At 48.9% G+C, this 57,671-nt stretch carries 56 protein-coding genes and 1 other RNA gene (2 of these 57 cut by a window edge); 7 read left to right on the top strand and 50 right to left on the bottom strand.

Annotated elements, in window-relative coordinates; translation table 11 throughout:
• Positions 1 to 1,301: the 5' portion of a sugar ABC transporter ATP-binding protein gene (locus tag I2H87_RS08115; protein ID WP_009267994.1), read on the bottom strand. Its footprint begins 211 nt before the window's first position; 1,301 of the gene's 1,512 nt are visible here — the first part of the coding sequence; it begins with the start codon at positions 1,299 to 1,301; its stop codon lies beyond the left edge, outside the window.
• A 393-nt stretch (positions 1,302 to 1,694) separates the two neighbouring features.
• On the opposite strand from I2H87_RS08115, the gene I2H87_RS08110 reads away from it, so the two are divergent.
• A complete protein-coding gene (locus I2H87_RS08110; protein WP_022151534.1) occupies positions 1,695 to 2,567 on the top strand; it encodes a helix-turn-helix transcriptional regulator in 873 nt (290 codons plus the stop codon).
• On the opposite strand, the gene hdhA is transcribed toward I2H87_RS08110, so the two are convergent.
• The 17 genes from hdhA to I2H87_RS08025 all read right to left on the bottom strand — a co-directional run bounded on the left by hdhA (position 2,568) and on the right by I2H87_RS08025 (position 17,661).
• Positions 2,568 to 3,365 carry a 7alpha-hydroxysteroid dehydrogenase gene (gene hdhA, locus I2H87_RS08105; RefSeq protein WP_022151533.1) on the bottom strand — a complete coding sequence of 266 codons (798 nt, stop codon included), beginning with the start codon at positions 3,363 to 3,365 and terminating at the stop codon, positions 2,568 to 2,570.
• 200 nt (positions 3,366 to 3,565) lie between these two features.
• Complete coding sequence (locus tag I2H87_RS08100; protein ID WP_009267997.1) at positions 3,566 to 4,711, bottom strand: 1-propanol dehydrogenase PduQ; 1,146 nt, start codon at positions 4,709 to 4,711, stop codon at positions 3,566 to 3,568.
• Between the two features lie 12 nt (positions 4,712 to 4,723).
• Positions 4,724 to 5,488, bottom strand: coding sequence for a DeoR/GlpR family DNA-binding transcription regulator (locus I2H87_RS08095; protein ID WP_009267998.1), 765 nt, complete (start codon positions 5,486 to 5,488; stop codon positions 4,724 to 4,726).
• A 192-nt stretch (positions 5,489 to 5,680) separates the two neighbouring features.
• Positions 5,681 to 6,229 (bottom strand): BMC domain-containing protein, encoded by a 549-nt coding sequence (locus I2H87_RS08090; RefSeq protein WP_009267999.1) that lies wholly within the window; start codon positions 6,227 to 6,229, stop codon positions 5,681 to 5,683.
• A complete protein-coding gene (locus I2H87_RS08085; RefSeq protein WP_009268000.1) occupies positions 6,226 to 7,569 on the bottom strand; it encodes a 4Fe-4S dicluster domain-containing protein in 1,344 nt (447 codons plus the stop codon). The genes I2H87_RS08090 and I2H87_RS08085 overlap by 4 nt, the downstream gene beginning before the upstream one ends.
• A 7-nt stretch (positions 7,570 to 7,576) precedes the next feature.
• Positions 7,577 to 7,843 (bottom strand): EutN/CcmL family microcompartment protein, encoded by a 267-nt coding sequence (locus I2H87_RS08080; protein WP_009268001.1) that lies wholly within the window; start codon positions 7,841 to 7,843, stop codon positions 7,577 to 7,579.
• Positions 7,844 to 7,850: 7 nt separating this feature from the next.
• Positions 7,851 to 8,498 (bottom strand): phosphate propanoyltransferase, encoded by a 648-nt coding sequence (pduL, locus tag I2H87_RS08075; RefSeq protein WP_022151532.1) that lies wholly within the window; start codon positions 8,496 to 8,498, stop codon positions 7,851 to 7,853.
• A gap of 141 nt (positions 8,499 to 8,639) precedes the next feature.
• On the bottom strand, positions 8,640 to 8,918 hold the full coding sequence (locus tag I2H87_RS08070; protein ID WP_044954962.1) for a BMC domain-containing protein: 279 nt from the start codon (positions 8,916 to 8,918) through the stop codon (positions 8,640 to 8,642).
• A gap of 228 nt (positions 8,919 to 9,146) precedes the next feature.
• The gene (locus tag I2H87_RS08065) at positions 9,147 to 9,431 is read right to left on the bottom strand and encodes a BMC domain-containing protein (protein ID WP_009268004.1); all 285 of its coding nucleotides are present in this window, start codon (positions 9,429 to 9,431) and stop codon (positions 9,147 to 9,149) included.
• 34 nt (positions 9,432 to 9,465) lie between these two features.
• On the bottom strand, positions 9,466 to 9,741 hold the full coding sequence (locus I2H87_RS08060) for a BMC domain-containing protein (RefSeq protein WP_024853108.1): 276 nt from the start codon (positions 9,739 to 9,741) through the stop codon (positions 9,466 to 9,468).
• An 18-nt stretch (positions 9,742 to 9,759) separates the two neighbouring features.
• The gene (locus I2H87_RS08055) at positions 9,760 to 10,104 is read right to left on the bottom strand and encodes a BMC domain-containing protein (protein ID WP_009268005.1); all 345 of its coding nucleotides are present in this window, start codon (positions 10,102 to 10,104) and stop codon (positions 9,760 to 9,762) included.
• Between the two features lie 26 nt (positions 10,105 to 10,130).
• Complete coding sequence (locus tag I2H87_RS08050; RefSeq protein WP_009268006.1) at positions 10,131 to 11,342, bottom strand: zinc-dependent alcohol dehydrogenase; 1,212 nt, start codon at positions 11,340 to 11,342, stop codon at positions 10,131 to 10,133.
• A 15-nt stretch (positions 11,343 to 11,357) separates the two neighbouring features.
• Positions 11,358 to 12,746, bottom strand: coding sequence for an aldehyde dehydrogenase family protein (locus tag I2H87_RS08045; RefSeq protein ID WP_009268007.1), 1,389 nt, complete (start codon positions 12,744 to 12,746; stop codon positions 11,358 to 11,360).
• Positions 12,737 to 13,258 (bottom strand): GlcG/HbpS family heme-binding protein, encoded by a 522-nt coding sequence (locus I2H87_RS08040; RefSeq protein WP_009268008.1) that lies wholly within the window; start codon positions 13,256 to 13,258, stop codon positions 12,737 to 12,739. The genes I2H87_RS08045 and I2H87_RS08040 overlap by 10 nt, the downstream gene beginning before the upstream one ends.
• Before the next feature lie 98 nt (positions 13,259 to 13,356).
• Positions 13,357 to 14,166, bottom strand: coding sequence for a class II aldolase/adducin family protein (locus I2H87_RS08035; protein ID WP_009268009.1), 810 nt, complete (start codon positions 14,164 to 14,166; stop codon positions 13,357 to 13,359).
• Between the two features lie 149 nt (positions 14,167 to 14,315).
• Complete coding sequence (locus I2H87_RS08030) at positions 14,316 to 15,110, bottom strand: glycyl-radical enzyme activating protein (protein ID WP_009268010.1); 795 nt, start codon at positions 15,108 to 15,110, stop codon at positions 14,316 to 14,318.
• A gap of 19 nt (positions 15,111 to 15,129) precedes the next feature.
• Positions 15,130 to 17,661 carry a glycyl radical protein gene (locus I2H87_RS08025; RefSeq protein ID WP_054703730.1) on the bottom strand — a complete coding sequence of 844 codons (2,532 nt, stop codon included), beginning with the start codon at positions 17,659 to 17,661 and terminating at the stop codon, positions 15,130 to 15,132.
• A gap of 228 nt (positions 17,662 to 17,889) precedes the next feature.
• Between I2H87_RS08025 and I2H87_RS08020 the strand changes: the two genes are divergently transcribed.
• Positions 17,890 to 18,618: a phosphatase gene (locus I2H87_RS08020; protein ID WP_022151767.1), complete on the top strand. Its 729-nt coding sequence runs from the start codon at positions 17,890 to 17,892 to the stop codon at positions 18,616 to 18,618.
• A gap of 61 nt (positions 18,619 to 18,679) precedes the next feature.
• Here the strand turns inward: I2H87_RS08020 and I2H87_RS08015 are convergent, their stop codons facing one another.
• The 7 genes from I2H87_RS08015 to I2H87_RS07985 form a co-directional block, all read right to left on the bottom strand.
• Complete coding sequence (locus tag I2H87_RS08015; protein WP_009268013.1) at positions 18,680 to 19,630, bottom strand: beta-galactosidase small subunit; 951 nt, start codon at positions 19,628 to 19,630, stop codon at positions 18,680 to 18,682.
• Positions 19,614 to 21,530 carry a glycoside hydrolase family 2 TIM barrel-domain containing protein gene (locus I2H87_RS08010; protein ID WP_195609690.1) on the bottom strand — a complete coding sequence of 639 codons (1,917 nt, stop codon included), beginning with the start codon at positions 21,528 to 21,530 and terminating at the stop codon, positions 19,614 to 19,616. The genes I2H87_RS08015 and I2H87_RS08010 overlap by 17 nt, the downstream gene beginning before the upstream one ends.
• A gap of 183 nt (positions 21,531 to 21,713) precedes the next feature.
• Positions 21,714 to 22,970 carry an L-rhamnose isomerase gene (locus tag I2H87_RS08005; protein ID WP_009268015.1) on the bottom strand — a complete coding sequence of 419 codons (1,257 nt, stop codon included), beginning with the start codon at positions 22,968 to 22,970 and terminating at the stop codon, positions 21,714 to 21,716.
• An 81-nt stretch (positions 22,971 to 23,051) separates the two neighbouring features.
• Positions 23,052 to 24,452, bottom strand: a complete 1,401-nt coding sequence (rhaB, locus tag I2H87_RS08000) for a rhamnulokinase (RefSeq protein WP_022151772.1) — start codon at positions 24,450 to 24,452, stop codon at positions 23,052 to 23,054.
• A gap of 122 nt (positions 24,453 to 24,574) precedes the next feature.
• Positions 24,575 to 25,543: an AraC family transcriptional regulator gene (locus tag I2H87_RS07995; RefSeq protein ID WP_009268017.1), complete on the bottom strand. Its 969-nt coding sequence runs from the start codon at positions 25,541 to 25,543 to the stop codon at positions 24,575 to 24,577.
• Positions 25,544 to 25,545: 2 nt separating this feature from the next.
• Complete coding sequence (locus tag I2H87_RS07990; RefSeq protein ID WP_117551243.1) at positions 25,546 to 26,337, bottom strand: ParA family protein; 792 nt, start codon at positions 26,335 to 26,337, stop codon at positions 25,546 to 25,548.
• A complete protein-coding gene (locus I2H87_RS07985) occupies positions 26,319 to 26,927 on the bottom strand; it encodes an HD domain-containing protein (RefSeq protein WP_009268019.1) in 609 nt (202 codons plus the stop codon). The genes I2H87_RS07990 and I2H87_RS07985 overlap by 19 nt, the downstream gene beginning before the upstream one ends.
• A gap of 257 nt (positions 26,928 to 27,184) precedes the next feature.
• Here I2H87_RS07985 and ymfI point away from each other — a divergent pair, with 257 nt between their 5' ends.
• On the top strand, positions 27,185 to 27,916 hold the full coding sequence (gene ymfI / locus I2H87_RS07980; protein ID WP_195609689.1) for an elongation factor P 5-aminopentanone reductase: 732 nt from the start codon (positions 27,185 to 27,187) through the stop codon (positions 27,914 to 27,916).
• A gap of 12 nt (positions 27,917 to 27,928) precedes the next feature.
• On the top strand, positions 27,929 to 28,657 hold the full coding sequence (pduB, locus tag I2H87_RS07975) for a microcompartment protein PduB (RefSeq protein WP_009268021.1): 729 nt from the start codon (positions 27,929 to 27,931) through the stop codon (positions 28,655 to 28,657).
• A gap of 104 nt (positions 28,658 to 28,761) precedes the next feature.
• Here pduB and hflX read toward each other — a convergent pair whose 3' ends face one another.
• The 6 genes from hflX to I2H87_RS07945 form a co-directional block, all read right to left on the bottom strand.
• Positions 28,762 to 29,991, bottom strand: a complete 1,230-nt coding sequence (gene hflX / locus I2H87_RS07970; RefSeq protein ID WP_195609688.1) for a GTPase HflX — start codon at positions 29,989 to 29,991, stop codon at positions 28,762 to 28,764.
• A gap of 77 nt (positions 29,992 to 30,068) precedes the next feature.
• On the bottom strand, positions 30,069 to 30,635 hold the full coding sequence (locus I2H87_RS07965) for a class I SAM-dependent methyltransferase (protein ID WP_009268024.1): 567 nt from the start codon (positions 30,633 to 30,635) through the stop codon (positions 30,069 to 30,071).
• 30 nt (positions 30,636 to 30,665) lie between these two features.
• Positions 30,666 to 31,445, bottom strand: coding sequence for a tetratricopeptide repeat protein (locus tag I2H87_RS07960; protein ID WP_022151777.1), 780 nt, complete (start codon positions 31,443 to 31,445; stop codon positions 30,666 to 30,668).
• Between the two features lie 19 nt (positions 31,446 to 31,464).
• Complete coding sequence (locus I2H87_RS07955; RefSeq protein WP_195609687.1) at positions 31,465 to 33,321, bottom strand: heavy metal translocating P-type ATPase; 1,857 nt, start codon at positions 33,319 to 33,321, stop codon at positions 31,465 to 31,467.
• Positions 33,322 to 33,524: 203 nt separating this feature from the next.
• Positions 33,525 to 34,244 (bottom strand): GTP pyrophosphokinase, encoded by a 720-nt coding sequence (locus tag I2H87_RS07950; protein ID WP_044954969.1) that lies wholly within the window; start codon positions 34,242 to 34,244, stop codon positions 33,525 to 33,527.
• Positions 34,245 to 34,414: 170 nt separating this feature from the next.
• Positions 34,415 to 35,470, bottom strand: coding sequence for a PTS transporter subunit IIC (locus tag I2H87_RS07945; protein WP_195609686.1), 1,056 nt, complete (start codon positions 35,468 to 35,470; stop codon positions 34,415 to 34,417).
• Positions 35,471 to 35,629: 159 nt separating this feature from the next.
• Between I2H87_RS07945 and I2H87_RS07940 the strand changes: the two genes are divergently transcribed.
• Positions 35,630 to 35,893, top strand: coding sequence for a hypothetical protein (locus I2H87_RS07940; RefSeq protein ID WP_009268030.1), 264 nt, complete (start codon positions 35,630 to 35,632; stop codon positions 35,891 to 35,893).
• 6 nt (positions 35,894 to 35,899) lie between these two features.
• On the opposite strand, the gene I2H87_RS07935 is transcribed toward I2H87_RS07940, so the two are convergent.
• From I2H87_RS07935 to I2H87_RS07875, 13 genes are all read right to left on the bottom strand, one after another.
• The gene (locus I2H87_RS07935) at positions 35,900 to 37,327 is read right to left on the bottom strand and encodes an ABC transporter permease (RefSeq protein ID WP_195609685.1); all 1,428 of its coding nucleotides are present in this window, start codon (positions 37,325 to 37,327) and stop codon (positions 35,900 to 35,902) included.
• Positions 37,296 to 38,948, bottom strand: coding sequence for a COG1361 S-layer family protein (locus I2H87_RS07930; protein ID WP_195609684.1), 1,653 nt, complete (start codon positions 38,946 to 38,948; stop codon positions 37,296 to 37,298). Before I2H87_RS07930 ends, I2H87_RS07935 begins: the two co-directional genes overlap by 32 nt.
• Positions 38,945 to 39,733, bottom strand: coding sequence for an ABC transporter ATP-binding protein (locus I2H87_RS07925; RefSeq protein WP_022152602.1), 789 nt, complete (start codon positions 39,731 to 39,733; stop codon positions 38,945 to 38,947). Before I2H87_RS07925 ends, I2H87_RS07930 begins: the two co-directional genes overlap by 4 nt.
• Before the next feature lie 209 nt (positions 39,734 to 39,942).
• The gene (locus tag I2H87_RS07920) at positions 39,943 to 40,125 is read right to left on the bottom strand and encodes a hypothetical protein (RefSeq protein WP_195609683.1); all 183 of its coding nucleotides are present in this window, start codon (positions 40,123 to 40,125) and stop codon (positions 39,943 to 39,945) included.
• A 146-nt stretch (positions 40,126 to 40,271) separates the two neighbouring features.
• Entirely contained in the window at positions 40,272 to 40,943 is a 672-nt protein-coding gene (locus I2H87_RS07915) for a uracil-DNA glycosylase (protein WP_195609682.1), read from the bottom strand.
• Between the two features lie 22 nt (positions 40,944 to 40,965).
• Positions 40,966 to 41,727: an imidazole glycerol phosphate synthase subunit HisF gene (hisF, locus tag I2H87_RS07910; RefSeq protein WP_117551225.1), complete on the bottom strand. Its 762-nt coding sequence runs from the start codon at positions 41,725 to 41,727 to the stop codon at positions 40,966 to 40,968.
• Between the two features lie 4 nt (positions 41,728 to 41,731).
• The gene (hisH, locus tag I2H87_RS07905) at positions 41,732 to 42,340 is read right to left on the bottom strand and encodes an imidazole glycerol phosphate synthase subunit HisH (protein WP_009268036.1); all 609 of its coding nucleotides are present in this window, start codon (positions 42,338 to 42,340) and stop codon (positions 41,732 to 41,734) included.
• Between the two features lie 80 nt (positions 42,341 to 42,420).
• Positions 42,421 to 43,929, bottom strand: a complete 1,509-nt coding sequence (locus tag I2H87_RS07900) for a sensor histidine kinase (protein ID WP_195609681.1) — start codon at positions 43,927 to 43,929, stop codon at positions 42,421 to 42,423.
• Positions 43,926 to 44,606, bottom strand: coding sequence for a response regulator transcription factor (locus I2H87_RS07895; protein ID WP_009268038.1), 681 nt, complete (start codon positions 44,604 to 44,606; stop codon positions 43,926 to 43,928). The genes I2H87_RS07900 and I2H87_RS07895 overlap by 4 nt, the downstream gene beginning before the upstream one ends.
• Before the next feature lie 23 nt (positions 44,607 to 44,629).
• Positions 44,630 to 48,229: an ABC transporter permease gene (locus I2H87_RS07890; RefSeq protein WP_195609680.1), complete on the bottom strand. Its 3,600-nt coding sequence runs from the start codon at positions 48,227 to 48,229 to the stop codon at positions 44,630 to 44,632.
• A gap of 9 nt (positions 48,230 to 48,238) precedes the next feature.
• Positions 48,239 to 48,943, bottom strand: a complete 705-nt coding sequence (locus I2H87_RS07885; RefSeq protein ID WP_195609679.1) for an ABC transporter ATP-binding protein — start codon at positions 48,941 to 48,943, stop codon at positions 48,239 to 48,241.
• A gap of 242 nt (positions 48,944 to 49,185) precedes the next feature.
• Positions 49,186 to 50,439: an MFS transporter gene (locus tag I2H87_RS07880; RefSeq protein WP_195609678.1), complete on the bottom strand. Its 1,254-nt coding sequence runs from the start codon at positions 50,437 to 50,439 to the stop codon at positions 49,186 to 49,188.
• 68 nt (positions 50,440 to 50,507) lie between these two features.
• A complete protein-coding gene (locus I2H87_RS07875; protein ID WP_022151440.1) occupies positions 50,508 to 51,329 on the bottom strand; it encodes a zinc dependent phospholipase C family protein in 822 nt (273 codons plus the stop codon).
• A 315-nt stretch (positions 51,330 to 51,644) separates the two neighbouring features.
• On the opposite strand from I2H87_RS07875, the gene I2H87_RS07870 reads away from it, so the two are divergent.
• Positions 51,645 to 52,109, top strand: coding sequence for a DUF4869 domain-containing protein (locus I2H87_RS07870; RefSeq protein WP_195609677.1), 465 nt, complete (start codon positions 51,645 to 51,647; stop codon positions 52,107 to 52,109).
• Positions 52,099 to 52,587 carry a Fis family transcriptional regulator gene (locus I2H87_RS07865; protein WP_195609676.1) on the top strand — a complete coding sequence of 163 codons (489 nt, stop codon included), beginning with the start codon at positions 52,099 to 52,101 and terminating at the stop codon, positions 52,585 to 52,587. Before I2H87_RS07870 ends, I2H87_RS07865 begins: the two co-directional genes overlap by 11 nt.
• Positions 52,588 to 52,911: 324 nt before the next feature.
• Here the strand turns inward: I2H87_RS07865 and ssrA are convergent.
• The 6 genes from ssrA to eno all read right to left on the bottom strand — a co-directional run.
• Positions 52,912 to 53,256: a transfer-messenger RNA gene (ssrA, locus tag I2H87_RS07860) on the bottom strand.
• A gap of 139 nt (positions 53,257 to 53,395) precedes the next feature.
• Positions 53,396 to 54,208 (bottom strand): nickel pincer cofactor biosynthesis protein LarB, encoded by an 813-nt coding sequence (gene larB, locus I2H87_RS07855; protein WP_195609675.1) that lies wholly within the window; start codon positions 54,206 to 54,208, stop codon positions 53,396 to 53,398.
• 33 nt (positions 54,209 to 54,241) lie between these two features.
• Positions 54,242 to 54,706: an SsrA-binding protein SmpB gene (gene smpB, locus I2H87_RS07850; protein WP_009268046.1), complete on the bottom strand. Its 465-nt coding sequence runs from the start codon at positions 54,704 to 54,706 to the stop codon at positions 54,242 to 54,244.
• A 64-nt stretch (positions 54,707 to 54,770) separates the two neighbouring features.
• Positions 54,771 to 57,035, bottom strand: a complete 2,265-nt coding sequence (rnr, locus tag I2H87_RS07845; RefSeq protein WP_279306359.1) for a ribonuclease R — start codon at positions 57,033 to 57,035, stop codon at positions 54,771 to 54,773.
• A gap of 114 nt (positions 57,036 to 57,149) precedes the next feature.
• Positions 57,150 to 57,392, bottom strand: coding sequence for a preprotein translocase subunit SecG (gene secG, locus I2H87_RS07840; RefSeq protein ID WP_009268048.1), 243 nt, complete (start codon positions 57,390 to 57,392; stop codon positions 57,150 to 57,152).
• 124 nt (positions 57,393 to 57,516) lie between these two features.
• Positions 57,517 to 57,671, bottom strand: partial view of a phosphopyruvate hydratase gene (eno, locus tag I2H87_RS07835; protein WP_195609674.1) — the end only. Its footprint extends 1,114 nt past the window's final position; 155 of the gene's 1,269 nt are visible here — the last part of the coding sequence; its start codon lies off the right edge, out of view — the gene reads right to left on this strand; its stop codon occupies positions 57,517 to 57,519.

Genomic DNA, 57,671 nt, shown 5'->3' with positions numbered 1-57,671 from the left:
GAATATTTTGCGCCGACGTCAATACCTTTGGTAGGCTCGTCCAGGATCAATACTTTCAGATCGCAGTTCAGAAGCTTTGCAAATACGACTTTCTGCTGATTTCCTCCGGACAGTGATGACGGCGGAGCACTGATGTCTTTCGCTTTCAACTGGATCTTCTGACAAAGTTCGATCGCTTTTGCCTCTTCCGCACTCTCATCCAGCTTACCTGCTTTGATGAATTTGCTCATATCGGCAGAAGTTACATTCTGATAGATCGGCAGTTCATTGATCAGCCCCTGTGTCTGACGGTCTTCCGGAAGCAGTCCGATTCCAAGCTTCAGCGCGTCGATCGGGCTCTTGATCTTCACTTCTTTTCCCTCAAGTTCAATGGAACCGGAATCCGGCGTCATGATACCGAAAATATTCTGACATACTTCGGTACGACCTGCGCCGACCAGTCCGGTCAAGGCAAGGATCTCGCCTTTTCTTACATCAAAAGATACATCTTTAAAATATCCCTCTTTGGAAATGTTGTTGACTTTCATCACAACATCACCGATCTTTGCATGTTTCGGCGGATACATCTGCGTTAGTTCACGACCTACCATCTCGCCGATCAGCTTCTGATTGGAGATCTTATCCACATCCCAGCATCCTATGTACTGTGAATCACGGAACACCGTAACCCTTGTTGCCAGACGATACATATCCTCAAATTTATGTGTGATAAAGATAATCGATACGCCCTCGTCTCTCAGCCGTTCCGCGATCTGATACAACTCTTCGCATTCTCTTCTGGAAAGCGACGCTGTCGGCTCATCCATGATCAGGATCCTTGCATCTCTCGAAAGCGCCTTTGCGATCTCTACAAGCTGCTGCTGTGCAACGGAAAGTGTGCTCATCGGTTTGGAAACATCGATATTTTTACTCAGCGGCTCGATCAATTCTTTCGCACGCTTTGTCATCAGCTTCCAATTATAGATGCCAAGCTTGTTCTTGATCTCCTGTCCCATGAAAATATTTTCTGTCACGGAAAGATCCGGAAATGCAGTAACGTGCTGGTAAATTGCCGCAATACCAAGTTTCGCTGAATCTTCTGTGGAGCGAAGTGTGATCTTTTCCCCCTCCAGCAGCATCAATCCGCTGTCCGGCTGGTGTACTCCTGTGATCACTTTAATGAATGTAGATTTTCCGGCGCCGTTCTCACCCATCAGAGCGTGAATCTCGCCTTGCTTCAACTGAAAATGTACACCGTTCAATGCGGTAACTCCGCCGAACGTTTTTACGACATCTTTCAGTTCCAAGATATACTCACTCATCTTTGTCGTTTCCCCTTTCTCCTTTTTTCCTTTTCCTCATCCATCTGCTCCGGCGATGCGGTCTATATTTGACTCCCCCGATCAAAGCCGCCATGTGCCGATGAACTGAATTGGCTTGTCTGTGCCTCTACTATCATGCTTTTTCCTTGATTATTCAATATCAAAAATTGTTATTTCATTATCTATTCTTGTCATTTTATCATTTTTGCACTGTTTTTGTTCAATTTTTAACTTTTCTTCGTTATTTTTGTTTTGATTTCACAAAAATCATCGCTTTTTTGTTTCGTGAAATTTTACAGTACATTTTCTATTTGATTTTTCTGTTTGTTCATATTACACTATATGAGATACAAGTTATATCATTTGAATACACCCATAGAGGAGGTTCTTCTTATGCCGTCTCCAAAACGATTTTTCCCACTGGAATATAACAGCTTCCGTCTCCCCGGTAATCCACTCGCCGAATCTTTTCCTTTTGTGATCCGGGAATGTGGTTACTGCCAGGAGCGGAAGCTGGTCCTTGGAACAACAAACAATTTTAATCAGTATCTTCTTCTTTATTCTCTGGAGGGGACAGTCCGTTACAGCAAAAATAAAAATACACAGTATATCCAGCCCCATACGGTTGTGACGACAGCGTGCAATACAACTTTGACATTTACCCGTGTCACAAAAGAATGGAAATTTTATTATTTCATCATCGACGGAAGCCATGCAAAGCTCTTTTATAATATGATCCGCACACAGAACAATTTAATTTTAAGCAATCCTTTTTCTGCAGTTCTGGACTCTTTCATCGAATTATATAATATTACCTCCAATATCGGTTCTGAAGAAAAAAGCGGCGCTTGGAACTATATGCACATCAACCAGCAGCTGCAGACCATTTTCACCGCGCTCTACGATATTTCCTACGATATTGCCGAGATCAAGGAGCTGACTCCGGCGCAGGAGACATCCGTGAATACCGCGCTGAAATATATTTCCGAGAATTATAAGGAAGATCTCTCGATCGACGCGATCTGTAATAAGATCGGTTTTTCCAAATATTATTTCTGCAAACTGTTCAAGCAGCAGATGGGAGTGACGATCCACCAATATGTCAACGACTTTCGGATCAACAAAGCGAAAGAATTGCTCGCCTATACAAAATTATCCGTCAATTCAATTTCTTCCAATGTCGGCTTCAAATCCACACTCACATTTCTGCGCGCTTTTGAACGATCCGTCCATATGACGCCGAGCGAGTACCGCGACTATTATTGATCATCTGCGTTCTTTGCGCTCTGCCAAATCTCCGAATACCGGAGTCGCCAGACCAAAACCGCCGGATACCGTCAATATCTGTCCGGTCGTAAATGCGGACTCGTCACTTGCAAAATATACGACTGCCGCCGCGATCTCTTCCGGCTGTCCCATCCTTCTGATCGGCGTATGTCTCAGGAAAAACTCTTTAAAATCCTCCGACAGATTATTCTGCACCGCATCCGTCGCCGTCATCCCCGGCAGCACTGCATTGCAGCGAATATTATGTCTCGCTTCCTGTACTGCGATCAATTTGGTCAGATAGTTGATCGCAGCTTTACTTGTTCCGTATGCTACCTGTGAAATATCCGGAGTCTGACCGCCAATAGAAGAAATGTTGATAATACTTCCCCCACCGTTCTTCTCCATATGCTTCACCGCAGCCTGACTTGCCAGATAAACGCTCTTCAAATTGATATTTACTGTATTTAAAAATACATCGACATCTGTATGTGCAAAATCCAGATCCTGTTTCGGATCAGATGTTCCGAAATTATTTACCAATACGTCGATACGTCCTTCTTTTTCGACAACTTCTTCGATCATCGCCGCATAGCTTTCATCTTCCGTCGCATCATTATAAACCCAACGCACCTTTTTCCCTTCTGCATTCAACTGATCCGCTATCTCTTTTGCACGTTCCAAATTACGTGCTCCCATATACACAATCGCACCTTCCGCAGCGCATGCCTTTACAATCGCAAGTCCTATTCCTCTTGTGGATGCTGTTACAACAACAACTTTTCCTTTTAATCTCATAATCCGATTCTCCTTTCACATAGATAATGAATCTATTATAGTACATTTCCATTTATTATTTACATATTTTTGCTGAAAAAACAATACCAAAAGCGAGCCTTTCAATACACATGAAATCAAAAAACTCCCACAGGATTTCAGCGTGAATAAATCAGTGCTGTTTCCTGTGGGAGAGAAATGCTCTTTCTTTTATGTAATTATTACCACAACTTTTCGTAGATCTTTACGACATCTGCTTTACGCGGCACACGCGGGTTTGTTTCCGTACATCCGTCTGCCAGCGCAGCGTCCGCCATACGATCGATCGCCGCGAAATATTCTTCTTTTGTGATTTTTCCCATCTGTGAGATCGACAGCGGGATATCCATTTCTTTGAGCATGAACTGTACCCAGTTTACAAGGGAACGAACCGTCATGATCTCATTGTAACTGCTCAGCCCCAAAATCTGTGCTACTGTCGCATACCGTTTTACTGCCGGAAGATATTCTGCCCGGCTCTTGCTGTGCTTATTGATGTCACTGTTGAACTCGATAATATGCGGAAGAAGCATCGCGTTTGCTCTGCCGTGCGGGATATGGAATGTCGCGCCAAGCTGATGTGCCATTCCATGATTGAGTCCCAGTGATGCGGAGTTGAACGCCAGACCCGCCAGGCAGGATGCGGAATGCATCTTCTGTCTTGCATGGCTGTCATTGCCGTCCAGATAAGCACGAAGCAGGAATACCCCGCAAATCTCGATCGCTTTTTCTGCCAATGCCGTTGAAAAATCGTTACGATTGATACTTACGCACGCTTCCAACGCATGTGTAAATACATCCATTCCGGTGTCCGCTGTGATCGCCGGAGGAACACTTTTTACAAGTTCCGCATCCAGGATCGCCTCGTCCGGCGTCAGGCTTCTGGAAACAAGCGGATATTTCACCTGCTCTTTCGGGTCTGTCACAACCGCAAAGGATGTGACTTCCGATCCGGTTCCGCTTGTTGTAGGAATCGCGATCAATCCGACATCTCCATAATTATTGACACGAAGTGCAAATTCACGGATGGATTTGGAAGAATCGATCGCCGATCCGCCGCCGACTGCAACGATCGCATCCGGTTTATACGCCAGCATCTTATCCACCCCGAGAGAGATCTTCTCGATCGGCGGATCCGGCACAACGTCTTTAAAGACTTCAAACTGTTTTCCGCCTTTTTTCAGCGGATCTGTCACAAGACTGAACATACTGCTCTCCGCCATGAACGGATCCGTGATCAAAAGGATTCTCTCATATGGAATCTCCGCCAGACGATCCAGCGCCTGATCTCCAAAATATATTTTTGTTTTAATATCAAAGCTATTCATTATTTTTGTCCTCTATCTGGGATAAACGCATTCTATCCCGGCTTCCTCAAATGCCTGAAGCCATCTCCGGTCCGGTTCTTCGTCCGTGACAACGGTTGTGATATCATCCAGCGCACCGATCGCCGTAAATGCCGTTTTATCAAACTTGCTTTTGTCCACTGCAAGAATCTTCTTTCCTGCTGCGCCCAGCATCGTTATCTTATTGTTCGCATGAAGTTCATCAGAATCTGTGATCCCGCTTTCCAGATCAAATCCTTTACAGGAAATGACCGCCTTATCTACATGATAAGATTTCAGCATCTTGTCTGTCTGCGGACCTACCAGCGCGAACGATCCCTCTCTGGAGAGTCCGCCTGTGGAAAGTACTTTCCACTCCGGCATATCCATGAGTTCCACAATGATCTCTATGGAATTGGTGATCACCGTCAGATTCTTTTTCTCTTTCAATGCTTTGGCGATGTATACAGCGGTAGAACTCGCATCCAACATCAGGCTTTCTCCGTCTTTGACCATTGCCGCGATCTGTTCCGCGATCTTCTGTTTGCCGATCACATTGTAGTTCTTTCTTATATTAAAAGGAACTTCCAGATTGGCATTCTCATTGATCACAGCTCCGCCGTAACTTTTGATCGCTACGCCCTCATTGACAAGTTTCTCCAGATCCCGGCGTATAGTCTCTTCCGATACATCGTAAAGCTGGCTGAGTTCACTCACTACTACCCGCCGTTCAGCCTGCAGCTTCATCAATATCTCATTTCTTCTTTCGATGGCAAGCATTGCATCGCCTCCCGGTTTTCATTTTATATAATCACCAGAAGTGCCAAAAGGCACATTCCGGGATTGGAAGCAGTCGCCAAGGTCTCGGGCAAGCCCGGACTTTGGCCCGTCGCCTATACAAGGAACTGCACCATACAACAACTGTGCAAGGTGCAGTTTTGCAGATTCTATCTCTGCCCTGTTCTTTCTTAATTACAGGATTGCATCCCGGATCTGTGCGTCCGGATGTGCGATAACAGAAGAATCCAGATACATTCCGCCCTCTGCCGCAACCATTTTTGCTCTCTCGATCGCTGCCTCTACCGCTGCAACTTCTCCGGTGAGCATCAGATAAGATTTTCCGCACATACCTCTTGCGACACGAAGTTCTACAAGATCTACGATCGCGGTCTTTGCCGCTTCATCCGCTGCCACGATGATCGTTGTGGCATCGTATGTCTCCATGATACCAAGTGCTGAAACCTCTTCGATCTTAGCAGCACCATAGATAGCTGGGAAAATGGATTCGTGTGGGTTACCGAGTACAAAACTGTTGATCAGGTGCTTTTCATGCAGTGTTTTCGCAGTTTCAACCGCTGCATTTACGGCACTGAGATCCCCTGAAATGATTACGATATATTTTCCCGGACATACGGTCTGTGCTTCAATGATACTGACTTCAGAGGTCTTGACCATAGCGTCTGCCGCTACGACACCTGCTGAAACAGTCTTATATTCTACCATTCCAATTGCCTTACTCATTTACCTGCACGTCCTTCCTGAGTTTCTATGATTACATATTTGTCGCTTACTTCACTGACCGTTCCGTCAATGGATGCGTGGATTCCGACGCTCAAACCTTTCGCCGGCTCTGCGATCATCTGACCGCGGCTGACTTTATCTCCGACTTTTACGATCGCGCTCGCCGGCGCTCCGATATGCTGGCTGAGTAAAATTTTCACTTTACGAACCGGCACTTCTGATTCATCGAGAGGAGCTTCTTTGTTGTACTTCGTCAGATCCAGTCTCGCCATCAGACGTTCCATCGGAACTTTGCGGTATTCGCGTTCTTCTCCGACCGGAGCTGCCTCTACCTGCGGAGGTTTGATACCGTTTGCGCGAAGTCCCGCCTTATACTCTGCCATCAGCGTTCTCGGTGAGAGACCCTGGAAGCAGGAGTACAGTTCACACAGACCACAGGAACAACAGAAGAATGTGTTCAGGAAAATGTTAGGCTCCTGAATATCCTTGCATGTTGCGGCACGCATGAACAAATGCGGCTCGATCGGATGACCGAGACGGTTTCTCGGACAGAGATCGGTACACATGGTACACTGACAGCAGCTTGCCGCCGCACGTTTCAGATCGATGGACGTCTTCTGTCTCTTTCTCTGCACGATCAGATGCTCTTCCGGCAGTACCAGAACCGCATTGGTCGTCTTTGTCACCGGCTGGGAACCGCTTCCGATATTTCCCATCATCGGTCCGCCGATGAAATACACCGGATTCTTTGTTGTATTTGCTCCGGCAAGCCGAACCGTTTCCTCAATTGTAGTTCCGATCGGTACCCGTACCGTCACCGGATGTTCCACCTCGGCAACAACCGATACCAACTTATCTACAACCGGAGTATTCTGGTTCATCGCACGATACACGTTATATACAGTCTCAACATTAAATACAGCGACTCCGCATTCGATCGGAAGTCCGCCCGGGCGTACGACTTTTCCTGTCACTTCATAAATAAGAACGACTTCATCTCCGGCCGGATATACTTCATCGAGAAGTCCGAGACGAACTTCCGGATATGCGGTGATAACCTGATTCAAGGCGTCGATCGTCTTCGTGTACGCTTTTTTGATCCCGATGATCACTTCTTTTGCACCGACTGCCTGACCGATCAGATGGAACGTATCAACGATCTCCTGTGCATATTTCTCAAGAAGCTGTCTGTGAAGTCTCAAAAGCGGTTCACACTCTGCGCAGTTCAAAATGATCGTATCCGCGTTCTCATTCAGCTTTGCATATGTAGGAAAGCCTGCACCACCAGCGCCAACGATACCGTTTTGCTGCATTATGCTGCTTAATTCTTTCATATCCATAATTTCACTACTCCAGTCCTGTTCCGTCGTCAATAATTCCTACGATCGCTGCATCGACAGGCGCATCCGGCATTCCGACACCGACTCTCGCGGCGCTTCCCTGCGCAACCAGTACAAATTCGCCGATTCCCGCGCCGATCTTGTCGATCGCGATGATCTGCTTTGCCCCGGTCTGCATATGTTCCAGAACGTCTACGATCATGAATTTATTGCCGACTAAATTTTCACTTTTCCGTGTCGAAACAACACTTCCTACTACTTTTCCTATCAGCATATGACACCTACTTTATAATACGGACCGTATCTCCGGTCGTAATCTTTGCAGCATTTGCTTCATCGGTATCAATATGCATCTCAAGCGTAAAGCTGTCATCCACACGGATCTGTACATGATTGAATACGGTACCGCGCTCGTTCTCTGCCTTTACGGAAACGATATCTCCATCATGCACACCGGCTGCCATGGCATCTTTCGGCGCCATATGGATATGTCTTTTTGCGATGATGCAGCCCTCGTCCAGGTAGATCGCACCTTTCGGTCCGACTACGGCGATCGCTGCGGATCCCTCAACATTTCCGGATTCCCGGATCGGAGCTTTCACGCCAAGGCGAAGCGCATCTGTTGCAGAAACTTCGACCTGCGATCTGCTTCTGACCGGTCCTAAGATCCTTACGTTCTCAATGGCACGGAGTTTCAGTCCGACGATCGTAACGGTCTCGTTCGATGCGAACTGTCCTCCCATCAGCTCTTTGCGTTTCGTAAGCTGATATCCTTCCCCGAACAGCGCTTCCACATGTTCCTGCGTCAGATGGATGTGTCTTGCGGAGACACCGACCGGAACCAGATACCCGTTCTCCTCTGAAGCTTTCTGATGTTCGATAGCTTCCAATACCATCTTCGTAATCAATGCTACGTTATTATTGTCCATATCAATTCTCCTCATCTCTTATGCAGTATGCTCTTTTCAGATCACTGTCTGCATAGTCTGATGCTCCGAAGCGAGGGCACTCCGGAAACTTCAGATCGGTTCCCGGAATCCCCCCGCGGGCATCGGCATGACAGCAGTCAATTATTTGATTGCCGGAAGAATTTTCTCAACATCTGTATGAGGTCTCGGAATTACGTGAGTAGCTACAAGCTCTCCAAGTCTTCCTGCTGCTTCTGCACCTGACTCCACTGCAGATTTTACAGCTCCAACATCTCCGCGGACCATAACAGTTACAAGACCGGATCCGATCTTCTCTGTTCCTACCAGAACAACATTTGCAGCTTTTAACATTGTATCCGCTGCTTCAATCGATGCTACCAAACCTCTTGTTTCAACCATTCCCAATGCTTCCTGTGACATTCTTTTTTCCTCCTTTTGAATCAGAATCGTCTCTGCCGCCTGCTCCGTCTGCTTCGCAGTTCTTCTCACTCTCTGAACCGTCTTTGCCGGCGCTTTTGCGGTTGTTGTTTTCTTTGCGGATGCAGCTTTTGCCGTGCTTTTCTTCGCCGCACCTGCTGCTTTGGATGAGTCTGCGCTCTTTCCTGTGCCTGTCGGCTTCTTTTCCTCTGCCATGATCACTGCCCTCCGTTACGCAATCCGGTTTGCGCTGTTGTTCACAAGTTTTAACACCTCTTCGTGCGGGCTTGGTATCACAACATACGCGACCGGTTTTTTAATTCCATTTGCTGCGGCAGTTTCAATGGCTTGCGTTACTGCGGAAACGTCTCCGCGAATGATGATCGTTACAAGTCTTCCACCTAATTTTTTTTCCCAGGTAACCATCTCCACTTCCGCTGTCTTACACATGATATCCACTGCTACGACTGCTGCTGTTACACTCGGGATTTCAAAAAATCCATACGCCTGTCCCATGAGACTGCTCCTTTACCTTTTCTTATGGCTTTGATTATACAGTAGGAAGAATTTTCTCTACGTCGTTGTGCGGTCTCGGGATTACGTGAGTAGCTACAAGCTCTCCAAGTCTTCCTGCTGCATCTGCGCCTGTCTCAACTGCAGCTTTAACAGCTCCAACGTCTCCGCGAACCATAACAGTTACAAGACCGGATCCGATCTTCTCTGTTCCTACCAGTGTTACCTCTGCTGCTTTTGTCATAGCGTCTGCTGCTTCGATCGCTGCTGTAAGTCCTCTTGTTTCTACCATTCCTAATGCCTGCTGTGCCATTGCCATTTTTAAATCCTCCTAAACTTCTTCTATAAATATTTTGTTTGGTTTGCCTTTATCCATTCCGCTGAGTTTCAGCATCTTTTCCGTATCTTCTGTCGGTCGTGCGATCTCATATTCTGTCACGACTCCGGCAAGCTGTTCTGCTCTCGCCTTTGCAGCTTCAAGCGCTGCCGCCACATCCGAAACGCTTCCGCGAAACTTGACCATTACGATCAGCGGTACCGGCAGTTCGTCTGCGTTTGCCGGTTTGTTTTTATCAAAGGTCTCGAGACGGACATTTCCGGCTTTGCATCCTGCATCCGCCGCCGCAAATGCGGTTGCCAGTCCGAACACCTCCAACATACCTACTGCTTCTCCCATATCGATTCTCCTTTTTGGGATGGCGCTTATTTATTCACGATCGCGATCTTTAAACCTTCCTGTTTCAGGTTGGTCACATGCGCCTCGTTGATCTGCTCTAACGGGAACTCGTGTGTGATCAGCTCATCCATCGGAAGCCCGATCGCTTTTGCTCTCTTCAAGAAATCAAATGTTGTTGCATAATCTCTCAGTGTATATACCCAAGATCCAACCAGTGTGATCTCTTTGGAGCAAAGATCAAAGTGTGGATTGATCGTTGCATCTCCACCGTTGATGAAGAATCCAAGCTCACACAATCCACCGCCGTTGCGGATGAATTTGTAGATGTTCGCATGTGCGACCGGTGATCCCGTACACTGGAATGCAAAGTCTGCCAGATGTCCGTCAAATGCGTCTTTGACCGCGTCTGAAAGCGCTTCGATCCCTTTGTGATCCATGAAGTTTACAGATTTCTCTGCGCCCATTCTCTTTGCGAAATCCAGTCTCTGCTGATTTCCGTCTACCGCAACGATGTTCTCGATACCCATTGTACGGAGAACTGCGATACAGATCAGACCGATCGGTCCGCATCCCTGTACGACAACTCTGCTGTTGAATCTCAAGATTCCGGTTGTCTTTGCTCTCTCAACTGCATGTACGAGTACCGCACATGGCTCGATCAGGATTCTGGATTTCAGATCCAGGTCGCTTACGTTGAAAATCGAAGATCCCTCGCGGACAAGTATGTAATCCGAGAACCATCCGTTCAGATGAATGTCGTCGTCCGGAAGAAGTCCGTATACATCCGCTCCGCCGATGTTCTTCTTGTTCAGGTCGAACATCTCGATATCCGGATCGTCTTTGAAGATCATACAGGTTACAACTTTGTCTCCGACTTTCAGTGCTTTTCCTGCGCTGTCCACTTTGACATTTTTACCCATCTTCACGATCTCTCCGGTTCCCTCGTGTCCGAGCGCTACCGGGATCAGTCCGAATGGATCTCTCTTAAATTCATGTGCGTCTGTACCGCAGACACCACATCCCTCTACTTTTACAAGAATGTCTCCGTCACCGACTTCCGGCATCGGGAATTCTTTGATGTCATAATGTTCCAGAGCCGTCAGCATTGCAACATGTGCAGTTTCCGGAATCGCCTGACTTTTGGAAGCTGCTGCCGGTGCTGCGGAAACCGGTGTTTTCAGCATACTTTCCAGTACCTGCTTAACGACTTCTTCTACATTTGCTGAATTCATTTCCATTATTTGTTACCTCCATTATCGAATGCACAAGGAATCGGTCATGACACAACGTCTTCTCTTTGTAAATGTGCTTGCACTTGTGAGTCCCTCGCCTGTGCGGCTTGCGATCGTAAATGTGCAGTAGCCCTCTCCGCCGAATCCAAGTGCCGCGTAAGATGGTCCGTTCTTTACAAGGATCGCTGTATCGATCGCCTTTGCATATGTTGTGATATTGTCCACATTCTTGGAGTGAATATGGGCGGAATGTCTGTTTCCGTGCTCCAGCCATACTGCCTGTTCCACTGCGTCGTCAAAATCTTTTGCTCTAACAACACCGAGGATCGGCATCATCAGCTCTTCCGCGATCAGCGGATGTTCTTTCGGTCCCTCAAATGTGATACATCTGATATTGTCCGGTACGGTAACGCCGATCATACCAAGCAGTGTCTTTGCATCTCTTCCGACACATTTGCGGTTCAGTTTGCCGTCTTTTAAAACCACAGCCGTCAGGGCATCCTGCTCTTCCTTTGTGATCTTATAGCATCCCTGCTCGGAAACCATATAATACATCAGTTCGTCCGCAATGGAATCCACTGCGACGATCTCTTTTTCCGCGATACATGGCAGGTTGTTGTCGAATGTGCATCCATTGACAATGTCTTCTGCCGCTTTGCGGATATCTGCAGTCTCATCAACCAGTGCCGGCGGATTTCCCGCTCCTGCGCCGATTCCCCGCTTACCGGAGGAAAGGACTGCGGTTACAACTCCCGGACCGCCTGTCGCCGCGATCAACGGAATATCTTTGTGTTTCATCATAATATCGCTGGATGCCAGCGTTGGTTTTTCCACCGTACATGCAATATTATCCGGTCCGCCTGCTTCCAAAGAAGCTTCGTTCAGCAGATTGATTGCAAAGATGGATGTCTTGATCGCTGCCGGATGCGGATTGAATACAACGGTATTTCCTCCTGCCAGCATGCCGATCGTATTACAGAGAACGGTCTCGCTCGGGTTCGTACATGGCGTGATCGCGCCGATCACTCCGAACGGTCCCATCTCGATCAGTGTCAACCCACGGTCTCCCGACCATGCGGTTGTCGTAATATCCTCTGTTCCGGGAGTCTTTTCAGCAACCAGTACATGCTTGAGGATCTTATGTCCCACATTTCCCATGCCGGTCTCCTGTACTCCCATCCGTGCCATGATCTCCGCATTCTCTTTGATCTTTGTACGGATATTGGATATGATCTTTTCTCTCTGGTCCATGGACATTTTTCCGACGATCTTCTGCGTCTTCTTTGCAGCTGCAATGGCTTCGTTCATATCTTTGAACACGCCGTGGCTGCCGGACACATCCGAAGTGATCTGCATCTTCGCCATCACTTCCTGAACGATGTCCTGGACCATCTGTTCATTTACAGACACGCTACTACCTCCTCGAACACTTTTTTGCCGTAAGCTGCGATCGACGTATCTTCCTCCGCCGAACCGCCACTCACGCCCAAAGCTCCAATGATCCTGCCATCTGCCATCAGCGGTTCCCCGCCGCCGAAGATCACGATCTTGCCGCCATTCGTAAACTGAATGCCGTACAACGACTGTCCCGGCTGGCTTAAGCCGCTCAGTGTCTCAGTAGACATCTTCAGGCTCGCCGATGTAAATGACTTATTTAATGCAATGTCAAAACTTGCTATGTATGCCCCGTCCATACACTGGACTGCGACAGGTCTCCCCGCCTGATCTGCCACTGCGATCACAACATTGACGTCCATGGACGCCGCCTTTTCTTTCACTTTCTCGATCAAGATATTGGCTTTGTCCAATGTCATCTTATGCTGACTGCACTGACAGACATGTCCCTCCGTATGGGAGGCGGAAGCTGTTTTGCGCTCTTCCAATATCGTTTTCACGATGTTGGAGATTTCCTGTTCGTTCATAGCAAAACTCCCTTGCTTCGCTCGTACTCATTTTTCGCTAAGTCCTCGGGTGAAAATGAATACTTTGCTTCGCTCGTGCTCATTTTCTTTCCTCGGACTTACATTCCCAACTGATCCATGACTTTCTTTGTGATAGATGCGATCAGGTCAGCGTCAGCGGTCGGTGCTTCTGCTCCGCTTGCCGCACATCCGCCTCCGCAGCTGTGGCAGCTCGGTTTGCCTGCTTTTGCGTTCGGGCAAAGATTTGCCGGATGTTTTCCTTTCAGTCCCATCTGTCTTCTGATCTCGTACAGTTTCTCAACCTGTTCTTTGTTGAGTTCCTGCGGTCCGCCGATCTGCATTGTCTGCCATAACAGACGAGCGTAGAACTCTACGGACTCCATCTTATGATATGCGTTCAGCAGGGAATCGGAATAGGTCAGTGCTCCGTGGTTCTCAAGCAGGACTGCGTCAAAATACTGCAGGTGCTCAGATACAGCGTCCGGAATCTCTACTGTGGACGGTGTACCGTATTTTGCGATCGGTACGCAGCCAAGTGCGATAACTGCCTCCGGCATGATCGGCTGTGTCAGCGGAATACCGGCGATCGCGAATGTCGTTGCGTACAGAGGATGTGCATGTACAACGGATTTTACATCCGGTCTTTCTTTATATACGCGCATATGCATCTTGATCTCTGAAGACGGTCTGAATCCTTTGTTTGCCTGAAGCACATTTCCCTCGGCATCTACTTTACAGATATAGTCCGGTGTCATGAATCCTTTGCTGACACCTGTCGGTGTGCACAGGAATTCATTGTCGTTCAATTTTACAGAAAAGTTACCGTCGTTTGCAGCAACCATTCCGCGGTTGTAAACCCGGCGACCGATCTCACACATTTCTTTTTTGATTTCGTATTCGTTTTGCATCCTTTTGTCCTCCTTGGATTTGTAAAACATAAAATTTGTTTTATGTTGCTTCTGTCTCCATATTACCACATAACCCCACACCAGTCAACTTGTTTTTACGTTGGTTTTGTGTTGGTTTCATGTTGGTTTCATATTGATTTTATTGAAATTTATCCTCCGATCTGACACTCCAGACCTGAGTTTTTTTCCGCTGTAGCAAGCAGTATCTGCATTGTCTCCCGAGTCGGCGGTTCCACGTTGCCCATCGGATATTCCCGACCGAGACCTGTGTATTTATCCTGACCGAGCCGGTGGTACGGAAGCAGATGCAGCCGCTTTACATTCGGAAGCGATCCGGCAAATAACGCAATATCCCGGATTTCCTCCGGCGTATCGTTGAATCCCGGGATCACCGGAATCCGGATACTCAACTCAGTCAAACCGGAAGCCGCGATCTTCTTCGCATTTTCCAGCATCAGTTCATTGCTCTTTCCGGTAAATTCCCTGTGCTTGTCCGGATCCATATGTTTGATATCCAACAGGTACTGATCCAGATCCGGCAGGATCCGCTCGATCACTTCCCAGTCCGCGCATCCCATGCTTTCCATCGCCGTATGGATCCCGGATTCCTGCGCTGCCTTTAAAAGCGCCGCTGCAAATTCCGGCTGACACAGGCTTTCTCCGCCGGAGAGCGTCATGCCGCCCCCGGTTCTGCGATAGTACGGGCGATCTTTTTCGACGATTTCCATGACTTCCGCCACAGTCACGTCTTTCCCGATCACTTTCGGTTCTCCCTGCACCATCATCGTCTGGATTCCATACTCCTGAGACTCCGGATTGCAGCACCAGCGGCATCTGAGCACGCATCCTTTCAGAAAAACGATCGTGCGGATCCCGTCTCCGTCGTGAATGGAATAACGCTGAATATCAAAAATACGACCTTTCGTTTTCCAATAGTCTTCCATGCCTCTTGTTTCCTCCCTGTCAGAATCCCTGCTCGGTTCTTCTGATAATGTCGTCCTGCAGTGATTTCGACAATGTTGTAAACAATGCGCTGTATCCTGCCACACGAACAACCAGATGCTTGTACTGCTCCGGATGTTTCTGCGCATCCAGAAGCGTCTCGCGGCTGACTACATTAAACTGCATGTGGCTTCCTTTCTGATCAAAATAAGAACGGATCAGTCCGGCAAAATTTTCAAGACCTCTTCGTCCGCTCAGTGCGGATGGATGGAATTTCTGATTAAACAATGTTCCGTTGGACGCGATATAGTGATCCAGACGCGCCACCGAATTGGCTGCCGCCGTCGGTCCGTTCACGTCTTTTCCTGCCGACGGAGATACTCCGTCCGCTACCGGCGTGTGTGCCAGACGCCCGTCCGGTGTTGCTCCGGTCTGCGCGCCGAGCGGTACGTTCGCCGATACCGGATAAAGTCCGGCCTGGAACATTCCTCCGCGCGGATTGCGGTAATTAAGCAGTGGTTTTGTATAGGTATACGCCACTTTTCTCGCAAATGCATCCACTTCCGGAATATCATTTCCGAACTTCGGCACTTCCTCGATCAGTTTCAGGATCCGCTCGCCGTTTTCTTTCACTTCCTCAGATTCGGAAAGTGCATGGATCGTCTTTAAGACCGCTGCGATCTCCGCTTCCCCGACCGTTTCTCCCGACGAGCGCATTACCGATACCGTATCGGATGCCAACGCCGCCAGATCTTCCTGTGCCAGTCCTTTTCCGTAATTCAGCATCAACGCCTGTTTCAGTTCTTTCATCGTTACTTTCTTTTCATCGAAAACAAGCTGTTTCACCGCATAGAGGGAATCTGCCATATTGGCAACTCCGAAGCCCTGCGGTCCGGTGAAGTTATAGACCGCTCCGCCCTCCTGCACGGATTTTCCGCGTTTCATACAGTCATCCACCATCGATGACAAGAACGGGAGCGGGCATCTCTCCGCATGTGCCATATCGATCGCATTGTCAGCATTGACAAGCAATTTGATCGCATAATCCATCTGGATCTCATATGCATGGAAAAATTCCTCGAATGTTTCCATCTTTTCCACGTCGCCGGTCTCCGGTCCGACTTGGGCGCCTTTGTCTTTTCCATTGGAAAATACCAGTTCCAGCGGACGGCACATATTGAAGAATGCCGCGTCATGCCACCCCTCAGTCTTTCCTGCTTTCTGCGGTTCCACGCATCCGATGATATTGTAGTCTCTCGCGTCCTCCAACGTCAATCCGCGGCTGACAAGAGACGGTATAATCACCTCGTCATTGTAATATGCCGGAAGCCCGATTCCGGTACGCGTCAACTCTGCCGCCTTGATCAGAAATTCATGCGGCGTTCCATTCCACACACGCACCGATAACGACGGCTGCGGAAGAAATACATGCATAGATGCCTGAATGCTCATAAATGACAAGTCATTGGTCACATCGATCCCCTCGACGTTCTGTCCGCCTGCGATCAGATTCTGGAACAGGCTGTATCCCGCAAATCCCTCTGCGGACGCCGCATCTCTGCATTTGTTCAGGTCATTTAACTTCACCCAGATGCAGTCCATCAATTCCTGTGCCTGCGCGCGGGTGATCTTTCCGCTGTCGAGATCTTTCTTATAATAAGGATACATATACTGGTCAAACCGTCCCGGGGAGATCGAATGTCCGCTGGACTCGATCTGCAGAAGCTGCTGTACGAACCAGAATGACTGACATGCTTCATAGAAGCCGTTCGCGCCCTTTTCCGGCACATTGGCACAATTCTGTGCGATCACAAGCAACTCCATCTTCCGAACCGGATCCGTACATTTCTCCGCTTCTTCAAGCGCAAGCTTCGCATATCTCCTTGCATAAGTCACTGCCGCATCACAGCTGATCATCACCGCTTCCAGAAAACGGGAACGTTTCTGATAATCGCCGTCCGCGAGGCTGAGTTTTGCCAGCTCCGCTTCCGCTTTGGCGCGGATCCCGGAAAATCCGATCTCAAGCACTTCCCCATATTTTACGGTCACATGTCCGACGCCATTATAAAAATAATTTCCCGGCGTAAACATATTGTGCTCCATTGCCAACAGTGTCTGCGGCTCCATATAGGATGTCGCCAATTCGCTCGTCGTCTTTCCTTTCCAGTAAGCATTCGCCGCCTTTAATTCCTGCTTTGTCTGCTCGGAAATATAGAACGGATCCGCCGAACGTGTCTCTACCGTGTCAAACTCGTCTTCCAGCCATTCATAAGAAAATTCTGGATAAGTCTGGCAGCCCCGCGGTGCGATCGTTGTACTTCCGACGATCAATTCCTGATCGCGGATCACGATCGGCAGATTCTCAAGAATGTGCGCAAATGCTTTCGCACGCCGGATGATGATCGGCTCGCCCTCTGTCCGGCGATAGGATTCCGTGATCAGAACCGCCCGCGCCGACTCGATCTCCGGCATCTTTGCATACAGATCTTCTACCAGCTTCGTAATACGCTCACTTTTCGGAATATCACTGCTGTCATAAGTGTATAATCCCATTGCTCTTTTCTCCTTTCTTTTCAGATACGTTCATTATACGTTACGCCTCCCTATAAGTCAACAAAAACCAACATTACTTCCAAACAATTCACGATCGTTTTCCACATAAAACAACGCATTTTATATTGGTTTTCATTCTATTTCATTGGTTTTTTCTGTTTTTTCATTGACAAAGCGGTCAAAAGGATGCATACTGTATTTATCACTTAGCAGAAAGGAATGACCACGATGGCAGCATCGGAATTTGACATCCATACGCACACCATTGCAAGCGGGCACGCTTCCACTGCCACGATCACCGATATGGCGAAAGCGGCGGCCTCACGCAATTTAAAACTGCTCGGGATTTCCGACCATGGTCCGGCAACGCTTGGCGGCGGCAGACCATCTTATTTTCGAAATTTAAGCTATGCGCCGAGGAAACGGCTCGGTGTGGAAATGCTCTACGGCGCCGAAGTGAACATTCTGGACGAGAACGGCAGTCTGGATCTGGAGGATCCGATCCTCGCACATCTTGATTATGTGATCGCAAGCATCCATAAACCGGTCAAAAAACCCGGGACAAAAGAAGAGAACACAAGAACCTATCTCAACGCCATGAAGAATCCTTATGTGACGATCATCGGACACTGCGACGATGTGAAATATCCGGTGGACTATCTTGCCATTGTCCGCGCCGCGATGGAACATCAGATACTTCTCGAGATCAATAACAGTTCCCTTTCCCCGGACGGCTACCGCGGCGATACCCGTTTCAACGATCTGATGATCCTAAATCTGTGCCGGCATTTTCATTATCCGATCTTGCTCTCCAGCGACAGCCACGGCACCAAACACGTCGGAGATTTTACTTACGCGCAGGAGCTCCTGAAAAAAGCGGATTTTCCAAAGTCACTTGTACTGAATAACTCCTCCAGTGAATTTCAGGCATTTCTGCAAAAAAGGAAACGACGATGAAACAGATTGAAATTCCATATCATCTGTTCCATCGTCTTTTTACTTCCAGGGCGCAGGTCACCTACTCGATCGTAAACTCGTACGCAATGTCCTTTTCCGCATCGATGCGGTAATCTTCTTCCACATCACTTCCCCAACTGTCAATCCCGCCGACGCCTCTCACTGCACCGCAGATCGTAAGCACCGTTCTTCTCGCAACCGGAAGTTCCTCGTGATGCGTTGCATTTTCCAGCTCTTCCGCTGTATACGGAATACATGCAAATCCAAACCGTTTTTCACCGGATGTAAACGTAAGACCGGACTTTTTCACATTGTCCGAGCTGTTATCCAATGTTTTACTCCGATATACCGTCACCCATTCCGTCTCCATGTGCATTCCGCATTCCTGCGGGACAAGATACGGCGTGACCGGAAGACCATCCACCTCATAGACACCCGGGATACCGCCCGCCATCCGATCCGGATAAGTCTCCCCTGATAACCCCTCATACACATAACCATCCGCCTTTGTCGGCATCACAAAACGCATCCCGAACACCGGAAGTTCCGGCAGCCCTTTCCCACCGTGATACTGTACGTTCACATGGATTTTTCCGTCTGCAGTCACATGATATGTCACGTCCACCTTTGTCGCCGGAACCGTGATCGTCTCATAAGTATAAGAGATTTCCGCTTCTTTCGCATACTCGTCATTGCTGTAACCATTATTCTGAGGCGGCAGGAAATTCTCTATCGAGCCCCCATCCACAGTGATACGGATTCCCACACATTTCTGGAACAGATCCGCACTCAGCCACATTCCGGACTTTACCGAAAATCCATTTCCCCGGTCATTATCCGTTGTCGCTCTCCAAAATGTCGGTCGCGGTGAGCGGTACAGCCATTCTTTTCCATCTTTCACAAGAGATTCCAGTCCGCCGCGCATGTAGGAGAAAATATAATCGAATCCCTCTCCGTGAACGCCAAACGTCGCGTCTCCGTATACGATTTTTAATTTATTTGTGCAGTCCATAATAATATTTCACCTCCTGCATTGCCGGTTTTTCCATACGATCCGCAAAGACGATTCCATTTCCGGAAAATTCATAATCCGACGGACGGTCGTCGAAATCGCCGCCGTAGCGCAGCACCTTTTGCCCGGTCACTTCATCTTCCACGAGGATTGCCTGATCGATATAATCCCAGATAAATCCGCCCTGATACATTTCATACTGATCCAAAAGATCGATGTAAGACTTCATACCACCCAAAGAATTGCCCATATCGTGCATATATTCACAGAGCAAAAACGGCTTCTTCGGCTGATCTTCCAGATACTCGCGGATCTGCTGCGGTTTCGCATACATCCGGCTCTCCATATCGGAAATACAGTCTTCATAAGCACGGTTATGTACTACCCCCTCATAATGTACGAGACGGTCCGGATCTGTCTCCTTATAGTAAGCGTTCATCTCTTTCAACACATCCCCGGCATAGGATTCATTTCCCAACGACCAGAACAAAACGGACGGATGGTTTTTAAACACTTCAAAATTCGTCCGCGCACGGTCCAGAACAACCTCGCGCCATGCGTCAAAGCTTCCCGGCACATTCCACGACGGATCGATTCCTCCCAGCTTCTGCCAAGAACCGTGAGACTCCAGATTCGTCTCCGCCATCACATAGATCCCCGCCTCGTCACAGCGATAATACCAGCTGATCCGATCCGGATAATGGCAAGTGCGCACAGCATTGATATTGTTTCTCTTCATGCACGCAATGTCGAAAATCTCATCTTCTTCCGAAATGCTCCGTCCCTCGGATGCATTCCACTCATGCCGGTTGACACCGTTGATGATCAGACGCTCTCCGTTTAGTTCCATCAGACCGTCCTGCATACAGATCTTACGGAATCCGACGTCATAAGGTACGACCTCCGCCACATTTCCATCGGGATCCAAAATCCGGATCTCCAGACGATACAGCTTCGGATCCCGGTTATCCCACTGCCGCACCGGCTCCGGCACATCCGCTTTCCACGCAAGACGGACAGTTCCGTCCTTTTGTATCTCGAAATTATTCATGGAAATCTCTCCGGACAAAATCCGGCGCTCTTCCTCTTTCAGACAGATCACAGCGCTCGCTCCCGCAAGATCCGCATCTGTTTCCGCTGATATTTTTAAAGTCAGATCCAACGCGCCTTTTTGTGCTTCCGGCTCATAGGATGCTTTCGCCCACATATCTGCCACATGGATTTTCGGCAGTCCGTACAGGTTCACATCGCGGAACAATCCAAAAAAGCGGAAAAAATCCTGATCTTCCAAAAATGCCGCGGTGCTTCGTTTGTGAACTTCCACCGCCAGACGGTTGCCCTTTTCTCTCACATATGGCGTGATATCGAATTCCGACACGGTAAAACTATCCTCCGCATAACCGACAAACGAACCGTTGACCCATACATAAAGCGCCTGCTCCGCGCCCTCGAAGCTTAAGATGATCCGTTTTCCGACAAGTGCTTCCTCCAGATCGAACATCCGCACATAAGAACCGACCGGATTATAGTCCGCTTCGCTGAACATGCCGTCTTCATGCTCATGTAACGTACCCGCCGGTCTCCGATATTCTTTTCCCTCCCACGGATACATCGTATTAATATAATGAATTTTGTCGTAACCGGCGATCTCGATATGGCGCGGGACTTTGATCGGATCAAATCCTGACACTTCATATTCTTCTTCGTAAAATGCCGCCGGTCGCTCTTTCGCATTAACGGAATAGCGGAATTTCCATATTCCGTTCAATGACTGCTTCAATGTCTCACGATTTTCCCTCAGAGATTTCTCACCCTCATAAAACCTATGATCACTGTGTGCGTCCAGCCGGTTGACCCGAAATATTTCCGGCCGATCCAGCCATTTGATGTCTGCATGCATTGCGATCCCTCCTGTCTTTTTCTTTTTTCGCTTTTTTTATCATACCATGAATACGTTCATTCTGCACGACATCTCACCCAAAAACCTGATTTTTTTGTGAAAACTAACAATTTTCCAAAAAAGAAACGCTGTCTCCCCTGCCGGGCAGACAACGTTTCTTTCTCTCAGAAGCCGCAGGCTCGCTTACGCTCTCTTCGCCAGAACCTCTGTCTCATATGTTTCGATCTCGTCAAACCATCCCTCTGCTGCAACGCCGCATCTTCTGCAGTACTCTTCCCATACGTCTCCGAGCGGAAGCGTCTTGCACTGTTCCATCAGAACCATCTTCTTTGTCATCTGATTCGTATCCTGCAGTTCTTTCAGCATCGCACTCGGTGTACACAATGCATTCAGCAGTGCTTTCTGGAAGCTTCTGAATCCGGTCACCCATGCGGAGATACGGTTGATGGAAGCGTCAAAGTAATCCAGCGCAATGTATGTACGATCCAGACCATTCTCACAGCGCACGATCTCCTGTGCGATCTCTTTCGTCTCATCGTCAAACAGTACCACATGGTCGGAATCCCAGCGGATCGGGCGTGTTACATGAAGCGCGATCTCCGGGAAGAATGTCAAGAGCGCCGGAATCTTATCGGAAACCATCTCTGTCGGATGATAATGTCCGTTGTCCATCAGCGGCAGACATTTGTCCATGTTGGCTGCCGCGTAGCTCAGTGAGAATTCGGCAGATCCGACTGTATATGCTTCCACTCCGATTCCAAATACTTTCGATTCCACACACGGTTTTACCATCTTCGGATCATATGGTTCGGAAAGGATCTCATCGATGGATTCTTTATAACGCATTCTCGGTCCCATGCGGTCAGCCGGAACATCTTTGTATCCGTCGCCTGTCCAGATGTTCATCACACACGGGATTCCTGTCTGCTCTGCAAAATATTTGGAAATGCGGATGCAGGCTTTTCCGTGCTCGATCCAGAATTTTCTTGTCTCTTCATCCGGGCTTGACAGTGTCAGTCCGTCTTTTACCATCGGATGTGAGAAGAACGTCGGGTTAAAGTCCAGACCCATTCCTCTTTCTTTTGCAAAATCCACCCATTTCTGGAAATGCTTTGGCTCCAGTTTGTCACGGTCTGCGAACTCGCCGTCCTCGAAAATCGCATAGCACGCATGCACATTGATCTTTTTCTTACCCGGCATCAGGCTCATTGCCTTGTCCATGTCCTGAAGCAGTTCTTCCGGGGTTCTTGCTTTTCCCGGATAATTTCCTGTCGTCTGGATCCCTCCGGTCAGCGGACCATCGTGATCAAATCCGATCACGTCGTCTCCCTGCCAGCAATGCAAAGACACCGGAACGTTCATACATTTCTCGATCGCAGCGTCTGTGTCCACACCTAATTTTGCGTAAATCTCTTTTGCGGATTCATATCTTGTAGCCATTGTTTTATCCTCCTTTTATGAAGAGCCTTTCTGCTCTGTCGTTTTTGATCTGTCATGTTTCATATCGGACGATTTCCGTTCTTATCGGCGATACCATTTGATATCGAACGATTCGCCGATACAGGTTCTTGCCTCCGGAAGACTTGCAAATACGCCGTCGTGCAGCATCTGAACCGTAATATTTCCGATCGCCGTCGCCTCCGTCGGTCCGGCGGAAACGTTCTTTCCTGTATATTTGGCAGTCAGTTCATTCAAATATCCCGCATTGGCGCCGCCGCCCACTACATAGATCGTATCGTATGTATTGCCGGTGATCGCTTCGATCTCTTTCACCGTATCGCCATAGCATTTTCCAAGGCTGTTGTAGATCACGGCTGCAATCTCGCCTACGGTCTGCGGCACGGTCTGTCCGGTCGCCCGGCAGAAATCCTGCACCGCCTTGATCATACTCTGCGGCGCAAGGAAACAATCGTCGTTGCAGTCCACGATCGAATCGATCGTCTCTTTGGATGCCCGCTCACAGATTTCTGCAAAAGAAAGATCTTCTTCAAATTCTTTCTTCACCGACTGGATCATCCAGAGTCCCATGATATTTTTCAGGAAACGGAAACGGTGATCGTAGCCGCCCTCGTTTGTAAAGTTCGCCTGCATACTTGCCATCGAGCAGTCTGCCTCTTTGCGCTCGATCCCCATCAGCGACCATGTACCGGAACTGATGTAGATCGCATTGTCATCGTTGGTCGGAACGGAAAGCACCGCCGATCCGGTATCGTGTGTTGCCGGAAGCACGACTTTACAGTCAAATCCGACTTCTTCCTGTATCTCTTTTGTAAAGTTTCCTACAACGGTTCCCGGCATGGAGACCGGACGGAACATCTTCCGGTTATAGCCGAGCATCTCGATCAGTTCATAATCCCAGTCATTTGTCTTCGGATCGATCAACTGTGTGCTCGTCGCATTGGTGTACTCCATCTTTTTCACACCGGTCAAAAGGAACTGGAAATAATCCGGGATCATAAGTAAGGACTCCGCCTGTTCCATATATTCCGGATGCTGTTCTTTTACCGCCATCAGCTGGTAGATCGTGTTGAACATCTGCTTCTGGATCCCGGTCCGCTCATACAGGGCGCTCTGTGAGATCACCTCGTATACTTTCTGATCCATCCCGTCTGTGCGGCTGTCACGATACCCAACAGTGTCCCCTAAGATCCGGTCGTCTTTGTCCAGTAAAACATAATCAACCGCCCATGTGTCAATCCCCATGGATACCGGGATCTTCCCCAGCTCTTTACATTTCTTGAGCCCGTTTTTGATCTCGGTAAACAGGCGTTTTACATCCCAGCACAATGTTCCGTTCACATTGTCCATTCCATTCGGGAAGCGGTAGATTTCCTCCAACTGCATCTTTCCGTCCGCAACCGATGCCAGCATATGCCGTCCGCTGGACGCCCCGATGTCAATGGCTAAATAGTACTTCTCCATTTTGTGCCTCCTTCATACTTTTTAGATTCTATCCCTATTATAATTAGTAAAAGCGCACAAAAAAAGGACTCTATTTACAAAAAGCTACAACCTTATTTGCAGATTTTTGTATTCAAGCGTCCTCATTCGCCTCTGTTTCTTTCCCGATACTCTTTCGGGCTCATCCCGTACCTCTCCCGGAACTTCCTGTAAAAATAACTGGTATTGTCATATCCTACCGATTCGATGATATCCGTCACGGGAACCGCGCTGCTCGTCAAAAGATATGCCGCCTGACTCATCCGCTTGTTCTGAAGCAGTTCTTTGTACGTCTTTCCGGTCCGTTTTTTGATCTCCCGGCTCAGCCAGTACACATCATACTTCATCATCTCCGCCAGTTCCGTCAGACTTCCGCTTTTGTAATGTTCCTCGATGTAATTTAAGACCGTCCCGACAAGCTCGGTATCGAACCGGATGCTTCCGGTTTCCATTTTATCCATATAATTTAAAAGCTGCAAAAGAAGAAGCCCCATCGTAATCTGATTACAGCTTCGCTTGTTCGCCATATCGTAAAAAATCGTCCACACCATATTCTCGATCAGATTCTGGATCGGTAGGATCTTTGACACATGGAAATATAAATAAGAAGCGAGTTCATTTTTCCGGCATAACGTTCCGACAAGAAATTCTTTTAACGCATTGTCTTCCTCCCCCATCATTGCAAACGCCATGTTGAAAAACTCCGGCAAAATGATAAAATTCACCGCAATATCCGTCTCCTTTGCCGGAAGAATCTCCTGCTCCGCATTCTGGTTGAGAAAAAGAAGATCTCCCTCCTCCAAAACCACCTGATTCCCGTCGATGATATGCGTCGTCGTCCCCTGGCACATATAGATCACTTCCACATAATTGTGACGATGCTTCGGAAAACGGATAAACCGTGTGTGCGGGCGCACCTGGATCAGTTTGCCTCGCTCCAAAAGTTTATCGCAATCCACGATCAGCTCTTTTTTTTCCGTGTAAATCTTCTGATCGATATTGTCCCTTCCATTCAGGATCCGCTGTTCTTCTTCCGTGATCACAGACAATGCCCCAAGCAATTCTTGATCCATCTCTACACTCCTGCAATCTGCGCGATCTCTTTTGCCAGTTCCATATATTCCGCCGCGCTCCGGCTGCTCTTTTTATATGCCATGATCGGCGCGTGATTATCCTGCGACCACTCGATCCCGCTGTCTACACGGATATAGGTGTCGAACACCCGGACGTCTTCCAGTTCTTTCAACGTCTCCAATGTCTGTTTGAAATAGCTTTTCCGCGTGTCCACTTTCGTGATCACAAGACCGCCCAGTTCCAGTTCCGGCGCGATCTGCCGCACCTGCTCGAGAAACTCAAACATATTGCCGAGACCGAACAGCCCCCACGGTGTCGACTCCACCGGGATCACGATCTTATTGGACGCGCAGAGAATATTCATCACCCATCCGCCCAACGTCGGCGGCGCATCGATCAGGATATAGTCATACATTTCGGATTCCACGATATTTGCCAGACATTTTCTTAAAATATACTCTCTCTGCCACTTTGTAAACAACTCATACTCGATCGAGCTCATCAGAGTCGACGACGGGATCAGATCCAGTCCCTCGTAGCGGGAATGGACGATATAATCCGTCAGATCATCCTGCCTGCGGATCCCCTCGTAGAGATTCTTTCCGCTCTGTGCATAAGAAAGCACCTGATCTTCATCAAACAAAGACAGGGACAGGTTCATCTGCATATCCCCGTCGATAAGAAGCACTTTACTGCCAAGCACACTCAGTCCATATCCCACGTTGGAACAGGTCGTTGACTTGCCGCTCCCGCCTTTATTATTTGCAAAGCAGATCACTTTTGTCTTTGCCATCTTTCCCACTCTCCCTTAACATTTCTTTTTTTCCAGTCCATCGACGCCGGCTCTTTCCCAAAATGTTCCTCCACAAGCGCACAATATTCTTCATACGCCGCCGTGCCTTGAAAAGAACTTTTCAGCACGTCTCGGATACTCTTATAATACCATCCCATCGCCGCTTTGCTCTGCATCCGAAACCGCATCCAGAGATTTTCTCCGAACACCGGATAATCCCGGTGAATATCGCGCATATTGGAAAGCTTATCCGCCAGACCGATCATCTGTACTTCTCTCGGCGCTGTGCGAAGCCGACGGATCGTCGTACTTTTCCGCTCTTCCCAGCTTTTGGACTTGTCCTCACTTTCACAGTCTACCAACATGGCGACCCGTTCTCCGAACCGATCTTCCAGCGTTTCTTTCGTCACTCCTGCGCAGTCCTCGATCGTATCGTGCAGAACCGCCGCGCAGATCACTTCCGGATCTCTCGTCATCGTCGTCACAATATCCGCCACCTCGATCGGGTGGACAATGTACGGGCGCTTCGTTCCTTTCCGAAACTGTCCTTCATGTGCCTTTGTCGCAAATTCAACGGCTTCATTCAGCATGCCCCATCCTCCTTCGTGATCGTCTCCATGTCCGCAGACAGCAATCTATATATGCACTGTATCGTCCGTGTACAAGGGGATATATGCCCTTGCACATTGACGCTGTATATACGCTATTCAAATGATACCATAAGAAACCGCCGTTCACAATGAAAATCAGTATACAAATTTCGTTCCATCCGCTATAATAAGTACTGTTCACAACGTGTTGCAGACATACGCCACGTCGTGCATGACTTTGAAACGAGGTTGATACCATGAAACAAAAAACGGTTTTTATTACCGGAGCCTCCCGCGGGATCGGCGCGGCATGTGCCCGCCGTTTTGCCAAAGCAGGCTACCATGTTTTTATCAATTGTAAACAATCCGTCGGCATTCTGCATGATCTAAGAGACGAGTTACGAGAAAACGGAGGATCCTGTGACGCTCTGATCGGCGACGTTGGCGATCCCGATCAGGTCGAAGCAATGTTTTCCACGATCCGGCAGATCGTCGGCGGACTCGACGTCCTCGTCAATAATGCCGGGATTGCCTGGCTCGGTCTGTTGACCGATATGACCAACGCAGACTGGGATCGGATGATCGGAACAAACCTTTCTTCCGCATTCTACTGTTCCCGGGCTGCCATCCCCTATATGGTTTCCAAAAAGCAGGGGCGGATCATCAACATTTCTTCCATGTGGGGACGCACCGGCGCTTCCTGTGAAGCTGCCTATTCTGCTGCAAAGGCCGGGCTCAACGGTCTGACTATGGCATTGGCAAAAGAACTTGCCCCCAGCAACATCCAGGTCAACGCGGTCGCCTGCGGCGTGATCGACACCGACATGAACGGATGTCTGAGTGAAGAGGACAAATACAGTCTGCAGGAAGAAATTCCCGCCGGACGTTTCGGCACCCCCGAAGAAACGGCAGATCTCGTCTTTGATCTTGCGGAAAACCATCCGTACATGACCGGACAGATCCTCGGATTTGACGGCGGATTTATATAAGGAGGATCTACTATGATCGACGTACACCATCTTGATACGATTTCCATGGATTGTTCCATGACCGAATTTGTCGGCACAACCGTACTCGACACCATCGGGCTTGTCATCCCGGGAACCAGCCCGGCTCTGCTCGCCCGGATGGACTTAAAGAAACCTTACCGAAGTCTCGGACTTTTGAGTTCTCGTACCGGCGCCGCCGGACAGATCAACGCAGTCGATGAAGCGGTCAAATCCACCAACACCGAAGTCGTTTCCATCGAACTTCCGCGGGACACCAAAGGCTGGGGCGGGCACGGCAACTTTATCATCATCGGCGGCGACAACGTCTCCGATGTGCGGCGCGCAGTCGAGATCTCACTGGAATTCACAAAAAAATATGCCGGAGAACTTTACATCAGCGAAGCCGGACATCTGGAATTTACTTATTCCGCCAATGCCAGCCAGGCGCTTCACATGGCATTTGACGCGCCGATTGGAAGACCGTTCGGATTTTTCTGCGGCTCTCCTGCCGCCATCGGGCTTGTGATGGCTGACCTTGCGCTGAAATCTTCCCCGGTAGAGATCGTCAAATATATGACGCCGACCCGCGGGACCAGTCATTCCAACGAAGTGATCGCCGCAGTCACCGGAGATGCTTCCGCCGTAAAAAATGCGGTGTTGACCGCGCGGGAAGTCGGATTAAAGCTTCTGATCTCCATGGGAAGCTATCCAGAAATCCCATCCGAGCCTTACCTCTTCTGACAAATGCCATGTTCACCGAAACAGCGCGGTGTGAGACGTATTTTCCCACACACACCGACGCTGACAATCACCTGAAGTGCCAAAAGGCATATGCCCCGTCGGATCTAAAATCCGTATGGGACATATGCCTTTATTTGTATTCCTTCCGGAACATATTCTTCTTCCAAAAGTTCGCCGATCTCACGAATCCGCTGGATCTTTCCCGCCTCGGGAAATGGATACAAGCGCTCCACATATACCAGATCTTTCCGCAGTATTTCCAACAGAACCTGCTTCAATTCTTCCAGTCCCTCTCCGGTACGCGCCGAAGTGCAGACGGTATAATCCGCCTGAAAATCCCGGAACGCCCCCGGTGTCTCTACCTGATCCTGCTTATTGAACAAGGTCACGATCGGTTTTTCTTTCACGCCGAGCTGGCGCAGCGTCTCATACACAACATACATCTGTGTATCCATCTGCGGATTGGACGCATCAACCACATGGATGATGATATCCGCATAAATCGCTTCCTTCAATGTACTCTTAAACGCTTCCACAAGATGATGCGGCAGTTTCCGGATAAACCCGACCGTATCGGTCAAAAGAACCGTCTGCTTTCCGCCCAGTTCCAGCGCTCTCGTCGTAGTGTCCAATGTGGAGAAAAGCATCGCATCTTCCAAGATCCCCGCCCCGGTCAGCGCATTTTCAATACTGCTCTTTCCTGCCGACGTGTAACCGACCAGCGCAGCAACTTTCCGGTGGGACTCTTTTCTCTGGGTACGGATCAGTTCCCTGTGCTGTTCCACTTCTTTTAATTCTTTCTTCAAACGGCTGATACGCTCCCGGATCAACCGCCGGTCCATCTCAAGTTTTTTCTCTCCCGGTCCCCTCGTTCCGATCCCGCCGCCGAGACGCGACAACGAATGTCCCAGTCCCACGAGCCGGGACGCCCGATACCGTAGCTGCGCCAGTTCTACTTGGATCTTCCCCTCGCTGGACACTGCCCGCGCCGCAAAAATATCCAGGATCAAAAGCGTCCGGTCCATCACCTTGCATTCCAGCTCCTGTTCCAGATTCCCAAGCTGTGCAGAACTCAGTTCATCATCACAGATGATCCCTGTCGCATCTGTTTCCCAGATCATCTCTTTTAATTCCAGGATCTTTCCTTTTCCGATATAGGTTGCCGGATGCATCTGCTCCCGGTTCTGGATCATCCTGCCGACCACGACCGCCCCCGCCGTCTTTGCCAGCTCGCCCAGTTCATCCAGCGAAGCCTCCGCCGGATCACTGTCGCCGGTCTGGATCCCGACAAGGATCACCCGTTCTACATGTTCTTTCTGTTCATATAGTTCCATTTTTTGTCCGACTCTCTTTCTGTTTGTAAACGTTCTTGCTCCTAAATACCCTGTCCCATAAAAGTCTCTTGAGAATTTCATGAAAGTTTCACGAGAAATACCGGAAGCGGCGGATCATTTTTCCGGTTATAAAATTCATGCACAAGTACAAGCCACCGCTTTGGATCCAACGTTTTTAAAAAACCAAGCAGCACAGTCCGCTCCTCGTATCCGGTGTCGCCTCCGCTGTAAATGCAAAGACTCATCACGCCGCCGACTTTCAACAATTCCATACCGCACCGGATCGCCGCCAGACTCGTTTCTGCTTTTGTCGCGACCGCATGATCCGCTCCCGGCAGATATCCGAAATTAAACATGATCGCTGCCACTTCTTCTTTCACATAATAGCCCATCCGTTCATGCCCATCCCGGATCAGCACTGCGCGCTCTGCAAGTCCGCTCTTCTCCAGCCGTTCTTTCGTATATTCCAGCGCCGCATCCTGAATATCAAAGGCACAGACCCGTCCGCTTTCTCCGACCATCCTGCAGAGGAACTCGGTATCGCCGCCGTTGCCCGCCGTCGCATCAATGCACAGATCGCCCTCTCCGATATAGTCTTTCATGAAATTCTGACAGTATTCGGTGATCTGAAATCTTTTTCTCATCTGCTGTCTCCTTTTTGTGTCCGCACCCGTTTATAACTGCATCGATCCTAAAAATTCCGCTTCTTTCTTCGCCGTCTCATCATCCGGATAAAGTGTCAGATATGTTTCCATCTCCGCTTTTGCACTTGCCCAGTCCAGTTTTTTCTCAAAGCAGACGATCCGATTGAACTGCATCTCCTGGATCACCGCCGTGTAATCTGCCGTCTGCTCTTTTCCGTCCGCATCCGTATACACACTTGTCGCCGGAAGCTGGCACCCTTTTTCAAATGCAGTAAGCGCACTGTCATAATCTTCCAGATTCATCGCCGAAATCCCGATCAGGTTGTAAAGAGCCGGCGTCATCTCTCCGCCCAGATCCGCCGCCTTGTTCAAAAACTCAATAGCTTTGTCATATTGTTTCAATTCGTAATATGCCATGCCGAGACCTCTGCTCGCCTCCGCCTGATAAAATACATCGTCCTCATCGGCGCCCATATTTTCTTTTAAATAGGTATTGAACACCTCCGAGGCTTCTTTATATTTTCCCTGCTCTAAAAGCTTTGTCCCCTCCTCGATGTCTTTTCCTTTGTTTCCGAAAACAAGCACTCCCGCGACAACAAGCACTGCCGCGATCAAAATACAGATCCCTATGATCCAAGCTCTCGTTTTCCGCTGCCGTCTGCGCTTTTTGCGAACATTCGCCCTGCCTGAACTCCGTGTTCCCGCGCTCCGTCTGCCCTGACGGTTTCCCGCGTTTGTCCGTTTCTGATCCCGCACGGCATCCGATCTGCGCCTCTGTGTAGTTCCGTTTCTTTTTTTCTGTTCTGCCATAATCTCTGTCTTCTCCTTATCAGCAAAGCGTAATGACCCAGAATGAATTTAAAATATTGATCAGCATTACGCACATATCTGCAATGATCGCATCCTGCATCGACACATATCCGAAAAAAGCAAGTATCAGAAGTAAAATCTTCATCCCGATCGCAAAGATCAGGTTCTGCTTCACCGCCCGTATCGTTCCCCGGGAGATCCGTATCGCATCGATGATGCGGGATGGTTCGTCTTCCATCAGGATCACATCCGCAGCTTCCAGCGCCGCATCTGCTCCGAGACCGCCCATCGCGATCCCGATATCCGCCCGCGCCAGCACCGGAGCGTCATTGATCCCATCCCCCACAAACGCCAGATTTTCACTTTCCATCTGACTGTCGATAAATTCCTCCAACTGCGCCACCTTATCTTCGGGCATCAGATTGGCATATACATACTCAATCCCCAATTGTTTTGCAACACTTTGCGCCACCCGTTCATTATCTCCGGTGAGCATGACCGCTTCAAGCTGATGTCTCTCCAGCCATCGGATCGTACGTTTCGCGTCTTTCCGCAGCGCATCCGAGATCAGGATGTATCCGGCATATTCCCCGTCCACCGCCACATGGACCGCAGTCCCGATCTCCGACACCGGCTGATAATAAAGTCCCTGCCGGTTCATAAATTTGGAATTCCCGATATAGACATCCTTTCCATCGATCTCCGCCATCACGCCGAAACCGGAAAATTCTTTGATATATTTGACCCTGCCAAGATCCACATCTTTTCCATAAGCTTCCTGAAGCGAAACCGCGATCGGATGACTGGAATATGCTTCTCCATGCGCCGTCAGTTCCAACAGTTCTTCTGCCGTCATCCCTTTCGGACAGATTTTCTTCACATGGAATACGCCTTGCGTCAGCGTTCCGGTCTTATCAAAAATAAATGTCTCCGCTTTTGAGAGCGCCTCGAGGAAATTACTTCCTTTCATAAGGACTCCCTGCTTAGAAGCCGCACCGATCCCCCCGAGAAATGCAAGCGGAACCGACACGAGTAGCCCGAACGGACAGGCGGCAACGAGGAAAATCAGTCCCCGGTACATCCACGTCTCCGTATCGTGCGCCGGCAGCATCATCGGCGGCAGGATCATCACGAGAATCCCGAGACAGGTCACGATCGGCGTGTAATACTTCGTAAACCGGTCGGCAAACTTCTCGGTCTCCGACTTCTTCTTGTTCGCCCCCTCTACCAGTCCCATGATCCGCGACGCCGTAGACTCCGCATATACTTTCGACACCCTCGCTTCCAATAGTCCGCTCAGATTGATACTTCCACTGTATACTTTTTGGCCAATCTTAACCTCGCCCGGTTCGGATTCTCCGGTCAGCGCTTTCATATCAACCATACTGCTTCCCGCCGTGACAACCGCGTCGACCGGGATCTTCTCTCCCGGACGGATCACGATCACATCGCCCCGTTTCAGATCGGACGGCGCTACATTTTCCTCTTTATTGCCGACTTTCCGGTTGGCAAACTCCGGACGGATGTCCATGTATTTCGCGATCGACTTCTTCGTTCTGCTCATGGAAATCTCCTCGATCAGTTTCCCGATCTGGAAGAAAAGGATCGCACCGACCGCTTCTGTATATTTCCCGATGATCAGCGCCCCGACCGTTGCAAGAAGCATCAGAAAATTTTCATCGAAAAAATGCATCTTCCTGAAATTTCGGATCAGCTGTGCGAAAACTCCAGCCGCCAACGCAAAATAAGCCAGCAAAAAACATACCGTCTCTGCCCCGCTCGTCCACTCTCCATCTCCTGCGGTATACAATGCCGCAAGATAAAGGATTCCACCTGCGCCAAGTTCTATGAATTTGATCTTTACTGCCTTTGCCATATTCCCCATCTCACTTTACCCGTTTGCTGAATATTATACGGGAAATCCGCAGATGGGTCAAGAAAAGCATCGTCATCCGATGCAGTTCCTCCTATACAAAAAAGTCCCTCCGGTTTCCGCAGAAATCCATGGGACTTTTCCTTTTTCCTGTATTACGCCGATGTACAAGGGAAAATATGCATCCTTGTACACCGACGCTGCCATTACTTTTTTATATAGCTTCCGCCGATCAGGCCGTTGGCCACACTGCTCATCCGATTGCGCTCTTCTACATAATCAATGCCGTTCTGTTCTTCGAGACATGCCTGGATCGCCTCATTCAAAGAGAGCATCTTATCGTCCAGCTCTGAAACCATCTGCGCACATTCGCGCAGATCCCGGCTGATATAATCCGGAGCGTTCCCCTCGAACTTGTAGTAGATCTTATGCTCCAGACTCGCCCAGAAATCCATCGCGATCGTCCGGATCTGGATCTCCACTTTCGTGTCCACAACGCTGTCCGAAAGAAAGATCGGAACCGACACGAGCATATGATAGCTTTTGTATCCGCTCTCTTTCGGGTTCTTGATATAATCTTTGATCGTCATGACTTTCAGATCGCTCTGGTTTCCGATCATCTCCGCCAGTCGGTAAATATCCGACGTAAAAGAACAGATCAGCCGCACGCCTGCAATGTCGTTGATATACCGGACCATATTCTCGATCGAGACTTCGTGTCCGTTGCGCTTTAACTTCTTGACGATACTTTCCGGCGTCTTGATCCTCGTCTTGATATGTTCGATCGGATTATACTTATGTACATGCTGGAACTCATCGTTTAAGATCTCCAGCTTCGTTCCTACTTCTTTTAATGCTGCATTATACAGAAAAATCACTGTTTTCCAGCTGTCAACGTCCTCATAATTCCGTATCGCATCGTTGATCTGCCGTTCTTCTCCCAAATTCTGTACTCCCTCCCGTATCTTCTTCCGCGATGCCTGCACAGCACGGAGAATTTCATTTAATGAGAACATCTGACTGTACGTTCCCATTCCTCTGCATTGTAGCATATTCCGATTTTCCTGTCATGATTTTCACTCTTTTTTAAGAAAGTTTACAGATCCAGCTTCATCTCCCCGAAACGGATCCATTTTTTACGCCGCATGAATTCCGAAAATCCAAATGTGAGCGCGGCCGGAAGAACGATCTGGATCAGGAGGATCTTCAAAAGCACGACCACCGGCGCTTCGGTCTGTGTCATCACCTGCCAGGTCATGATCTGCCCCACCAGCCCGGCGGTTCCCATGCCGGATCCGGTCGCGTTGTTCGTCATATGCAGAAGCATCGTGCCGACCGGTCCTAAGATCGCACTGGAAAGGATCGCCGGCAGCCAGATCTTCGGGTGTCTTACGATATTCGGGACTTGGAGCATCGACGTGCCGATCCCCTGCGCCAGAAGTCCGCCGAACCCATTTTCCCGGAAACTTGCCACGGCAAACCCCACCATGTTGCAGCAGCAGCCGATCGTCGCCGCGCCCGCCGCAAGCCCCGACAGATTCAGGATCACTCCAATAGCCGCCGAGCTGATCGGAAGCGTCAGGATCATTCCCATCAATACGGATACAACGATCCCCATCAAAAACGGCTGCTGTTCCGTTCCCCAGTTGATCAGCGATCCGAGCCATCCCATAAACCGTGAGATCGGCGGTCCCACAACCAGTCCGGTCGCCGTTCCGACTCCGATACACACAAACGGTGTGATCAAAATATCCAGTTTTGTCTTCCCGGAGATCAGAATACCGATCTCGATCGCAACGTAGGCAGCCACAAATGCTCCCAGCGGCTCTCCCGGTCCTGCCAGAAAGACGTTTCCGTCCGTCAGTACTTCTCCTGCAAGCAGTTTGCCCGCAAACGCTCCGATCATTCCTACCGTCGCCGCCGATACGACAACCAACTGATCTGCATTAAATTTCCTTGCCACACCGACACCGATCCCGGCGCCTGTCATCGCCGCCGCCATCTTTCCTGCCATATACAGCATATTCCCAAAATCTCCGCCCGCAAACAATCCGATCTGCTGGATGATCGTTCCAATGATCAGCGTAGCAAATAATCCGTGCGCCATCCCTCCAAGGCCGTCCACAAAAATCCGGTCCAAAATACTTTTCATTTTCCTGTTCTCCTCTTATCTCCGCGCCTCTTTTTATTTTTCTTCCCGGCGCAGATAACAACCGCATTATATCATACTCCTCCCAAAACTACCACACCATGTTGCATTTCACAGATGGCAATGGTATACTCTTTTCATTAAAAAAGGAGGAACTTTGCTATGTTTCGTTTATGGGGAAAAGAATTTAAAGACAACCGGATGCTTCGGGATACCGTGATCTGTGACGATACCGACGACACCCGCACACATAAGATTTTTCATGCGCTTGATGCGATATGCTATGAATTTGATTTAAGCAAACCAATCTGGCTTGACACGACGATCGCTGATTTCAAGCGCCATGACAAAGCCAGATTTTATCAGGATAATTTTGTAGACAGTATTGATTTTGATTATCTGGAGATCCAGATCATCGAAGAATGATGCTTTCTAATTATTCCGGATCGCCGCAAGCGGACTTAAACGCATCGCGCGCAATGCCGGGAAATATCCTGCCACCATTCCGACGAACACTGCGAATCCCATCGACGCCAGAACAAGCCAGAGCGGAATATAGGACAGATTGCCGTCCAGACCGACGCCGCCGCTTTTCGCCACAAGGAAATTGATCGCAACCGACATCAAAAAGCTCAGTATATTTCCGATCACACCGCCGATAAATCCAATGAATCCGGCTTCCATAAGAAACATCGTCTTAATGTTCCGCAAACTACAGCCGAGGACTTTGATCACGCCGATCTCTTTGGTCCGCTCATAGATCGACATCATCATCGTATTCGCGATCCCGATCGCCGCCACGAACAGCGACACGGCTCCGATCCCGCCGAGAAGAGCCTGCACCATCGCAAACTGTTTCTGCATGCTCTTCAGATATTCCGCATTGGTGGACACATTGTACCCCAGTTCCCGGATCTGATTCGCAAGCGATTCCACATTGTCGAGTTCGTCCGCCTGCACTTTTGCGGTTGTGTAGGCAAAGAACCGATACGGCTTTCCGGTCTTGGTCGTCGGCTGTCCCGGGATCGCACGTCCGGCAAACTCTTTCTGCAGCATCGAGCGAAGCACGTCGATATTGCAGTATACATCATAATAGTTGGCATTATAAGACTCCACGTCCCCAGCGACCATCCCACAGGCGTTCACCACATATTTCTTCGGCGGCTTCTGTGTACCTGCAGATGCATTCCCGCCGCTTTGCGCGCTCTGGTCTCCCGAATTCTCACTCACCGGCGTATTCTGCTGGGCATTGAAAAATGCATCCTGATCCAGGATCAGAAACATCTGATCGTTTCGGAAATCAATATCCGGAAGTTCCATTGTTTCCCAATAGCCTTTTCCGCTTCCCCGCTCATAGAACATCGTCGGGACGCCGTTTCCGAAGATCAGTTCCAGATTCTGGGCATCCTCATCCGGCAGACGGCTGTCATCCGTCAGTTTCATATTCTGCCGTTTCATTTCTTCCGGCGTCAGCCCGACCAACTGGATATATCCCTCATATTTTCCGGACAGCAGCACCGAATTCATCGTAAGCGACGGACTCGCGCTTGCCACATGTTCTAATTTTTCCAATTCTTTGATCGTCTCGTCGGTGATATATTTTTTAGTCTCGTCTCCCATCTGATCATCACTCGTATACACCATCCGGCTTCCCACATCTTTTCCTGTCACCGTAATGCTCGTCATACCGCCGGACTGCTCGATCTCCCGATAGAGAGACTGCTGCATTCCAAGCCCAAGCGAGATCATGACAACGATGGACGCCGTTCCGATCACAACGCCTAAGACCGTCAGAAATGTTCTCAATTTTCTTCGTTTGAGGCTGCCGCTACTCATCCTCAGTAAGTCGATCCACCTCATCTGCCAAATCCTCCTCTTCTGCCAACATCTGTTTTTTCTTTTTTCTGCGAAGAAGCACGATCGTCAGGACGACTCCTGCCACAACAAGAACTCCGATCACGATCGGTACTACCGGTATGGAGGCTTTCTGCTCTACCGGCGCTGCATCTGCCGACATATCGTCTGCCGCCATCGGAAGAACTTCCAATTCAAACTCTTTCTCCGTTGTAGACACATTGCCGGAGACGTCTTCGTATGTAACGACCATCTTACATTTTGTACCTGCCGGAATCTCGCTTTCCGCCGTCAGCATGCCATCGATCGTTCCGGTTGCACCGGATTCCAGATTACCGACAAACACATCTTTTCCTTTGATCCCATCGCCGACAAAAGACGCCTTGACATTATATAATTTTACACGCCCCGTATTGTACAGACTACAGGTTAGGTTCGCTTCCTCTCCGACCTCAATGCTTCCCGGCGCGATCTCGATGTCGCTGAACTCAAATCTGGCTGCCTGCTGTACCGGGATCGCCAGACTGGAAGCTCCCTCATACTGCACGGCATTACCGTCCTCATACTTCATTGTCATCGCAATACTGTACGGTTTCTGCAGCAGATCTGCCCGTGCGTTCATATCGATGGTAATATCTCTCGTCTCCCCTGCCGGGATACTGTCCAGATAAATCGAGCTGGAACCGGACGCCGGAAGAAACGCCGGCGCTTCCGCCGCGCCCTCGGTTCCTGCCGCCGGAGCCTGCAGATCAAAAAGCATGTTGGACACTGCGGTGGTCGACGATGTATTTTTCACATGTACGGTGAGGCGGAAATTACTGCCCGCATTGACTGCACCCGGATCTGTCGCGAATCCGGTCACGATCACACGGGGAACCGACTTGCTCGTACTGCCTCCGCCGGAAACGACCGGATCACTGTTGTAGACGCCGCCGTCACCCGGGATCATCGCTCCCCCCATACCGGATAAGTCACCCGCACCGGGATCTGATACGTTTCCTCCCGGCGTTTCTCCCGGCGTCTGCGGCTCTGTATTCGGATCCGTATTCGGATCCTGCGCAGAGCCATCGTCTCCGCCGCCCGGCTGTTCTGCCGGTTTCGCCGTCGTATTGACATAGATCGTCTTCTGCACATCGTAAGGCGTCGTGCCGTCATCATAAGAGATTGCAAACAACGACTTGTACGATTTTGTCTCCACATCTGAGCGAACGGTCAGCGTCCATTTTGCTTCCACACTCTCTCCTGCTTTGATCGTGCCCAGATTCTGTTCGTAATTCATACTCTCGATCACAAACGGCCAGTCCGCCGCATTGTCGATCATCGGAGTGATCCGGACATTCTGCGCATCTGCCACGCCCTGATTGGTCACTTTTACGACAAGTTCCACCTGCTCTTCCGCCGTATACTGCGGTGTGGACTGTCCGTCTCCGACGGAAAGCCGGATCTGCGGGATCGTTGCCTGTCCATTGACACTGCTCAGAGACTGGACTGGCTCCTTTGTCTGCACCGCTTCTGCTTTTACATCTTTTGTCTTTCCCTCTTCTGCATTTGCCGGTATTCCCGGAACGGATGCCGCCGCCAATACCATACACAGCAGGATTCCTGCTGCCTGTTTCCCTCTTCTCATTTTCGCTCTTCCTCTCTTTCCCGCTCTTTCTTTGTCTCTTTCTTTTGTTCTCTCGTTTGTTCTTTCTTTGTCGCGTTTTCTTTTTTCGCTTCTTTTGCAGAGTTCACTTCGACCTTTACGATCTTTCCGTCAATAATATGAAAGATCCGATCCGCATATGCTGCAAGGTGGTCGTCATGGGTTACCATGACCAATGTTTTCCCCTGTTTTTTCACAACCTGCTGCATCAGTTCCATCACTTCCTCGGATGTGTGGGAATCCAGATTTCCCGTGGGTTCGTCCGCAAAAATGATCTTCGGATCGACTACAAGCGCCCGCGCCACGCCGACCCGCTGCTGCTGTCCGCCTGACATCTGGCTCGGCAGATGTTTTTTATGTTTTTTCAGCTTGACCAGATCCAGCATCTGATCCGCTTTTTTCAGTCTGCTCGCTCGGGATTCCCCGCGGAAACTTAAGGGAAGCGCTACATTTTCCAATGCATTCATTGTCCCGAGCAAATGAAACGACTGAAAGATAAAGCCGACATTCTCCCGCCGGAATCGTACCAGCCCCTCTTCATTCAACGTTTCCATGTGCACGCCGTCTATGATCACCTCGCCCTTTGTCGGCTTTTCCAACCCGGCCAGCATATTGAGCAGTGTAGATTTTCCCGAACCGGACGTGCCTACGATCGCGCAGAATTCTCCCTCGTAAATTGCAAAATCGACGCCGTTCAACGCCCGGACTATGGAATCTCCTACGCGATACAACTTGTAAAGATTTTTCACTTCGATTATTTTTTTCACGTTACCCTCCATCCTTTTTGCCGCATCCACTTTATACGGTATGCCAGATGGATTTATCATATCTGAAAATATGGAATATTTTACAGAAAATTTGATTAATGTTTTCTTAAGATTTGTTCCGATGAGTAAAAAAGAAGCCGTGGCTTTAAGCCTCCGACTTCTTCACATTTTATATGATTTCTTACTGCTTCTTCAACATGCCTGCATATTTATTCCTGTCTTCTTGTGAGATTTTCAATGCATCCATCGCCTGCTCTGCCTTCCATCCCATACTCTCCCATCAGGTTTTTGACCGAGGTAAGTCTGCCTTCCTGCATCCCCTCTTTTTTTCCATCTTCTATTAACTTTTCCAGCGCCGTACACATATTGTCCGTCTCCTTGTTTATCTCCATACTTTTCCCTGATCGCATCAAAATGTCCTGCAAATGTTTCTCTTGTAATCTCGAAAACACTTTGGACATCCGTATTATTGACAATATATTTTCCCGAATCACGCACTTTCAAAAGATTCATTTTATAATCTGATTCACTTCCCACTTTACGATCCAATCTGCCAGTCCACCGGCTCCACACCATGCGCTTCCAGAAAAGCATTTGTCTGACTGAACGGCTTGCTTCCGAAAAATCCGCGGTATGCCGACAGCGGGCTTGGATGCGGAGCTTTCAGGATCAAATGCTTCGGATTCGTCAGCATTTTCTCTTTTCGCTGCGCCGGACTTCCCCATAAGATAAAGACGATCGGACGATCCTGTGTATTGAGCACCTGGATCGCCGCATCGGTAAATTCTTCCCATCCGATCCCTCTGTGAGAATTTGCCTGATGCGCCCGCACGGTGAGAACCGTATTGAGCATCAGAACTCCCTGCTCGGCCCATTTGGTCAGACATCCATGATTCGGGATCGTACATCCCAGATCGTCATGAAGTTCCTGATAAATATTGACAAGAGACGGAGGAACCTGTACGCCTTTCTGTACCGAAAAACATAAGCCATGCGCCTGCCCGTAGTTGTGATACGGATCCTGTCCGAGGATCACCACTTTCACATCCTTTAACGGTGTGAGGTGAAACGCATTGAAAATATCGTTTGCCGGCGGAAAGATCTGCCTTGTCCGATATTCTTCGTTTACTGTATCGAATAATTTCTTATAATAAGGCTTCTTAAATTCCCCTTTCAAAGCCTCATACCAGTCTCCGTTGATTCCTGCCATTTCTCTTTTGCTCCTCTCTTCCTTATAACCGCACCGGCACGTCTTCGCGCTGCAAGTATTCTTTCACCTGTCGGATCTCCAGTTCTTTATAATGAAACAATGACGCTGCCAGCGCCGCATCTGCTTTTCCCTCAGTCAGCGCCTCCTTGAAATGTTCGATCTTTCCTGCGCCGCCGGACGCGATCACCGGGATCGACACATGCTCCGCGATCGTCCTCGTCAGTTCCAGATCATACCCGTTCTTCGTTCCATCGCAATCCATGCTTGTCAGAAGAATTTCTCCCGCGCCAAGCTTCTCTACTTTCTGCGCCCATTCTACCGCATCCAGACCGACGTCAACCCGTCCGCCGTTTTTATAGACGTTCCATCCGCTTCCATCCGCACGCTTTTTCGCGTCGATCGCAACCACCACACATTGACTGCCGAATTTTGCAGCCGCCTCCGAGATCAGTTCCGGTGTGTTGATCGCCGATGAATTGATCGAAATCTTGTCTGCGCCCTCCCTGAGCAATGTCCGAAAATCTTCCACCGTACGGATCCCTCCGCCGACGGTAAACGGAATGAACACACATTTTGCGACTTCGCGCACGAGATCGACCACAGTTTCACGGGCATCCGAGGATGCGGTAATATCCAGAAAAACAAGTTCATCCGCGCCTGCTTTGTCATATGCTTTTGCAATCTCGACCGGATCACCGGCATCTTTGAGATCTACAAAATTAACTCCTTTTACAACCCTGCCCGCATGTACGTCCAGACAGGGAATGATTCTCTTCGTAAACATTTCCTCACCCCAGTTCCACAAAATTTTTCAAGATCCGCAGTCCCACATCGCCGCTCTTCTCCGGATGGAACTGACAGGCAAACACGTTATCTTTTTCCACGGAAGCATGGATGTGAACGCCATACTCTGTCGATGCTTTCACGATCTCTTCCTCCGCCGCTTTTAAATAGAAAGAATGTACGAAATAGACATACGCCTGTTCCTCGATCCCGCGAAACAGTCTTCCGTTATGCTCCAAGTGAAGCGAATTCCATCCCATATGCGGGATCTTCAGTCCCCCGGAAGCAGGGATCCGCAGGATCTCCCCCGGGAGAATCCCCAGCCCCTCCACGCCCGGCGCCTCGTCGCTTCGTTCAAACAAAAGCTGCAGCCCAAGACAGATCCCGAGAAACGGTATTTTCTTTTTTACCACTTCTTTGATCACCGGTACAAGATTCCGCCGGTTCAGATTTTCCATCGCATCGCCAAATGCGCCGACCCCCGGGAGGATCACCCGGTCTGCTGCCAGGATCTTTTCAGCCTCATCCGTGATCTCCACGGTCTCTCCAAGCGACTGAAGCGCTTTTTCAACACTTTTGATATTGCCTGCATCATAATCAATAATAACTGTCATCCTCTTCCCCCTTTAACTTCCTGTTCTTTTGCATCACATTTTTCCGCGGCTCATTCTTTTGCATCACATTCTTCCGCGGCTCATTCTTTCGATTCCCAGTCATTTGCTTCCCATTCTTTTGCATCCAATTCAAACCAGAATTCTACTCCATTGTCAAAGTTATTCACTCCGTAATCCTGGTGGAATGACTCCATGATCGCCTTGACGATCGAAAGACCGATCCCGTTTCCTCCGTATTCCCTCGTATGCGCTTTGTCCACTTTGTAAAACTTGTCCCAAAGTTTTCCGAGGTCTTCTTCCGGGATCGGATTGCCGCTGTTAAATACGCTCACGCGGACGTTATCTTCTTTGTGCATCACCCGGATCTCGATCCGCCGTTCTTTGCCGACATGATGGATCGCGTTGGTCAGATAATTACGGAACACCTGCTCCGTCTTAAATTCGTCCGCCCACACATAAACGGTATCATCCGCCACAAAATCAACCGACGCCTCCGCCTGCTGTATCAAAATCTCGCAGCTTGCCAACACGCCCTGGATCAATTTTACCACATCAAACCGTGTGACTTCCAGTTCTTCCGAGCCAAATTCCAACTGATTTAGCACAAGCAGATTTTTAACCATCTGATTCATTTTGTCAGCCTCGTCCATAATCACATCACAGTAAAACTCCCGGCTCTCCGGATCTTCATTCACGCCCTCTTTCAGCCCTTCCGCATATCCCTGGATCAACGCGATCGGCGTCTTCAGTTCATGAGAAACGTTTCCGAGAAATTCGCTCCGCATATTCTCGATTTTTTCTTTCTGCTCAATGTCTTTCTGAAGCTGGTTGTTCGCCCTTTTCAGTTCGGAGATCGTCTCTTCCAGCTTCCGCGACATCGTATTGAAGCTTTCTCCCAACACGCCGATCTCATTATCGCCGCCCCGGGTGTATTTGGCGTCAAAATCTAAGTTTGCCATCCGCCGGGACAACTGTGCCAGTTCCAGGATCGGATCGGTGATCTTTCTGGAAAAGAACCAGACGAACACCGCGCCCAAAATAAGCGTCACCCCTCCTACATACAGCAAAAAACGATTGGCGATCGCCGCGCTGTCCCGGATACTCTCCAACGGGCTTTGTATGATCAAAAGACAGCCGTTCGTCGTCACGCCGAACAGTTCCAGATATTCACTGCCTGAATCCAGTTTCTGTTTGTATACCGCGTACATATCCGACGATTCCAGCATGCTTCCTTGTTTCTGATTTTCGCCGATGATATAACCGAACAGACGTGTAAATAACGGTCCTTTTTCTTCCTGCTCCGTATACAGCACCGAATTCGCTACCCGGTCCACCACATTGATCGAAAGATTGTTCCGCCCCGCTTTTCTCCAGATCGAATTCAGAGCCGCCTCGTTATCCAGTTTGTCCGATTCCAGCAGGTCGTCGATCAACTGATACATATCTGTCATTTCCGTCAATTTATTAGAAACGTAATACTGCTCGAGAAATCCACTGTTGAGGGCAAAGATCAATCCCATGATCAGAATGATCAGCCCGAGGAACAGCGCCAGCATCTGCCTTTTAATCGACCGGATGGAACGTCTCATGACTCTACCTCGAATTTATAGCCCATACCCCAGATCGTCTTGATGTAATCCCCTTTTTCTTCCAGTTTGCTCCGCAGTTTCTTCACATGGGTATCGATCGTGCGTGCATCGCCAAAATAATCATAATTCCAGACATTATTGAGGATTTTTTCTCTGGATAATGCGATTCCCTGATTTTCCACAAAATAAGTCAGCAATTCAAACTCTTTAAAGCTCAGCTCGATCGGTTTTCCATCCAGCTTTACGAGGTGGGCTGTCTTGTCGATCTCAATTCCGCCCGCCTTTAAAAGTTCTCCCGGATCTGCTCCGAGCGTCCGCCGCAGGATCGCTCCGACTCTTGCGACAAGGATCTTCGGACTGAACGGTTTGGAAATATATTCGTCCACGCCCAATTCAAACCCCTGCAGTTCATCCCGCTCATCCGACCGTGCCGTCAGCATGATCACCGGAACCCGGGAATGTTCCCGGATCTCCCGGCACACCTGCCAGCCGTCCATTTTCGGCATCATCACATCCAGGATCACAAGCGCAATGTCCTTTTCCTCATAAAACAAGTCCATTGCTTCCATACCGTCTCCGGCTTCCAGTACAATATATCCCTCCCGGACAAGGAAATCTTTTACAAGTTTCCGCATCCGGCTTTCATCATCCACAACAAGTATTTTGATCTTGTCCATCTGTCCTGCCTCCTTATTTTACGCTATTCTACACTTTTCAGAGATTCTATCATATCGATCTTCTTCAGCTTAAAGTACATGACCGCATTGACCAATACCGAAAATCCGACTGTGATCAGAAACCCATATACGAAACTGCTGAAATCAATATTCCGTCCAAACATCGCCGTGTCGATCTCCACGGTCACAATAATGAAGCGATGCAGGATCTTTCCGAGCAAAATGCCGACGATCGCGCCGATCACCGTCAGGATCACATTTTCACGATATACATATTCTGCCACTTCCATCGGATAAAATCCAAGAACTTTCAGCGTTGCCAATTCTCGCTTCCGCTCGGTAATGTTGATGTTGTTCAAATTATACAGAACGACAAAGGCGAGCATTCCCGCAGAGATCACGAGAACCACGATCACAATGTTCAGACTTCCGAGCATATCGTCCAACTGTTCTTCCACATTGGTCGTATAGCTGACGCTCAGCGCGCCCTCTTCTTCGATCACCGAACCGCCCACGTCTTCTGTCTCCGCTATTTTTCCATCCTGCATGATATAGTAAACCGAGTTATAATCCGGCTCCTCTTCAAATCCATTTTGATACAAATCTGCCGTCATATACAGATAGTGCATCATATAATTTTCGCAGACTGCTGCGATCTTGTACGGGATCTCTCCCTTTTCATCGTCTACGACATAAATCGTATCTCCCGCCTTTACTTCCAGTTCTTTCGCCGCCTTCTCGGTCAGGATCACACCGCTGTCATCGAGCGTATACTGCTCTTTTGTGATCCGGTCACGGTTGACAACAAAATCAGAAAAATGTTCTTCCTCTTTCGGAACGTTTAAGAAGACGTCTTTTTCTTCTTTGCCGTTGCTGATCGTCACCTGCGTGAGCAGATTTTCCGCCGTGGATTTCACACGTTTATCCGCATCCAGTTTTTTGACCGCCGCGTCCTGCTCCTCCTCGGAAGCCTCTTCATTCAGCACAACGTTTCCATTGTAAAGACTCAATTCGTGATACTGTATTTTCCCGATATCGAAGATCGAATCTTTCAGGCCGAAGCCGACGAGCAGAAGCGCCATACATCCGCTGATACCGAACACCGTCATAAAGAACCGTTTTTTATACCGGACAAGATTCCGGATCGTCGCTTTCCATGTAAAACTCAGTCTGCTCCAGATCCAGGTCATCCGCTCCAAAAGCACACGTTTTCCGTTCTTCGGCGCCGGTGGGCGCATCAGTTCCGCCGCCTGTTCCCGCAGTTCCCGATAACAGGAGAAGATCGTCGCAAACAACGTACATACAAGCGCTGCCATCGACGCCATCAGCGCGTACTCCAGATTGTATGGGATCACCACGTTATGCATATGCGGATACATGATACCGTATGCCGTGATGATAATATATGGAAATACTTTTTCTCCGAACAAAATGCCGACAATACTTCCCGTCACCGTTGCAAGCGTCGCATATCCGAGATACTTCGCTGCGATCGAGCGTCTGTCATAGCCAAGCGCTTTTAGCGTACCGATCTGCGTCCGCTGCTCTTCTACCATTCGTGTCATCGTCGTCAGGCTGATCAGCGCCGCCACAAGGAAGAACAATACCGGAAATACTTTTCCGATCGCGCGCATCCGGTCTGCATTCTCTCCATATCCGGTATAATCAGTCAGATCGTCCCGGCTGTTGATATACCATTTTGCCGGCTCGATCTTTGCGATCTCTGTTTCCGCATCCGCAAGCTCTGCTTCCGCATCGGCGATCTCGGCGTCAGCCTCGGCTTTGCCGTCGTCATATTCTTTCTGGGCGTCGTTCAATTTCTGTTCATTCTCTGCTATCTCCGATTCGGCTTCCGCGATTTTCTGCTCCCCGCTCGTCAACTGTGCCCGACCGTCTGCGATCTCCTGTTTTGCAGTTTCCAACTGGCTCTTTGCATCGGCAAGCTGTGTTTTTCCGCTTTCCAACGCCGCTTTTCCGGTATCCAGCTGCGCCTGCCCCTCCGAAATCTGGGTGCGTCCACTGTCAATCTGTGCCTGCCCCTCATCCAGTTGTGTCTGCGCTTGTGTCAGTTGCGCATAACCGGCATTCAGCTCTTCCTGCCCCGCCGTCAGCGCCGCCTGCCCTGCGTCCAACTGTGCCTGCGCGGCATCCAGTTGGCTTTTCCACGTTGTGAGCTGCGTCTGCGCGCCTGAAAGCTGTTCTTTTGCCGCCGCAAGCGCCGCGTCCCCCTCCGCGATCTTTGCTTCCATCGCCTGCAGCGTCGCTTCGTCCGCGGTTCCGCTTTCCAAAAGCGCCTGATACTGCGCTTTCAGTTCATTCAACTGACTTTCCTGCACCCCGACCAGAGTACTTTGTTCTTCCAATGCTTCCTGACTCTCTGCCAACTGCGCCCATTGTGCATCCAGTTCCGTCTTCTGTGCATCCAGCGCTGTCTGACTTCCGTTCAACTGCTGCTGTTTCTGGTCAAGAGCCGCCTTGTTCTGTTCTACGATGGCTCTCTGCACATCCAGTTCACTTTGGCTGCCCTCCAGTTCCGCCAGCTTTCCGTCCAGCTCTCGTTGCTTTTCGTTCAGCGTCTCCTGCTGTGTTTCCAGCTCCGCCGTTTTTTCCGACAACAGTTTTTCATTTTGTGCGATTTCCGCTTCCCCTGCTGCCAATGTCTCTCTGGAACTTTCCAGTTCCGCATACGAAGAAGCAAGCTGGGCTTTTCCGTCATTTAACTGCTTCCATCCGTCATCGATCTGTTGTTTCGCATCGGCAAGTTCTGTCTGTGCCTCCGCTTTTGCATCAGCGAGTTCCTGCTTTCCGTCTGCAAGTTCCGTCTCCGCTTCCTCGCGGATCTCTTTCGTTCGGGAATCCTGCCGTTCTTCCTTTCTTTCTTCCAGTTCATCGAGCACCTGTTCCACATGATCGGTATATTCGTCTGTAAATGCGGTCAATTCTTTTGCTCCGTCCACCGTCGCGTACAACTCTGTATACACATCCATCTCGAAACTCTCCGGCAGTACCGCAGCAAATCCCGACACCGATCCGGTTCCGATCGTCGTATTTCCTCTTCCAAAAGAAATAAAATTCGGACTGCTCACACTTCCCACGATCGTAAACGTATCTCCGGTCAGTGTATCGGTGATCGGGTCGTCCGTTCCCGACGTCAGCCTGATCGTATCGCCAATCTGATAACCATTGCGCGCCAGAAATCCGTCTTTTGCCAGCAGATCCGCATCCACCGCACATTCATCCGGTTTTTCGGGAAGTCTTCCCTCCTCCAACGTCAGTTCGTTCATCGACGGAAGCATCGACATGATATGTAATACCGCCTGGCTTTCCGTACCGGCGCAAAGCGCGTCGGTCGAATATCCCGCCTCCACATTTTCAATACCGTCCACCTGCTTCAGTACTTTGATATCCTCATCCGTCAGTCCAAGCGTGCTCATCACCTGAATATCCATCAGGTTCTTTTCGTCAAAATACGCATCCCCCGAATACCGCATATCCGGCTCCGCCGCACGGATTCCCGAGAAAAAGGACACGCCGATCGCAACGATAAAAAAGATAGAAAGAAATCGCCCGAGACTTCTTCGGATCTCCATATAAAATTCTTTTTTCAATGCTTTCTTTTTCATTTGTTTTCCCTACCATTCAATCAGATCGACAGACACCGGAGAAGTATTTTTCTCCATCTTCGCCACTTTTCCGTTTTTGATCTTGATCAGCCGGTCTGCCATCGGCGCAAGCGCAGAGTTATGCGTGATGATGATCACCGTCATCCCCTTTTTCCTGCACATATCCTGAAGCAGTTTTAAGATTGCCTTTCCGGTATTGTAGTCCAGCGCTCCGGTCGGTTCGTCGCACAGCAGTAGTTTCGGATTCTTCGCAAGCGCCCGTGCGATCGATACACGCTGCTGCTCGCCTCCGGATAACTGGGCCGGAAAGTTATCCAACCGTTTGCCAAGTCCTACGTCTTCCAAAACAGTCTGTGCGTCCAACGGATCTTTACAGATCTGCAGCGCCAGCTCTACATTTTCCTTTGCAGTCAGATTGGGGACAAGGTTATAGAACTGGAACACAAATCCGATATCGTCACGCCGATAGGATGTAAGCTGCCGTTCGTTATAGCGTGTAATATCCGCGCCGTCCACAATGATCTTTCCGCTCGTCGCCGTATCCATACCGCCCAGAATATTCAACACCGTCGTCTTTCCCGCGCCGCTTGGCCCGACGATCACGACCAGTTCGCCCTTTTCAATCTCAAAATCGATCCCGTCAACTGCCCGGATCTCCACCTCTCCCATTTTATATACTTTCGTAATATGCTTTAATTCCACAAAATCCGCCATATGTTTACACCTTTCTTTCTCCGCTGTCGATATGATGTTTGGGGCAAAATGCGTTATCCGTGTACGCCCCCCGGTATTTTCTTATAATTATAACATGCCGAAAACAGATTTTGACGAATTTCACACTTTTTTTAGACAACAAAAATCTCCGGTCGGATCCTGTGTAAATATCTCATTGTTTTCACACATGGTTTTCCTCCGGAGATTTTCTTTTTTCCGATTTTATTCACATTTGTCTGTTTTTATTCACATTTTTCCCGCTCTTCGTTCATCTTCACTGCTTTTCTGAACAAAAGCAGTCCGACCACAAACAAGACCGAGATCGCGCTGACGCCGACATTCATTTTCCCGGTGATCTGACTCATTACAGATACCAGCGTTGTGCCGAGGATTGCCGCGCCTTTTCCGCAGATATCATATATTCCGAAATATTCCCCCGCTCTCTCGGCCGGAATGATCTTTCCGAAATAGGAACGGGACAGCGCCTGCACCGATCCCTGGAACATCCCGACCAGAACCGCAAGGATCCAGAAATCGGTCTGCGTATCCAGAAAATATGCATAAACAGAAATCCCGAGATACGCAAAAATGCAGACGGTAAGGATCTGTGTCGGTTTTACACGTTTTGCCACCTGATTTAAGATCAGAACCGATGGAAATGCCACGACCTGAGTCAGCAAAAGCGCCAGAAGAAGCCCCGTACTGTCCAGACCGAGCGCCTGTCCGTAAGCGGTCGCCATATCAATGATCGTATACACACCGTCAATATAGAAGAAAAATGCAAGCAGGAACACAAAAATGTGCTTTTCTTTCTTTATATCCAGAAATGTCCGCCCCAGTCTCGCAAAACTTTCACGCACCACATGCCCTGACACTTCCACATAGTGTTTCTGCTGGAAAGACAGAAGCAATGGAACTGCCGATACGAGCCACCAAACCGCAGTGATCAGAAATGCGATCGTCATGGACGCCTGCATGCTCAGTCCAAGACTGCCTCCGCCAAGCACTATGCCAAGGCTGGCAATAAATGGAATACAGCTTCCGATATATCCCCAGGCAAATCCCTGAGAAGAGACCGTATCCATCCGCTCCGGCTCCGTCACATCCGTCAGCATCGCATCATAAAATACGAGACTTGAAGAATATCCCACTTTCGCCAGCACAAAGATTCCAAGAAACCAGATCCACGACGACAAAAATCCCAAGATCACACATCCAAGCACACCGACAGCCAGTGTCCACTTAAAAATCCTTTTTTTGAAATTCTTCGTATCTGCGATCGCCCCGAGCGTCGGTCCCAAAAGCGCTACACACAGCGTACTGACAGATGCGGCATATCCCCAGTATGCCAGATAATCCACATCCGAAATCCCCGCATTTCCCGCAAGATAGTTAAAATAAATCGGAAAGATCGTCGATACAAGCATCGTGAATGCAGAATTTCCCACATCGTACAGCACCCACTTTTTCTCCATTGGCGTCATCTTAAATTTCATAGTCGCCCTCCCCATCTTTTGCTTAAAATACTCTTTTTCCCGAGCCCTCTTTCTTTTGCCGGCTCATGTTACAGCGGCAGTTTCTCCCAGTCTTCTCCTGCTCCGAACGTCTCATGAAACCGTTTCTGCAATTCTTCTCCATGAAACAATACTTTCTGATACTGCAGGATCAGACTTGCCGCCAGCGGAACTGCGCCCGCATACAGCTTCTTTAACAGCTGACAGTAATCGGCACATGCCGGATTCGGCTGCTCGCTCATCACAAGTCCGTGCATGGAATCGTACATGCCCGCGATCTTCATGCCGCCGAACACGATCTTTCTTTTAAAAGGCTTCGGCGCGAGCAGAAGTTTGTGCACCCAGACCATCGAAGAAAGAGACTGCTTCACTTCCTCCGCCGTGATCCCCTCAAAGAACGGAGCGATCACCTGCGCATTCTCCAGCGTCGGATGAATATGCTTTGTTCCAAGGTATGTCACCGGATTGATAAAGTCATCGGTCAAAAATACCCGATCCAGTTCCATCTCGATCTCGGAATGTGAGATCCCGCTGACCTGGATCATTTTCTCAATGTATTTATGGCACTCGCTGTCCAATGCAAAATGACAGATAAATCCATAAATATATGCGCGCGCCGCCCCTTTATCTTCGGAAGCGCCGATCACTTCCACCGCTCTCTTAAAGAAAGCATCCGCCATCTGATCGTGCATTTTGTATCCAAGTCCATTGACATGATTTTTAGAAAACACCTGATAATAAAACAGGATGTCCGGTCCGTGCAGCCCGATATCAAACAGTTCCCTGTTGACCTCAATAGACTTCTGGAGCGGACGCGGAAGCGCGCTCATAACGTCCTTTCCAAATCGATAATGTGTATATGTTGTCGGCATATCAAAAACCCCTTTCTTCTATTCTCTCCTGCTGTCTTCTCCCCATATCCTGATCCGTCCGGTATCTCCTCTTTGCAAATGACAGTTCCATACGCAAAAAGCAAAAACAATACTGCCATCCACGGACAAGACAGATATTATTATCATATCATAACCGGGATTTTTATAAAATACCCGATTCGAACATTTTTCCAAAGTATAACCGGAAATTAACAAAACCGGTGGAGATTATAAAGCAAATGTATTATAATGCCAATAGAATGGTAACGTCAGTGTACACTGGCGCTAACATTTTTCAAAAGAAGCTCAGCATATATGTTAAATATTATCATCAGTCGTGGTTCTGCTGACTTAGATAACAAAAACTATGTATTCAGTCCAGATACTTACTTTAAATATAATTACGAAGAAGAGTGGTTTAACGATAATCTGGTAACAACAATGGTGTTTGATATAGACAGTTCCATCGTAGAATCCCCTCACATGATCAACAGTCCCATACTCGGACAGATTGCACCTGAACGTCTTTCCGGAGGAGTAAAAGCACTCATTATCATGTATAAAGAACCTGATCTGATCGTAAACGCATCCGCCTGCGGTGATAACTGTGCAAAATGGATTCTTGAAATCGGGAAAAGAACTGATCTGACGATCCGATTAGGTTATGAAATGGAATTTCCGGAACCTTTTGATATATGTATCAAAAACAGCGGACATATCACTCATACCTATGAAGATTTCCTGAAAAAATTTCAGGAGGTGGAAATTATTGAAAGGTAATATAAAAGTCGTTGTCTCAACGAAGAAGTTGAGATATGAATTAAATTTACGAAGAAATATAACTATCATTCAGGGAGACAGTGCTACCGGCAAAACAACATTGATCCAAATTATCAATGACTACCTTTCCAGCAGAACCGGTCCGGGAACAGATGTGATCTGCAAGAAAAAATGTGCAGTACTATCCGGAGATCTCGAAAGTGTACTTATCCGTCTGGAAAGACTATCTGACACTATTGTGTTTGCCAATGAACAGGAACATTTTTTATATCCCAAAAGATTTGCAGCTGCCGTACTGAAGTCTGATTGTTATTTTGTTTTTATCACAAGAGATGATCTGCACACTCTGCCTTACAGTGTAAATGAAATCTATTGTTTAAAAAATAGCGGTTATTATCAAAATACACGGCAAGTATACAATTCTCTGCATCAGATTTATCCGGAATCTTCCACGAAGAAACACTTCAAAAAATTCTGAACTCTCCAAGCGAATATATTGAAAGTGGTAATTTCAGCTCATGGGAAAGATTCTTCACACGACTTCTTGAAGAACTTACGAAAAATACAATTTATGCCTATAATAAAAAACATCTTAATCCAAATTACCTTACCTGAGGAAATCTTGAAAAACTGAAACAAACCTTGCCAGTCATTGTAAAATTTTCTTAAATAAAACTACGTGACCATCGCAAAGTTCTACTTATCCAAGCAAAATCCGCACCCGTTACCGAGTGCGGATTTTACATTCATTGAATTTCATTCGGAAAAGCCGTCCCAACGATGGGGTCGACTTAACACGTTTCAGTGGACCTGGCGGGAATCGAACCCGCGTCCAAAAATCCATCCCATGTACTTCTACTATCATAGTCAGTTCTTTTTCATTCCCTCCGCCGCACGGGAACTAACACCCTTACGGTTTCAGTAGCTTCATAATACGCCTACAAGCTCAAAGCTTTGCCTGCATCGTTTCCCGCATCGTTGATGCCAGATTCCCAAGGTGCGGGTGCCCCGGGGCTGACATGCAGCATTTAGGCTGCAGCTAATTCGAAATTATCGTTAGCGTTTAATTTTAAGTTTGCGATTTGACGCATCTGCCTGCGGATAGCTTCTCCATCTTCAGAATCCCTGTCGAAACCAGTACAAGCCCTCATATGGATCAGCAGATTTCTCTGCATGACTATTCTATATGAAATATAACACAAAGTCAAGAGAAAACCTGTCGATTCTATATCTATTCTATGTCGATTCCTGCCGTTATGCTTGAAAATCCGCTGTAAAATGTGGCTTTATTCTGCCGCATCCCTGTGCAATGGGCGGCAGGCTAATCGGTTGATCTGTACCGCCAGATACCCGGCGCCGTAACCATTGTCGATGTTGACGGTTGCCACGCCGTTTGCACAGGAATTGATCATCGTCAGTAATGCGGACACTCCTCCGAAATTCGCTCCGTATCCCACCGATGTCGGAACCGCGATCACCGGAACGCTCACCAGCCCTCCGATCACACTTGCCAATGCCCCCTCCATACCCGCAGCCGTTATCACACAGTTTGCAGTCCGGATCGTATCCAGCCGGGATAAAAGCCGGTGCAGTCCGCTGACTCCCACATCGTAGACCCGTTCCACGCGCGTCCCGAAAAATTCCGCGGTCTGCGCCGCCTCCTCCGCCACCGGAATATCGGCAGTACCTGCCGTGCACACGGCGATCTTGCCGATCCGTTCTTTATCCGGCTTTTCAATCTTCAAAATCCGCGACGCGGCGTCATAAGAAACGGCCGGAAAAATGCGGCGCACTTCCTCATATTGTTCTTTGGACGCGCGCGTTCCGAGCACTTCCCCCTCCGTATCATAAATACGTCGATAAATGGACACCAACTGTTCCACACTTTTCCCACTGCAAAACACAACTTCCGCAAATCCGGTACGCCGTTTGCGGTCGGTGTCCAGTTTTGCATAACCCATTTCCGCAAAATCATTTTCCATAAGAGTCTTTTTTGCAGCAGTTTTTCCCGCAAAATGCTCCTCACGGAGCATCGCTTCTGCCTGTTCCGCAGAGAGCGTCCCCTCTTGTACCTGCTTGAGCACTTCCTGTATATTCATATATCGCTCGCCACCTCGCCTGTCTCTTTTGTTTTACAGATTCCGAATCTTAAATTCTCTCTGTGCTTCCCGTTTCTGGTCTTTCTTCGCAATATCATCCCGCTTGTCGTAAAGTTTCTTTCCTTTTGCAAGCCCGATCTCCACTTTGACAAGACTTCCTTTGAAATAAACCTGAAGCGGCACGACCGTATTCCCCTGCTCTTTCATCTTTCCGAAAATCTTGTCGATCTCCTTTTTGTGCAGCAAAAGTTTCCGCACACGGAGCGGATCTTTATTAAAGATATTCCCCTTTTCATACGGACTGATGTGCATGCCATAGAGATACATCTCTCCGTTTTCAATCCGGATAAACGACTCCTTGATGCTGCATTTTCCCATACGGAGTGATTTCACCTCCGTGCCGGCAAGCACGATACCCGCTTCATATTTTTCCAAAATAAAATAATCATGGTATGCCTTTTTATTGTTTGCGATCAGTTTTCCCTCTGTTTTTGCCATTTTCTAATCTCCCTTTATCCGGACGTCCTCTGTATATCCATACGTCCGTCGATCGTCCGACTACTTACGATTCCCGGTCGGACTGCTGCCTGCTGTCTGCTTCACAGAATTCAAAATCAATCGTCCGCTGCAGACGATCCACACCTAACACGCGCACCCGTACCGGCTGTCCCAGCTTATAGACATTTCGCGTATGCGCCCCGATCAGCTCGTACTGTTCTTCAAAATATTCATAATGATCGTCGTACATATTCGTCACATGTACAAGACCCTCAATCGTATTTTCCAGTTCTACATAAGCGCCCCATCTTGTGATCCCCGAGATCACGCCGTCAAATTCTTCGCCGATCCGCTCTTTCATATATTCTACTTTTTTCAGCTTCACGGTCTCTCGCTCGGCTTCCTCCGCACGCCGTTCCGTCACACAGGACTGCAGCGCCACTTCCGGCAGTATCTTCTCATAATGCGCGATCCGTTCCTCCCGCATCCGACCGCGCAGATCGTCTTTGATGATCCGGTGGATCTGAAGATCCGGATATCGACGGATCGGGGAAGTAAAATGCGTATAATATTTTGCCGCCAGCCCAAAATGTCCCGTGTTCTCCGGACTGTATTTTGCCTGCTTCATCGAGCGGAGCGCCAGCCGGTCGATCAGCGCTTCCTCCGGCGTCCCCTCGGCTTTTCCAAGAAGCTTCTGTACTTCCATCGGACGTACACCGTTTCCGACATGGATATGGTAGCCGAAGTTATTGATCAATGTACTCAGCTTCTTGATCTTTTCGTCGTCCGGCGTCTCATGCGTCCGGTATAAAAACGGAAGTTCTCTCCAGAAATACTCTTCCGCAACCGTCTCGTTTGCAAGGAGCATAAAATCCTCGATCATCTTTGTCGCAGTGTTCCTCTCGTAAGGTTTGATGTCAATCGGACGTCCGTTCTCATCCAGCACTATCTTCGTTTCCGGGAAATCAAAATCAATAGATCCCCGCTGTTTCCGATGTTCCCGGATAATATGGGAAAGTTCCGCCATCTGCTCAAACATCGGAACAAGCGTCCGGTATTTGTCCCGCTCGGCTTCATCCTGTGTTTCCAATATCTTCGCCACACTTGTGTAGCTCATCCGCTCATCCACCCGGATCACGGTCTCCGCGATCTGATGATCGATCACGTCTCCTTTCGGCGTCACCGTCATGATGCAGCTCAATGCCAGACGATTTTCCCCGGCATTCAGCGAACAGATCCCGTTGGATAATGTATGCGGAAGCATCGGGATCACCCGATCCACAAGGTAAACGCTCGTTCCGCGCTTCAATGCTTCCCGGTCAAGCGCGCTTTTTTCCTGCACATAATTCGTCACATCGGCAATATGCACGCCCAATTTATAATTTCCATTCTCCATCGTCAGGGAAACCGCATCGTCGAGATCTTTTGCGTCCTCGCCGTCGATCGTTACCATCTGCCAGTCACGCAGATCCAACCGTCCCGCCATATCCGCTTCACTGACGTCTTTTGCGACACGCTCTGCCTGATTCATCACCCGTTCCGGAAATTCCATCGGCAGATCATACCCTTTTACGATTGAAAGAATATCCGTCCCCGGATCATTGATGTGCCCGATGATCTCCGCCACTTTCCCCTCCGGCTTCATGTCCTGTCCGCCGTAGGAAGTCAGCTCTACCACCACTTTGTGTCCGCTCACCGCACCTTTTTCTTTTCCCTCCGGGATATAAATATCTTTCAAAACGCGCTGATCATCCGGTCTGACAAATCCGAAACGCTTTGATTTCTCATAAAGCCCGACGATCCGGGTCGTTGTGTGAGAGAGGATCTTTACGATCTTTCCCTCCATTCTTCTTTCGCCGCCTCCGAACGATGCGCTCTCTTTTTGCCGGGTAATGATAAATTCCACCTCATCGCCCTGAAATGCGCCGCAGGTCTGCTCTTCCGGAATGAAAACATCTTCCGTCTCCCCCTCCCGGATCACAAATCCGAATCCTCTCGCATGTGCCTGAAACGTTCCGGTCAGCCGCTTCGCCTGTCCTTTTGTATATTTCCCCTTGGCTGACACGAAGATTTTCCCCTCCGCTTCCAGCGCATCCAGCACTGCCCGAAGATCTTCCCGCTGTTCTTTCGGTACCTGAAGCACTGCCGCGATCTCTTTTGCTTTCATCGGCACATACAGATCGTCACAGATAAAATCATAGATCACTTTTTTTCTTTTTTCAAATACGCTGTCTTTTTCGGACGTATTCCTTTTTCGGTCCGTCTTCTTCACTCGTATCCCTCCTTTATTTCGCGCAAAGTGAATCACCGGAAGTTCCAAAACGCACATTCCGGGATTGTAAGCAGTCGCCAAGGTCTCGGGCAAGCCCGGACTTTGGCTCGTCGCCGATACAAAAAAACACCCTATATCTGATATATAGAGTGTTTTGTCATCTTCATCCTCTTAGTTAAAAATCTTTAAGTTCAGCACAACCGCCAGTACAAGGAACAAAATCGCCAGAAACTTTGTGGACTTTACAAGCGCGCCCTCCATCGAGCGACCTTTGTTCTGTCCCCAGTAACTTTCCGCCGCACCGCTGATCGTTCCAAGTCCCGCGGATTTTCCCTCCTGCAGAAGAATAATTGCTGATAATGCAATACAATCTATAACAAAAATAATTGTCAGAATAATTTTCAAAATCTCCATCCGTTCACACCTCCTGTGGATAAACCTTACTCATTTTAGCACAAGATAAGATTGAACACAAGATGATTTCCACATTTTTCACAACTTTCTTAGTACATTTTCCTACCCAAAGCAAACACTTTTCTTATTCCAACGTTTCCGCGATCCGCAGAAGCTGATTGTATTTTGCCACACGCTCTCCCCGGCACGGCGCGCCGGTCTTGATCTGCCCGGTGTTAAACGCCACCGCCAGATCCGCGATCGTCGTATCTTCCGTCTCGCCGGACCGGTGCGAAACGA

Origin of the sequence: Mediterraneibacter glycyrrhizinilyticus, assembly GCF_015560805.1 — a bacterium.
Lineage (GTDB): Bacteria > Bacillota > Clostridia > Lachnospirales > Lachnospiraceae > Schaedlerella > Schaedlerella glycyrrhizinilytica_A.
The sequence above is the reverse complement of the archived record's forward strand: the minus strand, read 5'-3'. Positions and strand labels throughout refer to the sequence as shown.

Bases quoted from the DNA above. Each gene is read 5' to 3' on its own strand.
- I2H87_RS08060 (WP_024853108.1), bottom strand. From the start codon at position 9,741: ATGGCACAGCAGGCATTAGGAATGGTAGAAACAAGAGGACTTACAGCA.
- I2H87_RS08085 (WP_009268000.1), bottom strand. From the start codon at position 7,569: ATGGATATGAAAGAATTAAGCAGCATAATGCAGCAAAACGGTATCGTT.
- I2H87_RS07955 (WP_195609687.1), bottom strand. From the start codon at position 33,321: ATGGCAAAGGCAGTAAAGATCAAATTCATAGAACTTGGCGCAGGTGGA.
- smpB (WP_009268046.1), bottom strand. From the start codon at position 54,706: ATGGCAAAAACAGAGGGAAAACTGATCGCAAACAATAAAAAGGCATAC.
- I2H87_RS07930 (WP_195609684.1), bottom strand. From the start codon at position 38,948: ATGAGAAGAGGGAAACAGGCAGCAGGAATCCTGCTGTGTATGGTATTG.
- I2H87_RS08090 (WP_009267999.1), bottom strand. From the start codon at position 6,229: ATGAGTAAGGCAATTGGAATGGTAGAATATAAGACTGTTTCAGCAGGT.
- I2H87_RS08065 (WP_009268004.1), bottom strand. From the start codon at position 9,431: ATGGGACAGGCGTATGGATTTTTTGAAATCCCGAGTGTAACAGCAGCA.
- I2H87_RS07990 (WP_117551243.1), bottom strand. From the start codon at position 26,337: ATGGCAAAGACAAAAGTGATCTGCTTTGCAAATAATAAAGGCGGGAGC.
- I2H87_RS08040 (WP_009268008.1), bottom strand. From the start codon at position 13,258: ATGAACGAACAGGAAATCTCCAACATCGTGAAAACGATATTGGAAGAG.
- I2H87_RS08030 (WP_009268010.1), bottom strand. From the start codon at position 15,110: ATGGAAGACTATTGGAAAACGAAAGGTCGTATTTTTGATATTCAGCGT.
- I2H87_RS07875 (WP_022151440.1), bottom strand. From the start codon at position 51,329: ATGCCGACAACATATACACATTATCGATTTGGAAAGGACGTTATGAGC.
- I2H87_RS07900 (WP_195609681.1), bottom strand. From the start codon at position 43,929: ATGAGACGTTCCATCCGGTCGATTAAAAGGCAGATGCTGGCGCTGTTC.
- I2H87_RS08070 (WP_044954962.1), bottom strand. From the start codon at position 8,918: ATGTCACAGGAAGCATTGGGAATGGTTGAAACAAGAGGTTTGGTAGCA.
- I2H87_RS08020 (WP_022151767.1), top strand. From the start codon at position 17,890: ATGGCAGCATCGGAATTTGACATCCATACGCACACCATTGCAAGCGGG.
- I2H87_RS07890 (WP_195609680.1), bottom strand. From the start codon at position 48,229: ATGAAAAAGAAAGCATTGAAAAAAGAATTTTATATGGAGATCCGAAGA.
- I2H87_RS08010 (WP_195609690.1), bottom strand. From the start codon at position 21,530: ATGCATGCAGACATCAAATGGCTGGATCGGCCGGAAATATTTCGGGTC.
- I2H87_RS07920 (WP_195609683.1), bottom strand. From the start codon at position 40,125: ATGGAGATAAACAAGGAGACGGACAATATGTGTACGGCGCTGGAAAAG.
- I2H87_RS07880 (WP_195609678.1), bottom strand. From the start codon at position 50,439: ATGAAATTTAAGATGACGCCAATGGAGAAAAAGTGGGTGCTGTACGAT.
- pduB (WP_009268021.1), top strand. From the start codon at position 27,929: ATGATCGACGTACACCATCTTGATACGATTTCCATGGATTGTTCCATG.
- I2H87_RS08095 (WP_009267998.1), bottom strand. From the start codon at position 5,488: ATGCTTGCCATCGAAAGAAGAAATGAGATATTGATGAAGCTGCAGGCT.
- I2H87_RS08035 (WP_009268009.1), bottom strand. From the start codon at position 14,166: ATGCAAAACGAATACGAAATCAAAAAAGAAATGTGTGAGATCGGTCGC.
- I2H87_RS07945 (WP_195609686.1), bottom strand. From the start codon at position 35,470: ATGAAAAGTATTTTGGACCGGATTTTTGTGGACGGCCTTGGAGGGATG.
- I2H87_RS07935 (WP_195609685.1), bottom strand. From the start codon at position 37,327: ATGAGGTGGATCGACTTACTGAGGATGAGTAGCGGCAGCCTCAAACGA.
- I2H87_RS08050 (WP_009268006.1), bottom strand. From the start codon at position 11,342: ATGGAAATGAATTCAGCAAATGTAGAAGAAGTCGTTAAGCAGGTACTG.
- I2H87_RS07885 (WP_195609679.1), bottom strand. From the start codon at position 48,943: ATGGCGGATTTTGTGGAATTAAAGCATATTACGAAAGTATATAAAATG.
- rnr (WP_279306359.1), bottom strand. From the start codon at position 57,035: ATGTGCGTTTTGGAACTTCCGGTGATTCACTTTGCGCGAAATAAAGGA.
- I2H87_RS07915 (WP_195609682.1), bottom strand. From the start codon at position 40,943: ATGGCAGGAATCAACGGAGACTGGTATGAGGCTTTGAAAGGGGAATTT.
- I2H87_RS08055 (WP_009268005.1), bottom strand. From the start codon at position 10,104: ATGGGAGAAGCAGTAGGTATGTTGGAGGTGTTCGGACTGGCAACCGCA.
- I2H87_RS07995 (WP_009268017.1), bottom strand. From the start codon at position 25,543: ATGGATCAAGAATTGCTTGGGGCATTGTCTGTGATCACGGAAGAAGAA.
- hisH (WP_009268036.1), bottom strand. From the start codon at position 42,340: ATGACAGTTATTATTGATTATGATGCAGGCAATATCAAAAGTGTTGAA.
- secG (WP_009268048.1), bottom strand. From the start codon at position 57,392: ATGGAGATTTTGAAAATTATTCTGACAATTATTTTTGTTATAGATTGT.
- rhaB (WP_022151772.1), bottom strand. From the start codon at position 24,452: ATGGAGAAGTACTATTTAGCCATTGACATCGGGGCGTCCAGCGGACGG.
- I2H87_RS07895 (WP_009268038.1), bottom strand. From the start codon at position 44,606: ATGGACAAGATCAAAATACTTGTTGTGGATGATGAAAGCCGGATGCGG.
- I2H87_RS07870 (WP_195609677.1), top strand. From the start codon at position 51,645: ATGTTAAATATTATCATCAGTCGTGGTTCTGCTGACTTAGATAACAAA.
- I2H87_RS08025 (WP_054703730.1), bottom strand. From the start codon at position 17,661: ATGGGATTATACACTTATGACAGCAGTGATATTCCGAAAAGTGAGCGT.
- I2H87_RS07940 (WP_009268030.1), top strand. From the start codon at position 35,630: ATGTTTCGTTTATGGGGAAAAGAATTTAAAGACAACCGGATGCTTCGG.
- I2H87_RS08015 (WP_009268013.1), bottom strand. From the start codon at position 19,630: ATGGACTGCACAAATAAATTAAAAATCGTATACGGAGACGCGACGTTT.
- pduL (WP_022151532.1), bottom strand. From the start codon at position 8,498: ATGGACAATAATAACGTAGCATTGATTACGAAGATGGTATTGGAAGCT.
- I2H87_RS08080 (WP_009268001.1), bottom strand. From the start codon at position 7,843: ATGCTGATAGGAAAAGTAGTAGGAAGTGTTGTTTCGACACGGAAAAGT.
- I2H87_RS07960 (WP_022151777.1), bottom strand. From the start codon at position 31,445: ATGGCAGAACAGAAAAAAAGAAACGGAACTACACAGAGGCGCAGATCG.
- larB (WP_195609675.1), bottom strand. From the start codon at position 54,208: ATGAATATACAGGAAGTGCTCAAGCAGGTACAAGAGGGGACGCTCTCT.
- I2H87_RS08005 (WP_009268015.1), bottom strand. From the start codon at position 22,970: ATGGCTACAAGATATGAATCCGCAAAAGAGATTTACGCAAAATTAGGT.
- I2H87_RS07965 (WP_009268024.1), bottom strand. From the start codon at position 30,635: ATGAGAAAAAGATTTCAGATCACCGAATACTGTCAGAATTTCATGAAA.
- ymfI (WP_195609689.1), top strand. From the start codon at position 27,185: ATGAAACAAAAAACGGTTTTTATTACCGGAGCCTCCCGCGGGATCGGC.
- I2H87_RS07985 (WP_009268019.1), bottom strand. From the start codon at position 26,927: ATGCTGAATGAAGCCGTTGAATTTGCGACAAAGGCACATGAAGGACAG.
- hdhA (WP_022151533.1), bottom strand. From the start codon at position 3,365: ATGAGATTAAAAGGAAAAGTTGTTGTTGTAACAGCATCCACAAGAGGA.
- hflX (WP_195609688.1), bottom strand. From the start codon at position 29,991: ATGGAACTATATGAACAGAAAGAACATGTAGAACGGGTGATCCTTGTC.
- I2H87_RS08100 (WP_009267997.1), bottom strand. From the start codon at position 4,711: ATGAATAGCTTTGATATTAAAACAAAAATATATTTTGGAGATCAGGCG.
- hisF (WP_117551225.1), bottom strand. From the start codon at position 41,727: ATGTTTACGAAGAGAATCATTCCCTGTCTGGACGTACATGCGGGCAGG.
- I2H87_RS08110 (WP_022151534.1), top strand. From the start codon at position 1,695: ATGCCGTCTCCAAAACGATTTTTCCCACTGGAATATAACAGCTTCCGT.